Below are 56482 nucleotides of genomic sequence, written 5' to 3'. Positions count from 1 at the left end.
GCGCGCACCGCCGATGCGCTTCGTCAGCGCGGTTACCACTGGGGCGATCAGGGCGTCGACAATCTGGGCATCGTGGACGGTCGTGTGGTAGTCGTCGATCCGGATGGCATAGAGCCGGTACGCGAACGGGCCATTCTGCCGCCTGCACACCAACCGGATCAGGCAAAGACGGAGGTCGAAGTCGATACGGCGCGCGCGCCGCGCCGGCGTACCGTTGACCACGCACGCGACGCGGAGCGCGGCCGTGCGTTCGACACGCTGGGCCGTGACCAGGCGCTCGCCCTCTTCCCCGAGCTCGACGCGGCCTACCACCACCTCGAAACGCGGACCTCGATCAGCACGGTTCCCCACAGCGAACTCGAACGCGCCAACCTGTCCGAGCAGATCCATCGCGGCCAGCTACCCGAGGGTGACGTGCCGGACGATGTTTCGCGCCGGGCGATCGGCCTTGCGGGCGATCACCACAACCTGATTTTGCGCGATGCGCAGCAGCTGGAGCGCCACTACCGCGGCGAGGTGCTCGCCAACTCGACGCACCACTCGCTGGTCAAGATCGGTCAGACCGTCGGCATCGTCTATCCGCGCGATCGATTGTCCCGCGACGTGGAGGTCGGCGAGCAGGTCGCGATTCAGTATTCGCCAGATAGCGCGCTGCACCAGGTCAAGGAGCGCGATCGCGAAGCAGAACGCGCAGACCGATCACACGACCACCAGCTTTCTATCGAGCGATAGGGGCCGCCATGTCTATTTTCAATCGCCCCCGCCGTGCGCGTCCCGTTCCACATTTTACGCGGCTCTATCTGGCCGAACGTCGACACATTCGCCGTCGGCTGTGGACCAGTCCGAGACTGCTGCGTACCGAAGCCGATTGGGCGACACGTTACGTCGTGCAGTGGCTCGCGCTGTGCTGGTTGGCATGGGCTCCGGCGTTGTTGCTCTGGGGGCGACTGATCTCCAACGGGTTCCACCTGGACTACCCGATCGTCGTCGAGCCGCGCGCGTCGCTGCCGATGTACGCGTTCGCCGGCCTCGTCGCTTCGCTGTTCTACGCGTGGTGGCGACCGTACATCAGCTACGTCGAGTTGCAGGTCAGGCGCCACATGGACGACTGGTACCGCGCTGTATGTGAAGCAGAGCGATCCGGCCGCCTGTATTAGCCCAGCAACGAATCACCGCCATTTTTGACTGTTGATCACACCAAGAGGATGACCATGAAATTCACGAAGAACACGCTCCTGATCGTCGCCTTGTCGGGCACTGCGTTACTTGTCGGTTGCGCGACCACTGGCAACGAGCACCTCGAATCCGCAACGCAATCAAGCGTTCAGGCCCAAATCCAGCAGGGCAAGAGCACGAAGCAGGATGTTCAGGATGCTTTCGGTTCACCGAACAAGACGACGTTCACCGATTCGGGTCTCGAGATCTGGACATACGAGCTGGCTCACGCCACGCCGCACGCTATCAACTTCGTGCCGATCGTCGGTGCGTTTGCACATGGCGCTGACGTGCGGAAGAAGACGTTGACCGTGCTGTTCGATGACAGCGGCGTCGTCAAGAAATACACGTTTGCCGAGACCACCGACGTGGCCAAGGGAGGCATCGGCCAGTAGCGCTTACCCGACCGCAATTTAGTGGCGGGAAGGTGCCATTCCTTACCTTGCGCCTTCCCTTTGACGCCAGCCGGCTCGCCGGCTGGTCTTTTTCCCCGATCTCGCGTTTCAGAAGAGACACCAGTAATGAATCGATATCGCGCATCTTTCGCCGAGCGCCGGCGAGCCGCCGCCTCGATCACATGGCCTGACGGCACGCTGATCCTGACCAATCCTGATCCCGCTGCTCAACGCAAGCTGAAAGGCGTGGTGGTCGCGATGGCGACGGCGGCTTGCCTGTTCTCCGTCACCGGCACGAACGGGCCCTTGCAGTCTTGGGCTCGCTCGCGCGACTACCTCGACATGCGACCTGCGATGGAGTCCGCGTTTAAAGGCGGGAATCGTTCTGCCGGTACGTGGCTTGCCGTTCATTTCAATCGGGACTATCCGAGTTTGCTTCAGGCGGAGTCGGACGCCGGCGAGCCGACAGCGATGTACCTCGTTGCTCGTACGCGCCTACAAAAGCACGCGGATTTAGGCGGTCCGATGGCAGTGGCCGATGCGGATCGGGAGATCGGTATGCGACTCATGCGTCAAGCCGCTGCGGCCGGCAGTCAGGACGCTCTGCGTTATTTGATCAGCGTGTCGACGAACTGAACGCCACGATGGAATCCGACAAATACGCGGCATGTAATGGAGAAAGCTGTATGCATTCGCGTCCCCTCCCTCACCCTCCCGTTCATCGTCGACATGTGGGAATCATGCTAACGGTGTTGGCGCTCGTTACCTGGCTGTTGATTGCGCCCATTGCTTACGTTGATGCGCTCGGATTCTGGAATAGCACGGAACCCTTGTTCATCGCGGCGTTTGTTACGACGTCAATGTTCTTGCCGGCTTTACGCTCGACGCGCACGCGACCGGGCACATGGAGCGCACTCCGTCGTGCGCAACGCGGTTTGCGCAGTTTCGGCATGTTTGTCTATCTGATTTGCATGCTGTTGATGATCATGATCGTCTGGAACTTCGACTCGCCGGCGGCCGGATTGGTCGAATCGGCTTTCGACTTGTGTTTCGACGGGATGGTCGCGGGCGCGACGCTGTACTTCTGGAGCTTACTGGCGCTGCCCGTCTTGCATGGGCTCGCTCGTGCCGAATTGGCGTGGAAGCAGCGAGGCGCATGATGACTGCTCGAACCCGAGTTCTACGCCGTTTCGTCGTGGCCGTGTCGTTGGCATTGCTTGCATGGATCCTGAACGGTGTCCTCGCTTGCCCCGCATACGCCGAGCAGTTTCTCTCGCCGGAGCAAGCTTTCCGAGTTCGCATGACCGAAGAACCTGGCGCGGTTGTCCTCCATTTTGCGATCGCCGACGGCTATCGACTTTACGGCGATCGCTTCCGGGTCGCGAGTGATGACGGTCGGGCGCACCTCGGTGCAATTCAGCACGGTACTGGCAAGGTCGTCGCTGATCCGAGCGCAGGACATCCGGTGGAGGTGTTCGAGCGCGAAGTGACGTTGCGTGTGCCGGTCAATGCTCGCGAGATGTTCGGTCTCACGGTGACTTATCAAGGCTGCGCAATCAACCAGATCTGCTATCCGCCGATGCAGCGCACTTTTCCGGTGATTGCTGCTGCACTGCTGTCGCAGTCGGAGGCGTCGCGATGACGGTCGCCCTTTCTCCCTTCGCGCGGGCACTCAAGGTGCGTGTCCCGTACGCCTATGCGGTCTGTACGACAGACCCCGGTTCGCCAGAGTGGTTCAGCCACCACCGTGCGGCTCAGCACGACGCGATAGCACCCACTCGAGCGTGCGTTGGCGTCCACGACGGGGAATTCCCTCCCCTGACTGCCGATATCCCGATGCTGCGAGACGCCTTCGAGGGTGCCGTGCTCGAGATTCACCAAAGGCAGCACCGTCGGATCGCCGGCGATGTTGCCGAAACAAACCCCTCTGTTCCCGGAATCTTGGCGGAGGACAGGAACAGAGGGCTCCAGGTCCTGCGCGAGCGCAGGCGTAAACGTCCCGTAGACCGGGCACTCGTTGTTAAGCGGGGATTGTAATGAAATTTTCGAAAAGCCCTACACCAAGTGGTTTATCGATCGCGATCGCTGCGGCGCTCGCATCGATGGCTGGTCCTGCGCATGCTCAGACGTCCGGAGACGGCGCGATTGCAAACGGGAATGGTGCCGTCGCCTCTGGCGATTACTCCGTTGCGATCGGCACGGCGGTTACCTCTGCCGGTCCTCGATCGTTGAGCTTTGGTTACGCGTCCACGGCGGCCGGAGCCGATTCGATCGTACTCGGTACTTCGAGCACGGCGCAGACCAATGCGGTTGCGATCGGTAATACGACGGTGGCCAGTACGAATGCAACGGCAATGGGGTCCGCCGCTACAGCTGCGGGTAATGGTTCCGTCGCGATCGGAAACGGCGCCGTCGCCAACAATTCGCAAGATGTCGCAATCGGCTCAGGATCCACCACGGGCGCCGCGCACCCGCTTAGTAGCTTCGGTATTGCTGGTCAGAGCTACTCGGTGGCGGGATCAACGTCCAACGGGGTGGTGAGTTTCGGCGCTCCGCAAAATCCGAGGCAACTGACTAATGTTGCCGCCGGCACCGTTAGTGCAACAAGCCTTGACGCCATTAACGGATCCGAGCTCTATCAAATGGGACAGGCAGTTGGCAGTCTCTCGACTTCGACGAGTCAGTCCGTGACGTCGCTGTCGACTGCGACCGCGAACAATGCCACGGGAGTTGCCGGCGTATCTTCCGGGCTCGCCGCGCTGTCCACGACCGCCTCACAATCTTTAGCGTCGCTATCGACAGGGCTTGCGAGCAATACGGCCAACGTCACGAGCCTGTCGAGCAGCGTAGCCTCACGAGTAGGCTCGCTCTCAACCAGCGTGGCCAGCTCTGGTACGGCGGTGGCCAGCTTATCGACCGGTATTGTGCAGTCGGGCGCGTCGCTGTCAACCGGCCTGGCAAGCAACACGGCTGGCATCACGAGCCTGTCGAGCAGCACGGCATCAGGCTTTGGTTCGCTCTCAACTGGGCTGTCCGACGTCGGCGCGACGGTCGCGAGCTTGTCGACGAGCACAGCTGCTGGGTTCTCTTCGCTGTCGACATCGACCGCTCAAACGGTCAGCAGCCTGTCCACCGGGACGGCCGGCGCGATTGGGTCGTTGTCGACCGGAACCGCGCAGTCTGTCACGTCGCTGTCAACGGGCCTCGCCAGCAACACGGCCAGCGTCACCAGTTTGTCGAGCAGCGCGGCGTCAGGCTTTGGATCGCTCTCGACCGGGCTGTCCGACATCGGCGCGACGGTTGCGAGCTTGTCGACGAACGCCGCTGCAGGGTTCGTGTCGTTGTCGACGTCGACCGCTCAAAATATCAGCAGCCTGTCGACTGGCATGGCCAGCGCGTTAGGTTCGTTGTCGACCGGGACCGCGCAGTCTGTCACATCGCTGGCGACGGGCCTCGCCAGCAACACGGCCAGCATCACGAGCCTGTCGAGTAGCACGGCATCGGGCTTTGGTTCGCTCTCAACTGGTCTGTCCGATATCGGCACGACGGCCACGAGCCTGTCCACGAACACCGCAGCCGGGTTCGCATCGCTGTCGACGTCGACGGCCCAAACGATCGGAAGTCTTTCCACGGGAACGTCGAGCGCGATCGCGTCGCTGTCGATAACGACAAGCCGATCGATCTCGTCTCTTTCGACTGGTCTGGCTGGCGATGGCGCGATACTCTCGGCAATGCAGTCCGGTCTGGCTGCAGGGACCGTTGGTCTGGTTCAGCAAGCAGGCGGTGCCGGCACGGGCGCGATCACGATCGGCGCCAGTACCGGAGGTACGGTGCTCAACGTCGCCGGCAACGCGGGCGCGCGGCAGGTCAAGGGTGTGGCTGCAGGCACAGACGCTACCGACGCGGTCAACCTGCAGCAGCTGCAGAGCGTGGCGGCTCAGACAGGCGCAATCGGCTCGAGTGCGGTCGTCTACGACGATGTGTCCCACACGCGCATCACCTTTGATGCGGCGGGTGTGCCAGTCACTTTGACCAACCTCGCTGACGGCTCCGTGGACGCCGGCAGCACGGACGCGGTCACCGGCCGGCAACTCTATGCCGTGCAGCAGGCGACGAATGCCAACAGCGGTTCGATCGCCGCACTGTCCACTTCAACGCAGGCGGTCACATCGTCGCTTTCGACGGGCGCGGTTAATAGTGCGGCCTTGTTCGGAAGCTTTTCAACCAGCACGGCTGCCACTTTCTCGCTCCTGTCGACTGGCTTGTCCTCGACCAACGTCAGCGTGTCGTCTCTCTCGTCGAGTCTGGCGGCAGGAACCGTCGGGTTGGTCCAGCAGACCGGCGGGACCGGCAGTGGCCCGATCACGGTCGGGGCCAACACCGGCGGTACGGCCCTCGACGTGGCCGGCACATCCGGCCCGCGTCAGGTCAAGGGCGTTGCCGCGGGCACCGACGGCACCGATGCGGTCAACCTGCAGCAGCTGCAGAGCGTGGCGGGCCAGACGGGCGCGATCGGCGCGAGCGCAGTTAGCTATGACGACGCGTCGCATACCCGCGTCACGCTCGGTGCATCAGGTTTGCCCGTGACCCTGAGCAACCTCGCGGACGCCTCGTTGAGCGCGAGCAGCAGCGACGCTGTGACGGGGCGGCAGCTCTATGCTGCCCAGCAGGCGACGAACGCAAACGTCGGTGCGATCGCTGCCCTGTCCACGTCAACGCTGGCGGCAGCGTCCTCGCTTTCCACGGGCATCGCCAGCAACGTCGTCTCGATCGCGAGCCTGTCGACCAGCACGACCACGGCGCTTTCTTCCCTCTCGACCGGCGTCTCCCATGGCCTGGCATCGCTGTCGACCGGCTTGTCCTCGGCCAACGCCGGCGTATCAGCCCTCGCGTCCAGTCTTGCGGTCGGGACAGTCGGGCTGGTTCAGCAGTCCGGCGGTGCCGGCACCGGCACGATTACGATCGGCGCCAGCACGGCAGGGGCTGCCGTTGACGTCACCGGTACCGCTGGCGCTCGCCAGGTCAAGGGTGTGGCCGCCGGCACTGCCGGCACCGACGCGGTCAATCTGCAGCAGTTGCAGAGCGTATCGGTCGCTGTGGGTGCCGTCGGTGCCGGCGCAGTCTCCTATGATGACCCGACGCATTCGCGCGTCACGCTCGGCGCCCCCGGCACCGGATCGCCCGTCCTGCTCACCAACGTCGCAGACGCGGCACTGACGGCCACCAGCACGGACGCCGTGTCTGGTCGGCAGCTCTACGCCGCCAACCAGGCGATCAGCACCAACGCGATCTCGATCGCAACGCTGTCGACCTCGACGGGCTTCGCCGTGTCCTCGTTGTCCACCAGCGTCGCCAACGGCGGGGCGACGCTCGCCGCGCTGCAGTCGGGGCTAGCGGCCGGCACGATTGGGCTGGTGCAGCAAGCCGGCGGTTCCGGCGCCGGCACGATCGCGATCGGCGCAAGCACCGGGGGTACGGCGCTTGACATCGCCGGCACCGCCGGCGCACGCCAGGTCAAAGGCGTGGCCGCCGGGACTGACGCTACCGATGCGGTCAACCTCCAGCAGCTGCAGGGCGTGGCCTCTCAGGCTGGGGCGCTCGGCGCGAGCGCGGTCGTCTACGACGATCCCTCGCATACGCGCGTCACCTTCGGTGCGGCGGGTGCGCCTGTCACCTTGACCAACGTTGCTGATGCGGCCTTGACGGCGAACAGCACTGACGCGGTCTCGGGACGGCAACTGTACGCGACGAACCAGAGCGTCTCCGCCCTGGCCGGCCAGCTCGCAACGGGTACCGTCGGGATCGTGCAACAACGCGGCGGCTCGAGCGCCGGCGCGATTACGATCGGTGCCGGAACCGGCGGCGCCAACATCGACGTCAGCGGCTTGGCTGGTGCGCGCCGCGTCTCCGGCGTGGCAGCGGGTGTGAACGTCACCGACGCGGTCAATGTCGGCCAGTTGAATCAGGTTATCGGTACGGTCAATACGATCGCCGGCAACGCCCTGTCTTACGACGATCCCGCAAAACTTAGCGTGACGCTTGGAGGGCTGGGAGCCGGGGCGGCCGTCACCATTCATAACCTGGCGCCTGGCTCGCTATCAGCGACCAGCGCAGATGCGGTCAACGGGGCTCAGCTCTTTGCGACGAATGCGAACGTCGCCGCCAATACCAGCGCGATCGACGCACTTTCTTCCCGGCTTGGCGCGATCCTCCCGTCGAGGTTCAGTCAGAGCCTTCCTGAGCCCGGTCAGGGCAGCCTCAAATATGCCGCGTTTAACAGCACCGGTGGCGGTTCAGTGGCAACCGGCGCGGACGCGACGGCTATCGGCAGCAATGCGGTGGCCATCGGCGATCGCAGTGCTGCACTCGGTGTGGGTGCCATTGCCCAAGGCAGCGGCTCGATCGCGGTCGGCAGCGGTGCTGACGCGACCGGCGCCAATGCCGTTGCGCTCGGGGCTGGCTCAGTGGCTGACCGCAACGATTCGGTGTCGATCGGAAACGCGGCCACTGGTATGACGCGAACACTCACCAACGTCTCGGCCGGAACGGCTCCGACCGATGCCGTCAACGTCCAGCAGCTGAACGACTCGGCGACGAACCTGAGCAACCGCATCGAACATGACCGGCGGGACGCCAACGGTGGTATCGCCGCGGCTGTCGCGATCGCCAGTCTGCCCCAGGCGCCGGCGCCCGGAAAGAGCATGGTGGCCATCGGGGGCGGGACGTACGGCGGGCAGTCCGCCATGGCGCTCGGCTTTTCAACGTATGCCGGCCACTGGATTCTGAAGGCGAACGGCTCGACCGATACGCGCGGCACCGTGGCCGCCGGCGTAGGCGCGGGATTCGTCTGGTAACCAAGGAGACCACCATGAATTCGAAGCTTCCTGCTGGACCGGACCAGGCAACGAGCATCGGTCTGCGCAATCCCGACGTGCCGATCGCTTTCGAGCGCGCGCTGCAGGCTCGCGTCGACTACGCGATGGCGATCTGCACCACCGATGAAGGATCCGAAGCGCGGGCCGCACTCCTGAAACGGGCACGCTATGGGGCGAGCGATCTCGGCCGAGATCTTGTCTTGGTCGGGGCCGACGATCTCGGTTGCTCGCCGTTGCTCGCCGACGTGCCCGTGTTGCGAGCTGCGTTCGAAAGCGCCGTCAACTGGGCGCAGGTCGATCAGGCCAACGCCGAGGCTGAACTGGCGGAGGCGTTGGCTGAAGCGGAGAGCGAGCTGGCGCGAGAAAAAGCGGCCGACGAGCGACGTGCCAAAACAAAGGCGGCAATCGAAGCCGGCGATTGGCCGGCGCTGGATCTTCCAACGCCCGAAGCGTTCGTGGACGCGCTGACCGCGGGCAAATCGGTGGACGTCGACGGCCACTCGTTCGACTTCGTCAGCGGCGAAGGTCTGTGGTGTACGAATCCGTATGGCGTCGATGCCTATTTCGGAGACGCCATACCGTCGGTTACCTACGCCCGTGAACTGCTCGGTGCGATCGCGCTCGGCACCGTATTCGGCGACGTCCCGCCCGACAGCGATTGAGCCAGCCCATCCCCATACCGGAGCTACCCATGACCGATCAGGTGTTTCGAAGTGGCAAACCCGTGACCGCACACAGCATCGTGTCGGCGGCGATCGCCGGCGACATGACGGCCGACGAGGCCGTGGAACTCGTCCAGTTGCTGATCGAGGCCCGCGCGCGCGGCCTGGATGTCCGAGAGGCGGAGCCCCGCTCTGCCAAAGCGCCCTCGAGGGGCTTGGCGAAGCGCTCAGCCGCCGTTTAAACCAGGAGATCTGGCATGCAGAACTTTGAATTGGACGGGTTGGAATATGAGGCGGGAAGCAATAGTTTCCTTGCGAAACTGCCAGCTGCGCACGAGGCGAAGACACGTCCGCTCTGCCTGTGCTCGACTCCGCCGATTCCGATGTACATCGCACGTTTCGAGGGGCGCTATCAGGTCAAGCGTATGCCCGGTACCGGCGCGAAGCACAAGCTCGGCTGCGACTCGTACGAAACCCCGCCCGGCCTGAGCGGTTATGGCGATGTAGAGGGGGCGGCCATCGTCGAGGATCCGGACTCCGGGGAGGTCACCCTCAAGTTCGGTTTCGCTTTGGCGAAAGGCGCGGCGCGGGAGATGCCGGAGCCCTCTGGCGACGAGCCTGACAGCATCAAGACGGATGGCAAGAAGTTGACCTTGCGGGGCTTGCTGCACTACCTCTGGGAACAGGCCGGCCTCAATCGCTGGTCGCCGGCCATGGCCGGCAAGCGCAACTGGTCGGTGGTCCGCAAGTATCTGCTGTTGGCCGCTGCGGGCAAGAATGCGAAGAAGATGAGCCTCGAGGACATGCTGTACGTCCCCGAGATGTTCGTCGGCGACCAGAAGGACCGCATCGCCCAGCGACGCACGGAGCATCTCGCCCGGATTTCTGTTTCCGAGTCCGGGAAGCCGCACTTCGTGCTGGTGATCGGTGAGCTCAAGGAAATCGCGACCGCTCGCTTTGGCTTCAAGCTGGTCATCAAGCATCTACCCGACTATGGCCTGATGGTCGACGAGAAGACCAAGAAGCGGATCGAGAAAGTCTTCGCGTCGGAGCTCGAGATCTGGTCGGCCACGGAAGGCACCCACCTCATGGTCATCGCCACCGCGAGCCTGTCAGCGGCCGGTATCGCCACCGTCCAGGAAGTGTCGATGATGCTGACCAACGAATCGTGGATCCCGTTCGAATCGCTCGCCGATATCGCGCTGCTGAAGGCCTTGGCCACCCGTCGGTACCAGAAGTGCCTGCGGTACAACCAGACCGCGAAGCATCCAATCGCCACGGCGTTGTTGACCGACGCCGAGCGCGGTACGGCGCTCTACGTTGTGCCTGCCGACGTGTCGTCCGCCTACCAGTCCGAGCTCGACGCGCTTATCGCGGAGTCGGAGCTGGATTCATGGATCTGGCGGCCGGGGACCGAAGTGATGCCCCCGCTTCCCCTGACCGCCTTCGACGCGGCACGCAAGGCCCAACGGCAACCGCGGCCGCTCGCATCGGCACCGGCCACCAATGCCGTAGCGGCACCGAGGCCCGCGACTGCGCGCGAGCCCGAAAACAGAACGCCCGCGGCGGTTAAGGCGCCCGAAACGGAGCTGGATCCGGCTCGGTTGTTCGCCGAGCCTCCGGTCGTCGATGAACCGCTCCCGATGTTTGATGAAGATCCGCCCTATACCGATGAGGATCGTCCGGCGAACTGGTTGTGAGTGCAACTGGTTATGGAGTCGCTCAGTTCCGCTGGACTGAAAGCGATTCTTTTGGAATGTTGTGTATCGCTAACGAATACGGAGGAGTGGGTAGACAAGCCAAAAAAAACGCCCCGAGTGCAATCGGGGCGCGAATAAGACGACGTACGACAGGGACCTTCAGCGTCGCAGGCGTCACACGAGAAGTTTCGGATTCTAGAACAGAAGCGTGCCCTGTCAAGCGTCATCTATGTGACAGCAACTTAACGAATCAGCACATCAGATGATGATCCAGAACAACATTGGCCGTATTGCCGGTGAGGCATTGAAAACAGATGCAACGGCGCTGCCGCTCCGCTACGTGGTAGCGGCCGGCGTCGACCCGGATAACCAGAATTCGAGGGTATCGGGCACGGACTGAACCAGCTCATGACTCGGCTGATTCCCGGTACGTCGCCGATTCTGGCGCACGCTCCGATGAATCCGACCTGTCCGGCCGCCAGCGACGACTGGATGGCTGTGCCTACGCACGCCCGCAGTCGACGCATGGCGCTGCCTGCGCGCGTTTGGCCGACGGATATTCCGTGTCCGGCGCCGGCGAACAGCCCTCGGCTGCTGCGCGAGTTGAAGTTGCGCCTCGGCCGATATCTCGAAACGCCGCAGGCCTGGTTGCCGGCCCTGAATGCGGCCAATGGAAGCCGCCGCCAGCAGCGCAGCGAGCGCCGCATCGCGTGCGTGCAACTGGTGCGAGCGCTCGTCAAATTTTGTGACGTCTCGACGTTGCGTATCGCAGTGCCGGCGCAGAGCGGTTGGGTGGATTTCACCCTGCCCTACCTGGCCGAGCAGGCGGGTCTCTCGGTACGCCGTGCCGAGCGCGCGCTGCGCGACCTGGTCACCGCACGGCTGGTGAAGAGCCGGCCACAATGCGAGGTTGAGGTCAGCGACGAAGGGCCGCGCTATCGCGGGTTGGCGGCGATTCGATACGTCACGCCCGCGTTATTCGAACAATTCGGCCTGGGCAAGTGGTTGCGGCACGAGCGCACACGTGCTCACCTGCGCATGCAGCGCCGGCGGGACGCCGCGCGCAAGCGGGAGCGGAAGGTAGGCGCCGGTGGGGGCCAACTGCTCGCGCAGCTCACCGACAAGCTTGCGGCCGCTCAGGCTAAGGCTGCCGCCCGAGGCACGCTCTCCGAGAGTGATCGTCGCGCCGAGCTCGAGCGCGCGGTCATGATCCGCGCCGGCGAACTCAAAGCTACCTATCCCGACTGGGATCGCGACCGATGTTTCCGGGTCGCGCGTAACCAGCTCACTCCACCCGCCTAGCACCTAGGCGGTTCCCTCTCTCTCCATCGCTACCGCGAGGCCCGCGCTCGTGCAAATCGTGGGCAATGGCGTTTGTCGCTGGTGTTTTGTAGCGGATGGGCGGGCTTGCGGCACTGATTCTGGCGACGCGGCGCTGTGCTACCACCTACAGCAGTGAATAAGTGCATTTATCTGTCGGGACGGCTCGCCGTTAAGTGTCGGGGCTTAGTCAGAACCTATCTCTACCTATACCCCATATCGACCCGCGGCAAGCCGCGGCTTCACGCGGGCCTTGCCCGCTTGCCTGGCTAACCCCACCGAACCACACACGCTGCCCTCCGGCAGGCCGTAAGCGCTACGGCGGCCGACGGCCGCCGCACCGCTAACGGCGCGACAAAAGATTTCGGGGCGCGTCAAAGCCGCACCCCGAAATCAGCGCGCGCGGGTGCGCGCCAATCTGCCTGCCAGCAACATCGACGAACGTCGGCCGCATAGCTAGCAGCGAGGGGAGGGTCGGCCGGGATTCGCGAAATTTTCGCCAAAATCACCTTAATTGTATGATTTAAAAGGGAAATTTCAACATTTCGCCGGGTGGCTGGGCCACGCGACCCTTCAGATCCGAGGGCACGGTCGCAGCCCGAGTGCCGCCTCTTCGAGAGCCGTTGCCAGCACCGGTGACGGTGTCCATTGACCGCCCTGTACTTTGAAGCGCGCCGTCGCATCGACGATCTTCACGTCGCGGCCGTTCCGGCTGCCGCCGGACAAAATGACATCGCCGTACGCGGCCATGCGTTCCATGATCTGGCCAACGTCGAGCGCGCCGTCGGCATCAAAGGTGACGATCATGAAGTCACGATACACGACCCGCGTCGGGACACGGTTCACCAACTGGACGAGCAAGTTTGCGATACGCACCCGCTGCTCGGCAAAGGTCAGCAGACGGTGGTTGTCCGGTTGCCCGAGCATCTCCCAGTAACGCTTGCTAAGCCGGCAGATCGAGTCATCCGCAGCGATCAGAAACGTCCGGGGTGAGTATCCCATCGTGAGCCAATCGGATCAGTTGAGTGAAGGCGCGACGCGTTCCTTAATGCCGTCGTTTCCGGACGTGGTTAGTCCGAAGCTGCGGGAGGCTCGAGGACGTCGAAAGTAAAATGCACACCATGATACTGCTCAGCAGTATAAATGCCGTTCGGCACGTCGGTTGATGGCGTTCGTACGAGCAGCGTCGTCGCAATATCCAGGGTGGCTCCGCACAGGTTGCACAGCAGGCGGGCCGCATCCCGGAAAACCATGCTCTTGATTTTATCGAGCCCGAAACCCAAGGCGGCGATGTGCTCGCAAAGATATACGCCGCCCCATTGATTGTTGTCGAGCTCGTCGATGTGAGACATCCTCATCAACCGATCGAAGCCGTTATCGTCATCGAGGGCGCACGCGGTCCAGAAGTACATTTCCATGGCGACACGCTTCGCCACGACGATTTGCTCACGTGTGATGGACTTCATTGTGGCCTCGACGGGTCGTGCAACTCGCGAACAAGGTACGTGTAATTTTCTATCATAATCGCCATGGTTATTAAAATGGCGTCTATCTGTGCCGATTTAGCATAAGCGTGTTCGGCCTCGACGTCAGGCTTTTCGCGCACCGAACGCTTGATCGAACTGCTGGGCACGCCGGACCTCGTCGCTGTGCAAGTAGGTCGACGTCGTCGAAATCGACGCATGACGGAGGTTGTCGCGCACCATGATCAGTTCGGCGCCCCGGGCCAGCGCGTGCGTGGCATGCGTGTGGCGCATCCAGTGCGGGCTCGCGAGGCGCAGTTTCTCGGCCGTCGCCGGCCGTTCGTCCTGGATCACGTCGGCCGCCAGCCGAAAGAATCGTCGCAGCACGCGCCAGAGCCGTGTGCTCTCGATGCCCGTGCCGTCCTCCTCGAGGTTCGCGACCAGCGGTGTGGCCGGGTCCCAGCGTGTCGGCGTGACCGGCAGTCTGCGCTGTACCAGAAACTGATCCAGCGCGGTTCGTGCCAGCGCCGGCAACGCCACCTTGCCGGGTTTGCCGCCCTTGCCGACCACGTGCAGCCAGTGATCGCCCTGTTCGTCGCGCCGGATGTCGCCGAGCGTGGCGTCGACGAACTCGCTGGCACGCAGGCCGGTCGCGTAACCGAAGTCGAGCAGGAAGCGCAGGCGTTGGGCGGCCGGTGTGCTCCAGCCATACGACCATTCGAGCCCGTCAGCCAGCGCGCGGATCAACAGCCACTCGCCTTCGGTGAAGCCACGGGCAACGTCCAGCCCCGTGCGCGCGGCGGCACCGCGCACCTTGACGCCCGCAAAGGGATTCGCCAGCACGTAGCGTTGCTCGATCAGCCAGCGGAACATCGCCGACAGGACCGTGAGTGCGTACGCCGCCGACCGTGCTGACAGCGGGCCGCTGAACGGCCGCCATTCGATGCTCTGTCGCGGCCGCGACGGTCCCACCCAACGTTCGCGCGGTGTCGGCCGTCGCAAGAATCCGCGGTACGCGATCGCATCGTCGGTCGTCAGTGACGACAACGCCCGGCCGCGTTCGACAATGGCCCACAGAATCAGCCGCTCGGCCTCTTTTCGATAGGCGCGCTGGGTCGCCGGCGACTCGTGCAGGTACAGCCAGGACTGAATGGCTTCATAGTCGTTCGACGCGCTCAGCAGGCAAGCCGCCTGCGGGGCCCGGAACAGTCCGCGCGAGCCATCGACCTCGTGCGGCACACAAATCTGCTCCCACGGCACGATGGTGCTGGCCGATACCGTGACGATCAAAGCGCGCGCGCGTTCGGTCAGGGCCGGGTGTGCGGCGAAGAACGATTCGACCTGTCGCGCGCCAGCGACGCCGAGACCGTCGATCGCCGACCACCAGCGGCGGCGTCGAGGAATCCGCACGGTCAAATCCGCGAGCGTTCGGATGCCGTGGGCCTGCAGGGCTGCCACGATGCGTGGCGGTAACCATGTGCCAATCTCGTCAGATATGTGCGGCTCGGGCACAGGAAGGTACCGCAGAGTGTCGATGGCCCGGGCAACGACGTCCGCCACCGCTTTCGAAGGACGGTCGACAAACGCGGCAGCCAAGTCTTCGCGATGACGAGCTCGCGCAAACGTGACGAGTCGCCGGCGGATGCGGCCGAGGATTCCGCGCGATGAGTCTCCTGCGTCCCGGCGATCACCGAGATAGCGTGCAACGGCGGTCCGCGCGTCCACGCCGGCGTACCAGGCTCGCAGTGCGGCGAGCTCCGCTTCGTTCGGGAAGTCGGAGCCGGTGTCGTCGACGGGAAGGGTCTCACGCGTTTTCATGATCACCAGTTTAGATATTTTTCAAGTATGGGCAGATAATATCCCTTATCTCCTCATTCCTGTTATTACGCTGACAATTTACTTTCAATCATCGCCGTCAGGTACCTGCAGCCGCCGCAATCGGCGAGCGCTTGCCGGCCACTGGGGTACCGTCAAGAAACGGACTTTTTCGTACGCCAAGGCCAAGGCACTGGCGATTTGGCCGCCCGCAACGGCCTGAAGCGCCCTTTCGCGCCGCGTTTGTTGGCGTGCCAGACATAATCACCGGTCAGGTTGATGTGGTTCGACCCGACTGGCCCAGGGTTGAGGTCGCTGGCGCGATAGCGCTGGCGTTGCGTAGCACGTAGTTTTCGGCCAGCGACATGGTGCCGCCCAGCGCCTGGAAATGAGACCAGCTCCCGGGATCCAGGTAAACGATGGTTTGATGTGGTTTGTGGAGTTGATGGACGCCGGCCACCGCTTACTAGATTGGACCCTGATCACCGAAGTGGGTTATCCACGGCAGAACGGCCTTGATGCGGGCCTGCGCGAACTGGGGCGCATCGAGCGCACGCTGCCCACGCTCAAGTGGCTCCAGGACCCGATGTTGCGTCGGCGTGTATCCGCCGCCCGCAACTCGCTCGCACGTGTTGTGTTCTGGCTCTCATACGAGCGATCCCGGATCTCGCCCAGGCGGCAAAAGAACAGATGCGTTAGCAGGTTGCCCTCGACGCACTGCTGTTGTCGCATGGCAGCGACCGCCCGTTCGAAATATACGGTGTTCCACAAGGTGATCGCGGCCACCAGCGTCCGGCGACATCGTGTCGCACCACGAACCGAACGATTACCCCTTGAATCGAAATTCCTTGACCTTCCCAATGTGTGAAGGTCAAAAATGGTCACTGCTGCCGTTTGAATGGCCGTTTCGAGAGGGGAAAACGATGAATATCGGCGAGGTTGCGAAGTCGTCGGGCATTTCGGCCAAGATGATTCGTCATGATGAGGAAACAGGCCTGATTCGGGCTGCCACCCGGACAGGAGCGAACTATCGGGCGTATACGGCGAGGGATGTCCAGGTGCTGCGCTTCGTCTGGCAAGCCCGGCATCTTGGTTTTTCCACGAAGCAGATTGTGGTGCTGCTCGCCCTTTGGGAGGACCGCAGCCGGTCCAGCAGCGAGGTCAAACGGCTCGCGAATGAGCATATTGCCAACCTGAATCTACGCCTTCAGGAACTGGAGGAAATGCGGGATACGCTCAAGCATCTGGCAGCCCACTGCAAAGGGGACTCACGCCCTGACTGTCCGATTCTGGAGAAACTGGCTGGCGAGGCGCATTGGCGACCCGTTGAGCTGACCTGCATCGGAAGATCGTAACTGAAAAGATTCAACGAAGCGGAGATGGAAAATGGAACTGGCAATCAAGGATATGACCTGCGGGCACTGCGCGGGTGTTGTAACGAAGGCGATCAAGGAAGTCGATACGGCTGCACAGGTGACCGTCGACCTTGAAACGCGGTTCGTGCACATCGAGTCGTCACGCGAGGCGGACGAATTTCTTTCGGCGATACAGGAGGCCGGATATAGCCCCTCCGTGCTCGCATGAGCTCGCACATCTGACGGTCGGGCTACGAAATTTCTGACTCAATGGTTTCTCGAGATCCGCCGGGCTCAGTGGTGGATAATCACACCGACGGCCGCGCGTTCCCGCGCACATGTGGAACGAGTACGCTGGTCGGTCGGCGTCGCCGCAGCAGACCGTACCGGCCAACGTGACCAACGGACGGCACGACCGGCGACGCAATTTGTGCACGATGTGAAAGGCAACACGGAGCACGGAAAATGAGCGAACAGCGTAACCACGGCGAAACTTCTCACGACCATCTGAACGCGAGCCACGGCGTGGGCGGCCACCATGACCATGCTGCGCGAGCCGCGCAAGGTCAGGCCAACGGGGATGCTGATGGCAATCATGCGGCTCACCACGGACATGGTCACGGTGAGATGTCCGAAGGTACGAACGCCGCGCTCAGGGACCCGGTGTGCGGCATGTCTGTCAATGCGGATTCGCCATTCCGCAGCGAGCTTGACGGACGCCCGTACTTCTTCTGCAGTGAGTCATGTCAGAAGAAGTTTCGGGCGGACCCGTTGAGATATGTCAAACCGACGACCAGCACGCCGGTTGAGGCCGCGCCGGCGGGCTCGATATACACCTGCCCGATGCATCCGGAAATTCGCCAGGACCATCCTGGCAACTGCCCGAAGTGCGGCATGGCCCTGGAGCCCCTGTTGCCCAGTCTCGAGGATGAAGAGAGTCCCGAACTGACGGATTTTCGCCGCAGGTTCTGGTGGACACTGCCGCTGACGGCCGTGGTGTTCGTGCTGGCCATGTTCGGCCATCGGCTGGGCTGGATGGAAGCGTCCACACAAAGCTGGGTCGAACTGGTTCTCTCGACTCCGGTTGTCGCGTGGGCGGGCTTGCCGTTCTTCCAACGTTGCATCCGGTCGTTCATCAATCGAAGCCCGAACATGTGGACGCTCATCGGACTTGGTACGGGAGCAGCCTACGTTTATAGCGTCATCGCGACCGTTGTTCCGGGCGTCTTCCCGGAGGCCTTTGCCGCACATGGTCGAGTGGGCGTGTATTTTGAGGCTGCGGCCGTCATTATTTCGTTGACGCTAGTCGGGCAACTGCTCGAACTGAAGGCACGGTCACAGACGTCCGCTGCGATCAAGGCATTGCTGGGACTGGCCCCGAAGACCGCGCGGCGTATCAACGCCGATGGCACAGAAGAGGACGTTCCACTGATTCACGTACACGTCGGCGACCTGCTTCGCGTGCGGCCCGGCGAGAAGGTTCCGGTCGACGGCGTTGTGACGGATGGTTCCAGCTCCCTCGACGAGTCCATGATTACGGGCGAAGCTATTCCCGTCAGCAAGCGAGTGGGTGACCATGTCATCGGTGCGACCATGAATGCCTCCGGAAGCCTCATCATTAAATCGGAGAAGGTCGGCTCCCAGACCGTGCTGGCACAAATCGTCCAGATGGTCGCGCAGGCGCAGCGTTCCAGGGCGCCCATGCAGCGCATGGCTGACAAGGTCGCAGAAGTCTTTGTCGTCGCGGTGGTCAGCGTCGCCATCCTGACGTTCTTCGCCTGGGGATTTTTCGGACCCGAGCCAAGCTGGGTCTACGGGCTGATCAATGCCGTGGCGGTGCTCATCATCGCGTGTCCCTGCGCGCTTGGACTGGCCACCCCCATGTCCATCATGGTCGCGAGCGGTAAAGGCGCATCAAACGGGGTGCTTTTTCGGGATGCGGCTGCAATCGAGAACTTCCGGAAGGTCAACACGCTGATCGTCGACAAGACAGGCACCCTGACCGAAGGTCGTCCTGCCTTCGAACGCTCAATCGGCGTGAACGGATATTCGGAAGACGAGGTGCTCCGGCTCGCGGCCAGCCTTGACCAGGGCAGTGAACACCCGCTCGCCGCGACCATTGTAGATGCAGCCCGTCAGCGACAACTTCCATTCGCGAAGGCGGAAAACTTCGAGTCGAGTACCGGGATTGGCGTGCGTGGAACCGTTGGCGAACGAAAGCTTGCACTTGGCAACACGGCCCTGATGCAGGCCGAGGGTATCGACATCGAAGCACTGACCAGCAAAGCCGATGCACTGCGAACACAAGGGGCGAGCGTTATGTATCTCGCCGCCGATGGGCAACTGGCTGGATTGCTCGCGGTTTCGGACCCAATAAAGGGTACGACATCCGAGGCACTGGCCCGGCTCAAGGAAGACGGCATCCGCGTGGTAATGGCGACGGGCGACGGTGTCGTGACGGCTAGGGCCGTCGCGACGAAGCTCGGCATCGGGGAGTTCCATGGCGAGGTCAAACCTGCCGACAAGCTGGCGTTGGTGACGAAATTCCAGCAAGAAGGCAAGGTCGTCGCCATGGCCGGTGACGGTATCAACGATGCGCCTGCGCTTGCCAAGGCGGATGTGGGCGTCGCGATGGGAACCGGCACCGATGTGGCGATGAGCAGTGCACAGGTGACCCTCGTCAAGGGGGACCTGCGCGGCATCGCGCGAGCTCGGGACCTGTCCGAAGCGACCATCGGGAACATGAAGCAGAACCTCAGCTTCGCATTTGTGTACAACGCGCTGGGTGTGCCACTGGCGGCAGGGGTGCTCTATCCGTTCACGGGCTTATTGCTATCACCCATGATTGCCGCGCTCGCCATGAGCCTGAGTTCGGCATCGGTTATCACCAACGCGCTACGGCTGCGGAACGTGAAAATTTGACTTTTCGCAGATGAAACCGGCGGTATTGACCGCTGCGGTCATGAACGTAACCCATGAAACCAGGGGCACCCCATGTCGCTATCTCGCCGCAAATTCCTGCTGACCTCCGCTGCCGCCGCCACGGCCGTGCTAACCGGATGCGCAGAATGGCCCTCCAGCGGTTCAAAAGAAGTCGCGAACGGAAATGTGAGCCGTACGTCGCGTCGTCTTGTTGTCGACACCCGTTCGATTGAGGTCAACGGCCGTGCCGCGACGGTGTATGGGCTGCATCAGCCGGACGGCACGCGCGGCCTGTTCCTCAACCCGGGCGAACGCTTTGCCGTGGAGCTGGACAACCGCCTGCACGAACCTACCATTGTCCACTGGCACGGGCAGACCCCTCCGTCTGATCAGGACGGCGTAAGCCAGTTCGGCGTGCCGGCGCTTCAGCCAGGCGAGCGACGAGCATATGATTTTGCCGCGCGCCCCGGCACCTACTGGATGCATTCCCATCACGGGTTCCAGCATCAGAAACTGCTGGCTGCCCCTTTGATCGTGCGCACGGCCGATGAGGTCCGGGCCGACCGCCAGGAGGTGACGATCTTCCTGGAGGATTTCCTGTTCCGCGATCCCGCCGAAGTATTCGCAGACCTGCAAAAGGGCAAGGCCGACTCGATGGGGGCCATGACGGGTCAGAAGTCGGGCGAAACGCCCCGCAGCATGGCGCGTATGCCCGGCATGGGGGGTATGGCCGGCAGCAGCATGCCGGGTCACATGCCAGGTCACATGCCAGGCATGAAAATGGATCTTAACGATGTCGACTTCGATGCCTATCTCGCCAACGGCCGCACGCTCGACGACCCGGAAATCATCCGGGTCGAGCAAAGCGGAAGAGTTCGCTTGCGTATCATCAACGGCGCTTCGTCCACGAATTTCCACATTGACCTCGGCTCGTTGCAAGGTACGGTCGCGGCGGTCGATGGCAACGCCGTGCAGCCGCTGACAGGCAGCCGCTTTGGTTTGGCGATGGCCCAGCGGATTGATATTCTCGTTGACCTGCCCAACGGGACCGGAGCCTGGCCGATTCTGGCAGTACGGGAAGGAGCCCGACAACAGACGGGCATTATTCTCGCCTCCAACGGCGTCAATGTCGGCAAGATCGCCGGTATGGCGACAGCCTCCGCTGGACCAGTGAGCTTCGATCAGGAATTGCGATTGTCTGCACTCAGGCCGTTGGCGGACCGTCCCGTCGATTCGCATTCCGTGCTGATGCTGACCGGTTCGATGCAGCCTTACACGTGGGGAATCAACCATAAGGGCTGGGACAATCGCGACACGGTGAAAATAAGCAGCGGGCAGCGGGTAGCCATCACGTTCCAGAACACCACGATGATGGCCCATCCCATGCACCTGCACGGTCACCACTTTCAGATCGTCGCGCTCAATGGCAAGGCGTTCTCGGGGGCGCTGCGTGACACGGTGCATGTCCCGCCGATGGCAAAGGTCACCCTGGCGTTCGATGCCAACAATGCCGGCCGATGGCTGATGCATTGTCACAATCTCTATCACATGGAGTCCGGCATGATCACCGAAGTGGCTTACGTTTGACAGTCGGTCGGGCTACACGGGCTTGCCTCGTAGTTTTTGGAACAGCCGGACCGCTGAACGGAAGCGGAATTCCTTTCCCTTCCAATCCGTCACCAGGCTGACCGAACCAGCAACAGGTGTTCCCGTGTTTTCATGCCGAACCGGGTTAGCGTTCCTGGTTTCCGACACTGGTTTCCGACACGATCTGCGTCAGTTGCAGATAATGTGAGCACGTCACGCTCGCGCAAGCACAGGTCGCTCAATGCAAGTACGGCCGTTGTCAAATGCAAGTCGCTGCGTGTCGCGGACGACGGGCTCCCGCGCCGCGCAACTCGCGTACCAGGCGCGCAGCGCGGCCAGTTCCGTTTGCCGTCACGCCCGATCCCGCAGGCTTTCTGGATGCCGTCTTAATGGAGACCTCAGCGCAGAGGACAGTTCGGTGGTTTGACGTGAAGGTTTTGGCAGGGATAAGACTTCGGCAGCCTGATGGCACTCTGTGTCTTCGATGGGTCTCCAGGCGCCTCTGCAGTCCGGGCCGCCAGATGTGTACAGCCACCAAGGACAAGCAAGGTAGCAAGTGTCACTGCAGAGTAATCTGCAACCTGGCCGAATGGTTTCATGTTGGGCTCCGGAAGGTGGGTTCTCGCAACGTGTCCGTGTCAGGCACGCCGATGAATAGGAGGCGGCGGACGAGAGCAGGCTCCGCGCTACCACCTCGACATGAGCGCGGAATTCGTCAATGCTGGGCCGCCCATTTCGCTTCGAAGCGGTGATGCAGTTCCTTGTTGCGGGCTATGGTTGCCGGGCTCGGCGGGTAGTCGTGCCTGCTCGTCGGCAACAGCCCGTCGTGCCAGGCCTGAATCAGTTCTTGCCGGACCTGCTCTCGGGTCTTGCCCTGCGAAGTCGGGTTCCCGGATTGGCTCACCGCCGAAGCCGGCGGCACAGCGGCAGTGTTCGACACGGGATTGCTGTTTTGAGCAACGTTGGGATAGCTGTGGCCGGCATCGGCAAAAGCCGACGTGGCAGCAGATGCGGCGACAACAATGGCAGCGACCATTCGAATATTCATGTTTTCTCTCCGTTGCGAAACGTGGAGCCGCCATGTGCGACTCCGATGAGACACATTCTGGAGAGGTGGCCCTGATTGAGCCGTGACATGACAATGACCGTTTGGTCACGTCGCGGTCATCATCAAATGCCCCGCCCGAAGGCGCGAAATGCGCGTGCAAAAAAAGAGCCCGGCCAATCAGCCGGGCTTGCAAGAGATGGTCGCCGCACGAGAACAAAAAATCTGCGTGGGCGAACCACCTGCGTGGACGGACGATAAAGGTGTGTCGATTACGTTGTTCCTGGCAGCGGACTCGAGACCAGCACGGCGGCCACCATCAGCACGCTCAGCAGCACGAGGGATTCCACATGCAGCACCATGCCAAATCGGCGAAGCGGCCCGCTCGGCACGGCCTTCGACGGATTTTTCAGTGTCGACATGAGCGTCGGCATCTCGAAGAAGCGATTGTGTCCGCCGAGTGCCGCAGCGACCAGTACGAGCGCAAGCTTGAGCATGAGCACTTGCCCGTAGGTCGACTCCAGCAGATTGGCGGGAACATTGACGCCTCTCCATCCGTTGTAGGCGCCAGTGCTGAATAGCACAACCAGCGCGTAGGTCGACGCGTCGGACAGCGATTGCACGAAAGATGCACTCATCTGCCGTTCGCTTCCCGGTGCATCAAGTAGGCGCGGCATGACGACGTAAGTCGTCACCAGCACAAGGCCAACCCACGCGCTGATGGCGAGCAGATGCAACCAGTCCACCCAGACGGGCAGGCTGAACAGCCCCGTATCCACTGGATGTCCGCCGTTACTGCGCGCAAGCGCTACGCCTGCCAATGCGACCCACATCACGAACGGGAAGCGCGTTTCGTTTCCCGACCGCAGTAACGACAGTACGGCGATACAGAGCGTAAAGAACGCGCCAACCAGCCATGCATGCCCAAAACCGGTTCCTGCAAGCATTGACCATACGGCTGGACCGGCATCCAGCAAGGTCGAATCGCTCATCAGCGCGCAATGCGCCCAGAACGAAAGCGCGCTCGCCAGCAGCGAGACGATGGATGCGGCCCGAAGCGTCGCGACGAGCCGTCGGCCCACTCGGTCTTGCCAGGTCGACTCACCGCGTGCGAGCCATTGGCTACTGAGCAGTGCACCCACGACGATGGCAAAACCGACGTTCTGGATGGCCACAGATACCAGTCGCAGGATGCCGAGGAACCCTTCGTTCATCACTTCACCTTGAACGTGTACGTGCCTTTGGTCTTGTGTGCATCGGCGGTCATCACCGCCCACTGGACCGTGTAGGCACCCGATGCAAGCTTGGGCACGGCAAGAGTCATGACGCGCGGATTGGACGCATCAACCTTGGCCTTTTCCTTGGTGACCGGAGTGCCACTCGCGTCGGCGATCTTGATCGTGCTGAAGTTCGCTTCCAGGTCTTCGTTGAACGTAAGATGCAGCGCGTCCGGCGCCACGTCGACGGTAGCGCCCGATGCCGGGACGGCCATTTCCAGCTTGCCGTGAGCCCATGCCGCGACAGGCACGAGTGCGATAGCGCCAGCCGCGGCGAGGCCGGCCAATTTCCTAAGAGTGAGAGTCATCATGTTCTTGCTCGTATCGAGTCGTCGAGGTGAGGACGCGAAAGATGCGCGCCTCGCCAGTTGCCTTTACTGCTTCTGGAGTTTCACCACGGTCAGCGCGCCGTTCACTTCCTCGGCAACAAAGTCAATCTTGTCGCCAACCTTCACCTCCGACAGCATCGCCGGATCCTTGACCTTGAAGGCCATCGTCATGCCTTCCATGCCGAGATTCTCGAGCGGGCCGTGCTTGATAGTCAGCTTGCCGTTAGCGGTATCGACCTTCTTGATTTCGCCGTGCGACATGCTGTTTTTTGCATCGGTGCTTTGTTTCGCGCCACCGCTCATGTCCATATTGCTCATGTCGCCTGCGGCGTACGCGCCAGCGGAAACGATCAGCGCACAGCCCATCACAATCGAAACAATTGCCTTTTTCATCGTGTTTTCTCCAAGGTTGAGGTAATGAAATTGATGGTCGGGTCATGCCCGACCGTGTGCAATTCAGCTATCCGGCAGTTCGCCGGTGTATTCGTAGGCCACGGTGCCCTTCGGGTGCTTGAACCAGCCCGGGTCGCGGTAATCATTCCGGCCGAGGCCATGACGCACCTTCACGACCGTGAACATGCCGCCCATTTCCAGCGGCCCGAACGGCCCGGTGCCCGTCATCATCGGCAGCGTGTTGTCAGGCAACGGCATCTCCATCTCGCCCATCGCACCGCCAGTACTGCCCATTGCCATGTAATCCGGCACCAGCTTGTTGATGCGCTTCGCGAGATCCTTCTGCGGCACACCGATCAGGTTCGGAACCTGATGCCCCATCGCATTCATCGTGTGGTGCGACTTGTGACAATGGAATGCCCAGTCACCGGGCCGGTTCGCGGTGAACTCAATGGCACGCATCTGCCCCACAGCGACATCGGCAGTCACTTCTGGCCAGCGCGCCGCCGGCGGAATCCAGCCGCCGTCGGTGCCCGCGACCTCGAAGCTGTAGCCGTGCAGGTGAATCGGGTGATTCGTCATCGTCAGGTTGCCGAAACGGATACGCACGCGGTCGCCGGCACGTACCGGCATCGAGTCGATACCCGGGAACACGCGCGAGTTGAACGTCCACATGTTGAAGTCCGTCATTTCATTGACGCGCGGTGTGTAGCTGCCCGGATCGATGTCATACGCGGCAAGCAGGAACACGAAGTCCCGATCGACCGGCATCACACTGCGATCCTTCGGATGCACGATGAATAGGCCCATCATCCCCATTGCCATTTGCGTCATCTCGTCGGCGTGCGGGTGATACATGAACGTGCCGTGCTTCTCGAGCTGGAACTCGTAGACGAAGGTCTTGCCCGGGGGGATGTGCGGTTGCGTGAGACCGCCGACGCCGTCCATGCCACACGGCAGCAGCATGCCGTGCCAGTGGACCGTCGTGTGCTCCGGCAGTTTGTTCGTGACGAAGATGCGAACCTTGTCGCCTTCGACGGCCTCGATGGTCGGGCCGGGCGATTGCCCGTTATAGCCCCAGAGATTGGCCTTCATGCCCGGCGCCATCTCGCGCACGACGGGTTCGGCCGTCAGATGGAATTCCTTCCAGCCGTTCTTCATACGCCAGGGCAGCGTCCAGCCGTTCAGCGTCGTGACCGGTGTGTAAGGGCGACCGTTCGGTGGTACGAGCGGCGGTTGCGTGGTGGCTGTCGCCATGGTCGGCGCCTCGGGCAACGACGCGGCGCCAGCTTTGCTGACCATTGCAGCACCCATGAGCGCTGCCCCCGAGCCGCTGAGAAATTTTCGACGGGACACCATGTTATTTACCTTCCGAATTCATTGCCGGCACAGGTTGCGCCGCGGGAGCTGCCGTCGATTGTGATACGGGCTGCGCTGCGCTTGGGGCGCTTTTCGCAACCGGTCCCTTTTGTGACGGTTCTTTCAACGCCTGTCTGTCGCCGGCTTGCGGCAGACGGCCGCCAACCGCCTGCTGAAGGTCCGTTTCCGCCAGCCAGTAATCCTTCAACGCATCGATGTAGCCGTTGACTGCCCCTACCTGATCGCGGGAATCTGCGAGCAGCTCGAAAACGCTGGCAAGCATGCCGTTGTATCGAAGCATCAGCTCGTCAGAAATGGTCTTGCGAAGCGGCACGACTTCATCGCGATAATGCTTCGCGACGTCGTAGCTGGTGACGTATGCCGAATACGATTCGCGGACCTCGGAACGTGCGTCAATTGCCGCCTGGGCGAGCCGGTTCGCTGACTGCATGTAGATCGCTTCGGCGCGAGCAACCTTGGCACTACCCCAATCGAAGAGCGGAATCTCGACGCTGATTTCGTAGCCGTGCTCATGCCCCTTGTCGGTCTCATAGTTGTTCAGATAACCGACATCGAGGGCATTGATGAAGCGCGTGGCCTTGCTGAGTCCCAGTGACGACGCAACGCCCTGTGTCTGCAGTTTTGCCGCCTGAATGTCTAGACGGTTCTGCATCGCGAAGCTCTCTACGTCCTTGAGGTCCGGCCGCTCCTTCGGCAGGTCAGGCAAGCGGTCCGGCAGTGTGTACTGAGTGCCCAGGCCCCACAGCCCCATGGTTCGCGTCAGCTTCTCGCGTGCAGCCACCGCTTGTTGGCGCGCCTTGGCAGACTGCGCGACCGAATCCGCATAGAAAGCCTGCTCGCGTGCGTAATCGAGCTTGCTGAAGTTCCCGGCCTGACGCATGCGCGAAGCCAATTCCGCGCCGGCATCCGCCGAGTCTTTCACCTGCTCCGCGTACCTGGCCGCCTGCTCGGCAGCCACCGCGTTGACGTAGGCGCGGCGAGTCTCGGCCGCCACCTTGAGCATGGCGTCGGCGGTCTCGAGCTTCGTCTGCTCGAAGCGACGCCCCTCGATATGTGCAGCGAACGGCAACGTCAGGATGCTGAGAACGTTCGCCGAGAACGTGCGGCCGATATTCAGGTCGCCGTTGCCTGCGCGCGTCCGGCTAAACGTGAAACCGGGATTCGGAAGGCGACCAGCCTGTACGAGGTCGGCTTCTGATAGCCCCAGTTCAGCATAGGAAGCCTGAAGACCGCGGTTATTCAGCAACGCGACCTGGACAGCATCGTCCATGTTGAGCGGTTTCGACAGCAGTTCCTGCGTTCGTTTCGCCGTAGCGTCGCGGTCGGCGTCCGTCTTGACGATCACGGCGTCCTTGCCAAGCCGCTCCCTGGCAGTCGACGACACCGTATTGAACCCGCCGTCCCTGGAGAACGTCGTGCACCCGGCGAGAAACACGACGACGGCGATTACTGCCCCCATTCGAGTAGAAACGAATCGTCGCATCATTTGGCGGGTTCCCCGTGCATCGAGTGGTTCGAATGGTTGTTGCCGGCCGGCTGGGTCGGCGTGCCACCGTGCTTCATGCCGCCCATGACAGGTTTGCCCTGGACGGCCTGATTCAGTTGCTGCCAGGTCGGGGTATCCGCGTCGCTATAGGGGCGATATCCCTCGAACGCGGATGGGACGGTAACCGCCGGCACGGAGGCTGCGGCGTCCGTCGGGTCAGGAATTGTTGTCGTGGCGTGCGCGAGCGCCGGCCAGGTAGCCGCCGCGCTCAGCAGCGCTGCAGTGATCAATCGCATAGGTTTTTCTCGTCGTGAGTCACCTGGCGGGTCCACGACCGCCAGTACGGATGACACATCGCAGGTCATTGACCGCGATGGAGAACTAGACGAGAAGGTAGCGAGGAGGTCGTTCGATGCCGTCGGTCAGGAACGACACAACACCGGCGGAAGACGGTAGGGGAATGGCGACGCGGGTAGCGTCCGTAGATACGGCAATAGCGGGAACCGCAGGCAGTCCTGTACCAAAGCAACAAGACGCGCAAGTGGAACACGAATGCGCGTGGCGGCCGCTACCATGGCGATGAGGGGGATGGTCGTCGTCAGCGAGCGCCACACCATGCATTTCATGGTGGTGCGCTGGCGTGGCCTGCTCCGCGTGCGGGGTTGCGCCTTCCCCCGCTTCTGCATGCGCGGCAGCACATTTCATCGAGATAGCCGCGAACGACTGAACCGGAAGGCTCAGTGCCAGCAAGACGACGATGAAGAGTTTGCGCCAGTACGACATGGGAGCGGAGTCTAGCACGCGGTGATTAAGGCTGTAAGTTCGAGTACGTGTCAGGGTGTAACCGATGGCTGTTTCGCCACGCGGTTACGACATACGGGTTCAGCTTATCGTCGAATGGGTGACGACGGCATGGCCACAAAATGACCAAAATTTCATGAGCGGCCCTGGATTGGGGCTGGCCGAGCGCGCCCACCGCCTTCGACACCGGTGCCGATACGGTACGCTTATGCCGTTACATGACAAGTTTGTCATGTCGCCGTCATTTTTCGCGCATCTGGACCACCGTAAGCTCCACGCATCAAACTAACCGCTCGCATCCCCCGACATTCATACGACATAGCCATGCGGATACTTATAGTCGAAGACGAACCGAAAATGGCGTCCTATCTCCGCAAGGGGTTAATGGAAGCGAGCTACACGGTCGACGTCGCCGAAAACGGAAAGGACGGCCTGTTTCTCGCGTTGCACGAGAACTTCGACCTCGTCGTTCTTGACGTCATGCTGCCGGAACTCGACGGTTTCGAGGTCCTCAAGCGTCTGCGGGAGCAGAAGCAAACGCCGGTGCTCCTGTTGACAGCCAGAGAGGCAGTTGAGGACAAGGTGGCCGGCCTTGAGCTGGGTGCCGACGATTATCTGCCCAAGCCCTTTGCGTATGCCGAGTTCCTCGCCCGCATCCGCTCGCTGCTGCGGCGAGCACCACGGAACGCGCGGGAAATGCTGCTGATCGCCGATCTCGAGGTCGACCTCATCAAGCGACGGGTCCGGCGTGGCGACACCCGAATCGACCTGACCGCACAGGAGTTCGCGCTGTTGCAGCTCCTTGCCGAACGCGAAGGCGAAGTGCTCACACGCACCTTCATCACCTCCCAGATTTGGGACATGAATTTCGATAGCGACACGAACGTGGTCGATGCGGCCATCAAGCGCTTGCGGGCAAAAATCGACAACTCGTTCGACAAGAAGCTCATCCATACAATCCGCGGCATGGGCTACGTGCTTGAGGACCGCTCGTGACCGTCCGGACCAGCGGTCGCGCGTCGTATTCGCTGCTCAGGCGATTGACGTTCGCGTTTGCCCTCGTTGCCGGGCTGGTGTTCGCGCTAACCGGAACCTATCTATATAGGTCGCTGTCCGCCGAGTTGCAGCGACGCGACGACATCGAAATCAGCGGCAAGCTGAACCAGTTCCTGCAATTGATTCGCATGAGCGGCTCGACGAGCGCGGTTCGCGCAGACCCTGCGGTCTTTCATGAGGTGTTGCTGTCCCATCCGGGGGTGTATCTCGGCATCTACGACGGACACAATGAGCCGTTGGTCGAACACACCGACAAACCTGGCAGAACATTGAAGGGTGTCGTCACAGAGACACACCCTATCGGTAAGCCGTACGCCTGTTCGCCGGAGGGTATCGGACTTTCCCGGTGCATCGTTGCTGATGAGAAGCTGCGGTCCGGTGAACTCGTACAGGTGTCACTGGTGCGAACGGCAACCGACCGGCAGTCGCTTTGCGAAAGCTACAGAGTCGATATCTTAGTAGCCGTTGCCGTAGGAGCTATCCTGGTGAGTGCGCTCGGCTACGCCGTCGCCCTCCGGGGACTTCGCCCCGTCAAAAGCATCGGCCGCCAGGCATCGAGGATTGAAGCTCACAGTCTGGACGAGCGCCTCGATATTCGTGGTGGACCGGTCGAGCTTCGAGAGCTGGCCGTCTCTGTCAATCGCATGCTGGACCGTCTCGAGCGTGCGTTCGTGCGCCTTTCGCAATTCTCATCAGATCTCGCACACGACATGCGCACGCCGCTGGCGAACATCATCAGCTCTTCGCAAATCACGCTGTCGCGCGCGAGGACGGCCGACGAATATGAGGCACTCATCGATTCGAACATCGAGGAATGCGAGCGCCTGCAGCGGATGATTGAGAACATGCTGTTCCTCGCACGAACGGACAATGCCCAACTGCATCTCAAGGCGGTCGAGCTGGACGCGAGTAACGAACTGCGCAGGCTGGCGTCGTACTTTCAGGGTCTTGCTGAAGACACCGGCGTTCACATTGACGTGGAAGGGAACGCCCCCGTTCTCGCCGATGCAACCTTGTTTAGACGAGCCGTCAGCAACTTGGTATCGAATGCACTCGACCATGCAAGACCAGGCACGGCCATTGAGCTGGCCGTGTCGGCGACTCAGAAATACTCCGTCGTTAGCGTAACAAACCAAGGGCCTGCCATTCCGGTCGAGCAGTTCGACAAAATCTTCGAGCGCTTCTACCGCGCCGACGCATCGCGACACGGTGCCGCGAAAAACGCAGGGCTGGGATTAGCCATCGTCAAGTCGATCATGGAATTGCATCACGGAAAGGTTGATGTTGTAAGCGATGGCGTTCGTACCACCTTCACTCTTTATTTCCCGAGCGACGGTGCTGTACAACATGCACGGTAACGGTAGCCTATCCAGATCATGCCAGCAGTGCGAGCGATATCCCAGATAGTCCTATCGCGATCCTGCGATCCGGGCAATGGCCGACGTCGCGCGGATCCAGTTCGTTAAATCTGCCTGGCAGCTCGGACTCAGCCGATCACCAAGCTGCTGCGCTGCTGCAGCGGCGCGGCTACTTCCTGGTGATTTCCGATGTGCCGAGTGCAATCATCGGGTACATGCGTAATGTGCTGGGCGTGCGCCCGCTCACGGCCACGGCATTGAAACGCTACGACCGCTCGGGCAGCAAGCCGCGTCACCAGAAGCTGCTGCGCGAATATGTGGATATCCGGTGTCCGATGCTGCAACCCACGACGGGCTGGAATCCGTTGCGACGAGCGCCTCACGGGGTGCCCTTCAAGAAACGGATTTTTTCGCCCGACTAAGGCCGTGACTTTATTCTGAGCAGGGATCTAAACGAAGTCGCAGGTCAAATGGATGCTATTTGTAGTCAGCGCATATTGCCCGTATGACCCAGCGAATAGCGGCCGGGCTGTGGCCAGACAGTGAGCCCGTGCGGTTCCATACCGACCGGAATCGTCCGGATGGCACCCGTCGTCGTGTCGATCGCGTAGACCACGTCGTCGTACCGGCCGGATAGCCACAGCGTCTTGCCATCCGCGCTGACATTGCCCATGTCCGGACTGCCACCGCCCGGAATCGGCCAGGTTGCGACAACCTTGCGCGTCGAAAAGTCGAGCACCGACACGCTGCCCTTGCCGTGGCGGGGCCCGTGCACGCGATTGGAGCCACGATTGGCGATGTACAGGCGGGTGCCGTCACGGCTCGGGTACAGCCCATGCGTGCCGACGCCGGTCTTGATGAAACCGGTCTTTGTGAAGCTGTCACCGTCGACCACGAAAACCCCATCGGCCATCATGTCGGCGACATAGAACACCTTGCCGTCCGGCGAGACGCGGATGTCCTGTGGCATGCCCTTCTTTTCCAGCTCGAGGTAGCCGACGACCTTGCGGTTGACGAGGTCGATCTTCGCCAACTTCCCGCCGAACTCACAGGTGAAAAGTGCGTACCTGCCGTCAATTGAAAAATCAGCATGGTTAATGCCCTTGCACTCCGGTACGGACAGGCTCGACTTCAGCGCCATCGTATGCGGATCGCGAAAATCCAGTCGCGCGTGCGCTTCCGCGACCACGATCGCTTCCGTACCGTCCGGCGTGAAGTACATGTTGTAGGGATCATCAACCATGAGTTCCTTGCCGGGTTTGCCCGTCTTCGGGTCGATGGGCGTGAGGCTGCCGTCGGGTCGGCCTTCGGCGTTGTTGGCCACCCACAGCGTCTTCAGGTCCCACGACGGGACGACGTGTTGCGGGCTATAGCCGACGTGAAACCTCTCGACTACCTTGAACGTCGCCGGATCAATCACGTAGACGTCGTTCGAGCGCAGGTTCGGTACATAGATCCGTGGCAACGCATCCGCCACCGCCGCGCTGAGGTGGCCGGCGCCCGCTTCGCTATACAGGTTGCTGGCGTTCACCACGGGTGGCATGCCAGCCACGGTGGCAATAGCCGTTGCTGCGGAGGCGATGCAGGTGACACCTAAACCAGCCAGGGCGACGCCGACAGACGATACGAACAGCGACAAACGACGAGAACACAGATGCATGGTGAGTTCCGTTATCAGGGGGAGTAACAATTGAAGAAAGAGTCAGAGCCCGACGGGTTTATCAGCGTCCCGCCGTCTCTTTTCTGACGGCACTGATGGTCCGTGACACAATCGCATCAGTGCCCAGTTGACCGAGTTCGGCTGTCGAGCGACGCGGGTCGCCGCCGTAGACACCATCTGCCGGTCCGAGTTTCGGACCGCTTCGCAGCCGATCCTGCCGAACCATCTGCGGTCCTACCGCGAGCATCAATGATGTGTCCGCGAGTCCCGCGTGCGTGCCAATCTCGTCATCCCGGTAACCATGCTGACGCAGGATTTCCGAATAACCGTCCGAGCTGGTGCCGTAATATTCCGCCGGCACGAACGCCCGAGACGCAGAGCCGGACCACGCCTTGTTGAGCTGTGCTACTGCTCGCCTGATGTCGTTCTGGTAACCGCCGTGATCACCAAGAAAAACGATGTTCCTGAAGCCATGGACCTTGAAGCTGTTGGCGGCGGACTCCAGCGTTTTTTCGAACACGTCATCCGGCACCGTGATGGTGCCGGGGAAACGCATGTGGGAGGTTGGCGGTGCGTAGCTTCCCTCCGGCACATAGGCTATGACCGGAGCGACGAGCGCATTGCCCAGTCCTTCCGCAATACGCTGGGACAGCACCTTCACGCGCGCGTTGTGCTTGCCAAGCGCGACATCCGGGCCACTTTGCTCCGTTCCCCCGATGGGAATGATGATGGTGGTCTTGCCGGCCTGAATCTGGTCGCGAAGCTCGGTCCAGGTCAGGTCATCGAGGAATACGGTTTTCGGTGTTTGCGCAAAGACGGTCTGCGTGGCAATAAGCAGAGCAGCAGAAGCGAAAGCGCGTCGTAGTGGAAAGCGCATGAAGGGTCCTCATGGAAAATGCGAACTGGGGCTTTGAGATCAGGGCAGCGCGGACGCGGGAACCCAGCGATATAGCGTCGGGATCGACACGCCGAGGTTTCTGGCAACCTCCCGGGGCGGCATGCCGCTCGTCAACAGTTTCCTTGCCGACGCGATCTTGCTGTCGGTCATGCTGCGTTTGCGTCCGCCGCTGCGACCGATCGCCTTCGCTGCAGCGAGACCCGCGCAGGTGCGCTCTGCAACGTGTTCCCGTTCCATCTGCGCGAGACTGGCCATGACGTGAAAGAAAAACCTGCCGGCCGGCGTGCTGGTGTCGATGCTGTCGGTCAGGCTCCTGAAATGCACCTTGCGTGTTTCCAGCTCCCCCACCAAATCGACCAGCCCCTTGATACTACGGCCCAGGCGATCAAGTTTCCAGACCACCAGTGTGTCGCCTGTACGCAATACTTCCAGCGCCGTTTGCAGGCCGGGGCGAATGGTCCGTAATCCGCTGATCTGGTCGTCGTAGATTTTCTTGCAACCGGCTTTCTTGAGCGCAGTGATCTGCAAGGCGAGGTTCTGGTCCTGCGTTGAGACTCGTGCGTAACCAACCAGCATGTTGATGCTCCAGCAGTTGAGATGCGGTCAAGGTCGCGATGTGCACTTCGCGGACGGGGCCGATGACATTCTCGAAACGCGTTGCCAATGGGTGGAAGCGAGAATAGCATATCGAGAAAGGTTTTAGAGAACCGCACACCGTTGATCTTGTGTGGTCGAGATTGTCGTTTTCAGAAGGCGAATGCACAAAAATATCAGGACTCGTCTGCACTACATCGTGATGCCGTCATTTGCCCTCGATTAGTTCTCCAAAAAGCTCTCACACATTAGTCGTTGCTTCGGCCAAGGCCCACCGCCCTTGGGCGGTTATTTCATATACCCGTCGTTCACGGCGGCCCGTGCGCTCATGGTGTGAAGAGAGGTAGCCCTTCTTTGCCATCCCGTGCAGCATGGGGTATAGCGTCCCGGCGCTCATCTCATAGCCGTGGTGGCGCAGTTCCTCGATGATGCCCAGCCCGAACACAGGTCCTTCGGCTGTGTGATGCAGGATGTGTAGGCGGATCAATCCGCCGTACTCACCCAGCGCCGATGCGACGGCCCCCAGTCTGCGCGGCCGGTATAGCGCACCCCATGAGAGAGCAGAAAGGCCTTCACCCGTTGCCAGGCACGCTTCAGGTCGTCTTTGGCGCTCACCCACGTGCGTGCCAGATCCCGGAACGCTTCATCGTCCACAGTGGGCACGTAGACCGATGAGAGGTCACCGGCGCGCAGCGATCGCACCAGCTTGATCGCATCGCGCCGGTCGGTCTTGACCCGCTCGCCCGGTTTCTTCGGAATCAACGATGGGGCGCACACCATGCACCCGAATCCCTTCTGCACGAGCTGACGGTAAAGCCCGTAGCCGCATGGACCGGCCTCGTAGACAACGCAGACGTGCCGTGCCTTTGACTGCAGGCGCCTGCACAGGCGATCGACATCCGCCTGCGTCGTGCCAGTCTTGCCCAGCAGCTCGACTTCACCCGAACCGCGCGCATACGCGACCGTGATCGATTCCTTGTGTACATCGAGACCGACGTACAGCGCAGTGCTATCGTGTTCCATACTGACCTCCGTGCCGGAAATCGCCGGGTGCGGACCTGTCCGCACCATGCGGCTCTGGCAGCAATGCTAACCCGCGTCTGATTCCTCACGGCAGGCCAGCCTTTGCCGCACGGGAGTCATAGTGTCTAGCGCGAAGAGGATCAAGGCGATAGCCGAGGGCAGTGTGAATCCCGCCCATGCCGCGAACGCACCGCTGTAGCCGTGACGGGAGAGGCCCAATGCCATTCCAACTTGGCTGCTGGCTGGTCCCGGCAAAAACTGGCAGAGGGCCACCAGATCGGCATAGGTCCGATCACTCAGCCAGCGGCGTCGATTGACGAACTCATCGCGGAAGTAGCCGAGATGCGCAATCGGCCCGAGGCAGTCGGCCATTGCGGAGTTTCACAAGGCCGCCGCCGCTGCGCGCTACAATCGTCTTCCCCGAGGCGTTGCGCTGCCGCATACCGATTTCTGTCGAGCTCATCCATTCTCCGACTGGAGGTCCGCTCCATGAACCCGAACGAACCGCGAACGCCGGTCTAGCGGCCGGTCAGTTACCTGCTTATCGTCTTCGACCTGTTTGGCGGACAGTTAGAAGAGGCCCAGGCGCTTCACGGCAAGCTGGTGTCGTGCCGCCCACATCCCCACGTACCGGATAACGCAACGCTCGCACGAATCCGACAGATTTACAGCGAACAACGGGAATTCCTCCCCGTTCAGCGCGAACAGTTCAGGCGTTGGCAGTCCGAGGTCTCGACGCCCGAACAGCGCGACATGCTCTCGCATCTAACTGCACGTGCCGATCAGCTATCAGCGCTGCAGGATCAGATTCTCGCGCTGGTCGACGAACTGTCTCAAGGCACCATCGACCGGATCATGGGCATGAGCGATGTCGACCTCGCTGCGGCGGTGTTGTCGGGCCGCTTCAATCTGCCGAAACGCTGATCGGCGAGCACTGCGGGGATTGTCAGGACCAAGGGCACATCGATGACCCAAATTCATGAAACTGCGTACCCAGTCCTTCCGGCTGAACTGGAAGAGGCGGAATTGCGCACGGTCTACACACCCAGCGCGGCCGAGATCCGATTCGTCTTCGGCCAGTTCCGGCAAGCACCCACGCGTGTGCTGATCCTCGTGCAACTGAAGCTGCTGCAGCGGCTCGGGTACATGCCGGTGGTCTCGGACGTGCCGCCAGCGATCATCGACCACATGTGCGCCGCGCTCGGTGCCCGTCCGCTGGCGCGCACAACCCTCGCGCGCTACGACCGCTCCGGCAGCAAATCCCGGCACCAGAAAATCCTGCGCGAGTATGTGCGGATTCAGACCGTCGATCGCGCGGCGAATGATTGGCTCGCGCGGGTGGCGGCCTATGCGGCTCGGACCAAAGCAGAGTTGCCGGACATCATCAACGTGATGCTCGAGGAACTTGTGCGGCGCCGTTTCGAGCTGCCTCCGCTCCCGACACTCTCCCGGATTGCCGGCCACGCACGCAGCCAGCTACACGAAGAAATCTACCGCGCCTTTGTCGAATCGCTCGATGACGCGCAAAAAGCCCGACTCGACGATCTGTTTCTGGTCCGCGGCGGCCGAACGTTCTGGGACGAACTTAAACGTGAGCCGAAACGTCCCGGTCCGCGCGAGGTCGCGAGCTTTCTCGAGCACATCGAGGCAATGAACGCGTTGGCCAACGGCCTGCCGCCCATACCCGACATGCTTTCCGTGCCGAAGCGAATGCAGTTCGTCGTCGAGGCCCGCGCGCTCGACGTCCACGAGATACGAGCGCTGAAGCCGGCAAAGCGCTATGCGCTTGCCGTGCTGTTCGTTCTCGCGCAGCGACAAAAGGCACTCGACGATGTCGTGGAGATCTTCATCAAGACCGTGCGCAATCTCGAGAACACCGGCAAGCTGCGACTTCAGCAGTACCAGCTTGCCCATGCCGACCAGTTGCAGTCACTCGTCAGTCAGTTCCGCGACGTGCTGAACGTGCTCCAGGACGACGAAACGCCCGCGGCCATGCGCATCGCGCAGATGCGTGCGGCACTGAACAACGATCCCGATGCCGTGCTGAACCGCTGCAACGAGCATATCGAACAAGCCGGGAACCACATTTTTCCGTTCCTGCTCATACCGTACCGGAATCTACGCTCACTTCTTTTTCAGTGCGTGGAAAGTCTCTCACTGAAAGCGAGTTCGCAGGACGATGCGCTGCTCAAGGCGCTCGACTGGCTCAAGATGTACCGTTCGTCGCGGCGTGAGTACCTGTTGCTCAGCGATACCGATCTCGCTCAGTTGCCGCTCGGCTGGATCCCCGAGAAATGGGAACGGTGCGTGCTTCCAGACGGTGTGTCCGCGCGCCTGTTGCACCGCAAGTACTTCGAGCTGTGCGTGTTCAGCCAGATCATGCGGGAACTGAATTCGGGGGACGTCTATGTAGAGGGCAGCGACCAGTATGACGACCCGCGTGTGCACCAGGTCTCCTGGGATGAATTCCGCGATGAACTGCCGCGCTACCGCGAACTCGTCGACTATTCGGTCGACAGCCGCACGTTCGTGCGGCAGTTGAAGGATGAACTTGTTACGCTGGCCGACCAGGTCGACGCCGGCTTCCCGGAAAACGATCACGTCGAAACTAGCGAGGAACACGGCCTCATCCTGCACCGCTTGGATAAAAAGCCCGATCCACCGAACAAGTCGCTGATCGTTCAGGCGATGGAGGCGACGATGCGCCCCGTCAGCATCCTGGATATCCTCACCGAAACGGAGCAGTGGCTCGACCTGCATCGCCTGTTCGGACCACTTTCCGGGTTCGAGGCGAAGATCGACGAGCCGCGCAAGCGCTTCATTACGACGCTGTTTTGCTACGGCTGCAATCTCGGGCCAACTCAGACGGCGCGATCAGTCAAGAATCTCAGCCGCAAGCAGGTCGCATGGCTGAATTTGAAATACGTGACCGAGGAGCGCCTCGACAAGGCGATCGTGAAGGTCATCAACGCCTACAACCAGTTCGCGCTACCGAAGTTCTGGGGCTCGGGCAAGCGCGTCTCGGCCGATGGCACAAAGTGGAATCTCTACGAGCAGAATCTGCTGTCCGAATATCACATTCGGTACGGCGGTTACGGGGGCATCGGCTACTACCACGTGTCGGACAAGTACATCGCGCTGTTTAGCCATTTCATCCCGTGCGGCGTGCACGAGGCCGTCTACATCCTCGATGGCCTGATCAAGAACGCGTCCGATGTACAGCCTGACACCGTACACGGCGACACGCACGCGCAGAGCGCGCCGGTGTTCGCCCTTGCGCACCTGCTCGGCATCAAGCTCATGCCGCGCATCCGCGACATCAAGGACCTCACGTTCTTCAAGGCCGATCGGCGCCGGCGCTACAAGAACATCGAGTCGCTTTTCCGCGCGAGCATCGACTGGCCCCTGATCGAGCGGCACTTCCCGGACATGCTGCGCGTGGCGATCTCGATCAAGGCGGGACGGATGACGCCGTCGATGATTCTGCGGCGCCTCGGTTCCGTGAGCGTAAAGAACAAACTGTATTTCGCGTTCCGCGAGCTCGGCCGCGTGATCCGCACGATGTTCCTGCTGCGATACATCAACGATCCTGAAATGCGCCAGCCCATTCACGCGGCGACGAACAAGAGCGAGCAGTTCAACGATTTTGCGAAATGGCTGATGTTTGGGGGCGAGGTCATCGCCGAGAACGTCCGACACGAGCAGCGCAAGGTCATCAAATACAACCAGCTCGTCGCCAATATGGTGATTCTCTACAACGTCCAGTGGATGTCGCGGCGACTCAAAGTCCTGCAGGAAAAGGGGCTGCCGGTCGACGCCGAGGTACTGCAGGCGCTCTCACCGTACCGGAAGGATCACATCAACCGCCTCGGGTCCTATCTGCTGGATCTTCAGCGGCGAGCGCCGCCGCTTGATCCAAGCATTGATTTCTCTTTCGAATCAGCGGCTTAAGGTAATTTTGGCGAAAATTTCACGAATCCCGGCCGACCCTCGAGGGGGGAATTTCAATACGCAACTAACGGTCAAGCGCGTTGCACCCGCCCAAATTACCCTCCCGCGACTCCACACCTCGATGTCTACAAGAACCAGGGCCGCTCACAGCCGAGCGAGGATCCCCGCAATTCTGTTCGGCCCGCGCCTGACCGCGATACTCTGTCGAAAGGGCAACGTTTATGGGAGACGACGATGTGCTATTCGGCCAAGATCCAGGCGAACTATCGCGAGTACGTCCGCCGCTACGGCGCCGACATGGACATTGACACATTCCGCCGCCTGTTCTTCGCGCGCGCGGCTGGGAACGACATCAAGATCCCGAAAGCGGTCGACGCCGCGTTTGACGGTATCGACGAAGAAATCACTGTTGCGATCGCCGCGTACCGAAGCCAGCGAACTCGAAAGCTGGAGACGGATCTGTTCGAGCAGCGCACGCGGCTCGCCGCGGCCGAGAAGAAGCTCGCCGTGAAGATCACGAAGAAGGCCAGCGAGGACGTCCGGATCGCCACGAACAAGATCGATGCGGCAACGCGCGGGCTCGACGACCTTCGCCGGCAGGACCTGCAGGAGCGTGATTCGCGGATCTTCCCCGGTTGGTATGCGCCCGTGCTGATCGAACTCGACGGCAAGCGCATGGTCGTGCCGATGCGGTATCGATGCCGCATACCTGGCTGGACCGAAGCGGACGAGCGTGCCAAGGACGGTTCGTATAACGCCAGGGCCGATTCGCTCAGTACCGCCTGGCGGAAGGTTTTCGGCTTCACGCATGGCCTCTTGCTCGTCGACACTTTTTTCGAAAACGTGAAGCGCGACGGCCAGAACGTCGTGCTGCGCTTCGATCCGACACCACCGCAGCACATGCAGGTCGCCTGCCTCTGGACGCGCACCGAGATCCCGGGAGGCGACGACCTATGGTCGTTCGCGGCGATCACCGACGACCCACCGCCGGAGGTGGCGGCCGCCGGACACGACCGATGCGTCTGAATACTACTAACTATTAAATCATCGTAAGTCGTTGATTTAGTGTGCAACTCCACAACGAACAGTTTGCGGCTCGCTGCAGGCGTCGCCGTGATTTGTGTGCGCTTTGCCGGCATCGCCTGGCCTAGGCGCGACAAGGGTCTCCGGTTTGCCCCTATAAAAATATGGATTTGATTCAATGACTTCCTGTCTGGCCGTTCGTCAGGCTTCGTCCCAAAAATGCGTATGCGACATCAAGCTGCTCGAAATCGAGTGACTGCAGTGCAATGACTTCGATTGCGCAAAGCAGATGTTCCGCGACTTCGAACTCTCCTTCTTCGCACGACCGGGCGAAGACGGCCAGCACGTCGTCCCGCAGCGAACACGACATAGCAGTTGCTCCCGCATTAAAGCAGCTTGGTTTGCGCACGGTGCCACCGGACCAATGCCGCTAATTGCAGTGTTCACCTTCCAACCATGGGAGGGTCAAGGAAAGGATGAGATTCTTGCCATGCGCGTTTCCAGGATATCCGTACTGTCCGAGGAATTCGCCTCGACTATTCGTTCTGGACCACCTGCGTAGGGATTCGTCGTACGTAGTCTTTGGGCAACCGCGTAAATGATCCGCAGTCAGACCAAGCCTTGGTGCCACATCGCCCTAGAAGTCCGACGCGTCGAGTTGAATGGCCTCGCCATAGTTCGGCAATTGATGTCGACTGATAGCACGTGCGATTTGCTCCTGGTGGAGTTCGAATGTCGCGAGCAAATGGTCAGGAGTCGTTGCGCCGGCGCCGAGCTTGTCGCACACGACGGCTGCCGGAAGTCTGACTGCGACGTATCCCCAGCCATGACCATATGCAGAAAAGCGCAAGCCTGAATCGTCGCAGACGAGAGGCCGTGTAAGGCAGGTAATCGAGGCAGGCATGGTGCAGTGTGACGCTTCGTGGCGAATCTTTGAAGTATTGCATCCACGAACAAAAATTCAACTGGCGGACGGGGCACGAAGCCAGTGACACCGTTCGGCGTGGATCATGAGGGGTGCAGAAAACCGAGACGCCCGCTCGTGCGATGTCCACGTAAACCCGGCGGCATGGCTTTTGCTCGCCCGTGCACCTTGAAATTCTGAAAGGTTTGCTCTACACCCGAATCAATAATTCAAGAAATATAAAAATCTGGGTGCCGCACTTCATACAAGAAGTTGCGTCCGCCACCATTTCGATTGGAATCCAGTTCGTACATGCGATCAAGCAATCCGCCTATCAAATGTCGAAATGGAGGAGACCATGGGTCTTAACCGCAGGCAATTTCTCAAACTCACTGGCGGGGCAGCCGCCGGCGTAACCGTGGCTGGGGCTCCATCGGCACAGGCCGCTCAGGTCGACGCCGGACGAACGACGCTGCCCTATACCCCGAAAGTGATCGCACGCGCCGGGCAATTGCGACCAAACGTACCCCTCGCGTTTACCTTTCCGGATGCGTCATCGCCATGTGCGGTAGTCAAGATGCGGACCCCCGTCCCCGGTGGCGTCGGCCCCGATAAAGACATCGTCGCGTTCAGCGTGTTGTGCACCCACATGGGCTGTCCGGTTGCATACGATGGCACCACACGCGAATTCAATTGCCCTTGCCACTTCAGCAAGTTCGATGCTGAAAAAGCCGGTCAGATGATTTCGGGACAGGCAACGGAAAAGCTTCCCTCGATCGTGCTCGACTACAACGCCAGCAATGGCACGGTACGCGCGATTGCAGTGGATGGGTTGATTTACGGCCGCCAAGCCAACCTGCTGTAGAGGGAACGATCATGGCTACCAACAAGGATCGGGTGGCACTGCCGCCCGTTCAGGCCCAGCGCACGAATCTGACCTGCCACTTCTGCATCGTCGGATGCGGATACCACGTGTTCAAATGGCCCGAAAACGTCGAAGGCGGACGAGCACCGAACCAGAACGCATTGGGGCTGGATTTCCGCACCCAGTTGCCGCCGTTGTCGATCGTCATGACGCCGGCGATGCAAAACACGATCACCGACAAGGACGGTCGCCGGTACAACATCATGGTCGTGCCGGACAAGACCTGCAGCGTCAACCGTGGCTTGTCGTCGACACGCGGCGGACAGCTTGCGAAGGTCATGTACAACCCCGATGGTGGCGTCGCCAAAGAGCGCTTGCGCAGCCCTCGCATATATCTGTCCGATCAATGGATGGATACGAGCTGGGAAGACGCGCTCGCGCTGTATGCCGGCCTGACCAAGAAGATCCTCGATCGCGACGGCCCGTCGGTGCTCGCTTTCGATTGCTTCGACCACGGTGGTGCTGGTGGCGGCTTCGAGAACACATGGGGAACGGGCAAGCTGATGTTCACCGCGCTCAAGACGCCGCTCGTGCGCATCCACAACCGGCCGGCCTACAACTCGGAGTGCCATGCCACACGTGAAATGGGCATCGGCGAGTTGAACAACAGCTATGAGGACGCCGAGCTGGCCGACGTCATCATGGCGATCGGCTGCAACTCATATGAAACGCAGACGAACTACTTCCTTGCCCACTGGCTGCCGAACCTGCAGGGGCAGACCATCGACAAGCGCAAGCAGCGCTTCCCCGGCGAGAGTGTCGCAGCCGCCAAGATCATCTTCGTCGACCCGCGACGCACCACCACGGTTGCGATCGCCGAGAAGGTCGCCGGCAAACAGAACGTCTTGCATCTGGACATTGAGCCCGGTACGGATATCGCGCTGTTCGACGGCTTGCTGACCTACGTGGTAGATCAGGGATGGCACGACAAGGCCTTCGTTGCGGAATACACCAGCGCCTTTGACGATGCCTTGAAGACGAACCGCTTGTCGCTGGATGAAACCAGTCGTATTACCGGTGTGCCGGTCGAGCGTCTGAAGCAGGCGGCCGAATGGGCGTACAAACCCAAGGCATCGGGGCACCGCCCGAGGACCATGCACGCCTATGAAAAGGGGATCATCTGGGGTAACGACAACTACCTGATCCAATCTGCGTTGGTCGACGTCGTGCTCGCGACGCACAACGTCGGTCGGCGCGGCACCGGCGTCGTCCGGATGGGCGGACACCAGGAAGGCTACACACGGCCTCCGTATCCCGGCAACATGAAGATCTACGTCGACCAGGAGATCATTCACGGCAAGGGCATGATGTACACGGCCTGGGGCGCGAATCCATTCCAGACGACATTGAACGCGGAAGAACATCGCGCGGTCATCTTGCACCGTGCCGGCATTGTGCGCGAAGCAATGTCGCGCGAGCGTGGCGCTTCGACTGCGCAGCTCGTCGACGTCGCCTATGACGCCGTGAAGAACAAGGGCGGGCTGTTCTTCGCGAACATCAACCTCTATCCGACCAAGCTTGCCGAAGCGGCACATCTGATGTTGCCGGCGGCACACCCCGGCGAGATGAACCTGACGTCAATGAACGGCGAGCGACGCATGCGACTCTCCGAGCGCTTCATGGACCCGCCCGGCTCCGCGATGCCGGACTGCCTAATTGCAGCCGCGATCGCGAACACGCTCAAGCGGATGTACGAGGCCGAAGGGAAGAGCGACATGGCCGCCCGGTTTGCCGGCTTCGACTGGAAAACCGAAGAAGACGCATTCAATGACGGCTTCCGGCAGGCGGGCCAAGCCGGCGTCGGACCAATCGACAGTCAGGGCGGCAAGACCGGCAATCTGGTGACCTACGCGCGGCTTCGCGCGATGGGCAACAACGGTGTCCAGTTGCCCGCCAAGTCATTCGAAGGCGGCAAGCTGATCGGAACCGAAATGCTCTACATGGACGGCAAGTTCGACACGGCCGATGGCAAAGCGCAATTCAAGCCGGCCAAGTGGACTGGCCTGCCGAAGCCGGTGGCGGATCAGAAGGCGAAGTACAAATTCTGGATCAACAACGGCCGCGTCAACGAAGTCTGGCAGACCCTTTATCACGACCAGTACAACGAGTTCGTGCGCGAACGCGTGCCGATGGCTTTTCTCGAGCTCAACCCGGACGACGCGCGTTCGCTCGGCATCACGTCCGGTGACGTCGTCGAGGTCTATAACGATTATGGTTCGACCTACGCGATGGCCTACCTCGAGCCCGCGATCAAGCATGGCCAGACGTTCATGCAGTTCGGGCATTTCAACGGGATCATGGGCAACGTGACGACCCCATGGACGGACCGGAACGTCGTGCCGTACTACAAGGGCACGTGGGCGAACCTGCGCCGGGTGGGGTCGGTTCAGGATTTCAAGGAAACCGTGAGCTTCAAGAGCCGACGTATCGACGCAACCTGAGTGCACTTGGTTGATTTCGGATGCAACGCGGCGCGATGGCGGCTCAACCGCTGTCGCGCCGCTTTTTGTTGCCGGATGGCGGCGTCGTTCGATCGGTGCGCGGAGAGGCTGTGCAATGTTCAATATTTCAACTATGATTGAAACATGGAAACGAACTCTGTCGTCCGCGCCCTCGGCGCCTTGGCTCAGGAATCCCGGCTGGCCGTCTTTCGACTACTCGTGGAAGCGGGCCCCGGGGGGCTGCCTGCCGGTCAGATTGCCGAACGGCTGGGCATCGCTCCCTCGTCGTTGTCCTTTCATATGAAAGAGCTCACCTACGCGAATCTCGTCACGGTCGAGCAGCGTGGCCGCTTCATGATCTATTCGGCCAACTACGCGGCGATGAACGATCTGCTGGGCTTTCTGACCGAAAACTGCTGCGGGGGCAATCCCTGCACACCCATCGGGGCCGGTGGCTGCAAGCCCTCAAAGGAGAACGCGTCGTGAAACGTCTGCACATCCACCTCTCCGTCGAAGATCTGACGGCCAGCATCCGGTTTTATTCGGCGCTATTCGCGAGCCAGCCCACCGTTGAAAAGGTCGATTACGCCAAGTGGATGCTCGACGATCCACGCGTCAATTTCGCGATCTCGCAGCGCGGCGCCGCGCCGGGGCTCGATCATCTCGGCGTTCAGGTCGAGAACGAGGCCGAGCTTGCCGAAATGCACGCACGCCTGAGCGGCGCCGCGGTGCCCGTCGACGAGCAAATCGGCACGGCGTGCTGTTACGCGCGCTCCGACAAGTACTGGGCCGTCGACCCGCAAGGCATCGCTTGGGAGACGTATCAGACGCTCGGAGACGTTCCGACCTTCGGTGAATCGCGCAACTCGCAGTCGGCTGAATCGAATGCCGAAGCTTCTGCTTGCTGTTCCCCTGCACGCGGCAAGCCGATCGGCGTGCCGGTGAAATCATCCTGCTGCTGAGGTCCATCCATGAGCGACAAGCCCTACAACGTGCTGTTCATCTGCACCGGCAATTCCGCCCGATCGATCCTGTCCGAAGGCCTGATGAACCAGCTTGGCAATGGGCGCTTCGTCGCCTTCTCCGCCGGCAGTCATCCGAAAGGCGAGGTGAATCCGTTCGCACTGCGCGAGCTCGCGCGCTGGCATTTGCCAACCGACGGGTATCGGAGCAAGAACTGGGACGAGTTCGCCGCACCTGGCGCGCCAACGCTCGATTTTGTGTTCACCGTGTGCGACAAGGCCGCTGGCGAAGTCTGCCCCATCTGGCCCGGTCAACCGATCATCGCGCATTGGGGCGTGCCCGATCCGGCCGAAGTCGAGGGCTCTGACGAACAGAAGCAACAGGCCATGCACGACGCCGCGCTGACGTTGAAGCGTCGGATCGACCTGCTGCTGTCATTGCCTATCACCGAACTCGACAACGTCGCGCTGCAGAAGTCAGTGCGCGAAATCGGCCAACAGTAAATCCGGATGCTCTGACATGACCACGAATGTACTGATTCTCTGCACCCACAATTCGGCGCGAAGCGTGCTGTCGGAAGGGATGCTGAATCATTGGGCCGCGAAGCTTGGCAAGGACGTGCGCGCGTACAGCGCCGGCAGCGCGCCGAGCGGTCGCCTCAATCCGTTCGCGCTGGAAGCGTTGACGAACGCCGGTGTCGACGTCGACGGATATCGCAGCAAGAGCTGGGACGAGTTCGTCGGCGACGGCGCGCCGGAAATGCGCGTCGTCATCACGGTATGCGACAGCGCAGCGGCCGAGACGTGCCCGTACTGGCCCGGCAGCCCCGTCAACGTGCACTGGGGCTATGCCGATCCGTCGAACGCAACGGGCGGGGACGAAGGCAAGCGCCTCGCCTTTGAACTCACGCGCCAGGCAATCGGCTATCGCATGCTGCAGTTGCTCGCGCTGCCGCTCGATCGCATGAGCAATGCCGGACTCCAGACGGCGCTGATCGAGATCTCGCAAAACTAATCATTCGCATAGCGGTCTGCAGAAACGAGCGACTGCCAACGACCTTAAGACTGAACATCGCCCAATGAATACATCCAACGTCGCCCCACCGGGCAAGGCCGTCGCAAAGCCTGCCATCAATTTCTTCGAACGCTATCTGACCGTCTGGGTTGCGCTGTGTATCGTCGCCGGCATCGCGCTCGGCCAGGTGCTGCCCGGCCTGTTCCAGCAAATCGGCCGGATGGAGTACGCGCAGGTCAACCTCCCGGTCGGGTTGTTGATCTGGGTGATGATCATCCCGATGCTGGTCAAGGTCGACTTCGGCGCGTTGCATGAAGTGCGTCAGCACGTCAAAGGCATCGGCGTCACGCTCATCGTGAACTGGCTCGTCAAGCCGTTCTCGATGGCGTTTCTCGGCTGGCTGTTTATCCGCCATCTGTTCGCGCCGATGCTGCCGGCCGACCAGCTCGACAGCTACATCGCGGGCCTGATCCTGCTGGCCGCTGCGCCTTGCACGGCGATGGTGTTCGTGTGGAGCCGGCTGACGGGCGGCGATCCGCTGTTCACGTTGTCGCAGGTCGCGCTGAATGACAGCATCATGGTGATCGCGTTCGCACCGCTGGTCGGGTTGCTGCTCGGCATGTCCGCAATCACGGTGCCGTGGGCGACGCTGCTCACGTCGGTGGTGCTCTACATCGTCATCCCGGTGATCCTCGCGCAGATCTGGCGCAAGGTGCTGCTCGCGAAGGGGCAGGCGGCATTCGATGCTGCAATGGCGAAGATCGGCCCGTGGTCGATCGCCGCGCTGCTCGCGACGCTCGTGCTGCTGTTCGCGTTCCAAGGCGAAGCGATCCTGAAACAACCGCTGGTGATCGCGCTGCTCGCGGTGCCGATCCTAATCCAGGTGTTCTTCAATTCGGCGCTGGCCTACTGGCTCAACCGCGCTGTCGGAGAGAAGCACAACATCGCGTGCCCGTCGGCACTGATCGGCGCGTCGAACTTCTTCGAACTGGCCGTCGCGGCCGCGATCAGTCTGTTCGGTTTCCACTCTGGTGCGGCGCTGGCCACTGTCGTCGGCGTGCTGATCGAAGTGCCGGTCATGCTGCTGGTGGTGCGCATCGTGAACCAGTCGAAGGGCTGGTACGAGTGCCGCGCTTGATACGAACAGAGAAATCTCGACATGACTGATATCACCATCTACCACAACCCCAACTGCGGCACGTCGCGCAACACGCTGGCCCTGATCCGTAACAGCGGCGAGGAGCCTATCATTATCGAGTACCTCAAGACGCCGCCGTCGCGAGAAACGCTAGTCAAGCTGCTGGCTGACGCGGGCCTGACCGTACGCGAGGTACTGCGTGAGAAGGGCACGCCTTATGCGGAACTCGGCCTTGATGATCCGAAGTGGACCGATGAGCAGTTGCTCGATCTCATCGGGCAGCATCCGATTCTGATGAACCGGCCCATCGTGGTCACGCCGATCGGCACGAAGCTTTGCCGGCCGTCGGAAGCTGTTCTGGACATTCTGCCGAACCCGCAGAAAGGATCGTTCACCAAGGAGGACGGCGAGGTCGTGATCAATGCGGAGGGCAAGCGTGTCTGAGCAACTGAAAGACCTGTCGCAGCTCGACGCAACACATTTTCGCGTGCCGGACGCCGCTGAACTGCGGCCTGCGGCGCCTTCCACTCATCCGCCGCGGCTCCTGCTGCTTTACGGTTCGCTGCGTGAGCGTTCGTTCAGCCGCCTGCTGGTCGAGGAAGCCGAGCGCCTGCTGACGGCGATGGGCGCCGAGGTGCGCGTGTTCAATCCGAGCGGCCTGCCGCTGCCCGATGACGCGCCCGAGAGTCATCCGAAGGTGGTCGAACTGCGCGAGCTGGTAATGTGGTCGGAAGGGATGGTCTGGTGCTCGCCGGAACGACACGGCGCGATGACCGGGATCATGAAGTCACAGATCGACTGGATTCCGCTGTCGGTCGGTGCGGTTCGGCCGACGCAGGGCAAAACGCTTGCGGTGATGCAGGTGAGCGGCGGCTCGCAATCGTTCAACGCGGTGAACCAGATGCGTGTGCTGGGGCGCTGGATGCGCATGCTGACCATCCCGAACCAGTCGTCGGTGGCCAAGGCGTTCGCTGAATTCGACGAAGCAGGCCGAATGAAGCCGTCGTCCTATTACGATCGTGTTGTCGACGTCATGGAAGAGTTGGTGAAGTTCACTTTGCTGACCCGGGACATCGGTCCCTATCTGGTCGATCGGTACAGCGAGCGAAAGGAAAGCGCAGAGGAACTGTCGAAGCGCGTGAACCAGCGGAGCATCTAGAACCCCGTCCAAGGAGTGACAAATGGAGATCCGTCCCGCCACTGTCGATGACCTGGCGTCGATTGAAACCCTGCTGCATCAATGCGGTCTGCCTGTCGTCGGTGTGAGCGATCATTTGCAGGATTTTGTGGTCGCAATGGAAGGTTCGACGATGTGCGGGTGCGGCGGCATTGAGCATTACCGCGACGCTGCGCTTTTGCGCTCCATTGCGGTGGCGGAACATGCCCGCGGTTCTGGTGTGGGGCAGCGTATCGTGTCGCAGCTAGTCGCCGCGTGTCATTCGCTACAAGTCCGGTCGCTAGTGCTCCTCACCACGACCGCGGAGAACTATTTCACCCGTCAGGGCTTCGTGCGCGTTGCGCGCGACGACGTACCGCCCTTGGTGTTGGCGTCGAGCCAATTCCAGGGCGTATGTCCGGGGTCGGCCGCTTCGATGTTGCGAGTTCTGTAGGCTTTGACAGGAACACCGACAGATCGACGCAACATGAGCGACGTACCTTGGTCCGAACCATCTCATCGGGACTGCGCCTCAGCTAGACCGACTTTCACCGGTAAAATGCGGCGAGACCAAAGGGATCCAAGCAAACGGCTTAAACGTCCATCTGAGGGGGCAAAACGACCATCTTTCCAGAAGCTGCCGCCCGCAACATTGCGACCTCCTGACGCAGCGTTTCATTGATTGAGGCCAGCCTCGCGACGTCGGCCAGTGCAGCGTCTCGCTCCATGCGCAGGGCCTTCAACCGCCCTCTTACTTCCTTGACCTCCGCAACCTTGGCGTCGCGCTGCTGCCGAGTGCCCCGACCGACTTGAGCGCGGATCTCTTCGGCGATGTCGGGATACGTGTTGTGGATGAGGCCGGCGCTCACGCCGGCCTCGGTGGCAACTGCGGAGATGCTCAGCTTCAGCCCCTTGTTCTTGACCCGCAGCATCGCCAGTTGCAGTTCCTCCCGCGTCTTCCCTCTGCTCCGGCGACGCGGCGCCGACTCGGTCTGGGGCTCGGCGGGCGTGGTGCCTGCACGGGTGCTCATGCGCCCTCCCGCGCGGCCGTATACGCCTGGGCCTGGTCATCGGTCGGCAGCGCGCAGCCGAGATTGTGCAGCACCTGCTTCGAGCGCTCGACCGCCCGCCGCGCCTTGTCGGCCACGACGGGGCCGCAATCGGTGATCGCCGCTAGCCGCAGGTTGTCCAGGTGGATCATTTGCCACGCAGATGCTTGTCCCTGGTCGATGATGGCCTGCGAGCAACCACCGCACATTGACGGATCGTACACCCCTTGGCCGTGACAGCCGTGCGTGCCACTGATGCACCACGCGTGTCCGGTGCTGCGCAGTTCGACCGACTCGGCCGTTTGTCTCAGGAGCTGCTTGAGGTCTCGTGCGGCACGAGCCCGCGTCTGCATGATCTTCTTGCCGGCGCCCCCGCTAAGCAGTGCATCGGGATGTGCCCAACCTTCCAGCAGCCCCAGCCGCGCCTCGAACATCTCCTCCTCGAACTCACGATATAGCGCGTGATCCTGGTAGGGGCTGGCGGCGTAAAGCTGCGTCCACGACATCGACGCATGTTTGAGTTGCCACTTCAGGAAGACGAGGCCCATTCGCCCCAGACGCGAGTTTGCGACGTTGTAGGCGAAGGTGCGACGGCACTGATGGTTGGCCAGGTCCCACTCCGTCCCGGCAGCCACAGCCAGTTGCTTCAATTGGTAGGCGCAGGAAGTTGAGCTCAGCACCTCGACCCGCGACCCGGTTCCCAAGTGGTCAGAGGCTTTCACGTTCAGGCCCAGAACCAGATGCCGGCCGATTCCACGCACATGGTTCAGGCGGTGCGCGGCCTCAGCCATCTTCATGCCGTTACTCAGGTGACCAGTGAGATCGGGGCCCTGTGCCAGTACGTCTTCGAGCCATCGTGCCTCGTCGGCCAACCGAGCCTGCAGCGGTTCGGCGTAGCGCTGCAGGATCTCGAGCGCGCTGATGGCCTCCGGGGGCACCAGGAAGTCGACCTCGGCTCCGCCGGTCGTCTTGATCTCGCGCGTGCGCACCCAGTGATACGTCACGCCGTTGCGCTGTTCGGTACGCCAACACCCGCTGGTGACGCCGGTGCTCTCCGAGTTTCGCATTCCCGAAGAGATCTGCAGCAGATACAGGACCGCATTGCGGATCGCGGTGAGCGCGGCGCGATTGGGGGCTCCGACTTCACCAGCGTCTCGAGCCCAGAACAGGTCCTCTGCCTGAGCGAGGCTGGCTTCGCAGTGAGCAAAGAGTATGCGCTGCACCGAGCGCGGAATCACAGGGGTCATGCCGGTGCGGCCCGATGGCCCCCGGTCGCCCTCGTTACCGCCACATACGTCCCAGAGGGCAAGCCCCATCCACGGGTGCTCAGGCAACGGGTGCAGGACTTCCATGTGGAATGACCACACGAGGTCGATAATCTGCAGCCGCTTATGCACGGACATCGGCTTGAGCGTGCGCCGCAGATCCGTAATGTGATCAGACAGGTGCAGCGCGCGTACCTGACTGAAGTCGCCCAGCCCCAATTGTGCGAGGTGCCTCAGCACCTGGACGGCCCTGTGGCCAATCTCCGCAATAGAGCTACCCGACCACTGCCGCCCACGGGGGCCGCGTCGCTGGGCGCAGTAGAGTGCCGCCTTGGCATCGTCGACCAGCGCGTTCGGCACATCGTCCGGCCAGACGATCTTCGAGGCCGAACCCTTGCGGTTCTTCGCCTCGACCTCCGACGCGAGGTCCCAGACGCGGTCGCCGAAGCGGCTCACTGGGTGCTCGTGGCCAGCGGCATCAGCCACGGCGGTCACCACGATGGCGTCACGCTCAGCCGGCGGGATGCCGACCAAGCTGATCGGCTGAGCCGCCAGCAACTCGAAGGCCCGCAGGGCACGTGGCGCCGGCATAGAGCCGACCGGCACGACAAGGTCTTCAGCGTGTTCTTGGGGCGTACCAAGGACCAAGGCAGAGGTGTGACTCATGCCCTGGGTCCTGCCCGGCGCGTTCTGCGAGCCTGCAGTCCGACAGCGACGCTCTGCGATGCGTCATCGTGCGGTTCCGGCGCTAAGACACGGCTGCGTGCGCGGCTACTCATGGTCATCTGGTGCTGCCAGTAGGGGTGCAGGCCTGAGGCGGTCCTGGCACGAGCCTGCGCGACCCCGCTGCGCGCGAACTGGCGCTGAGTGAAATCGTCGATATAGGGGATGGCCACCCGGTATCGATCACGCAGGTCCTCGAGCAGGCCGTCGGCCGTGCGCTCCGGACCCAGGGCTTCGTCAAGGTAGTCAAGTTCGGCTTGCGCGAACATCTGGAAGCTGAACAGGCGCCAGAGTTCGTCCACGGTGCCGACGATGGCAAAGCTCGAGCAGAACAAGCACATGACGTAGCGGTCGCAGTGGCTGTGGCCGTCATTCGGCGCGTGCTCGCCGCTGATCGAATCCGAGCACGCAGAGACCGGCGTCGGAGTCGGCAAGGCGCTTGCGCCGTCTTTGCCGAGCCTGAAGGGCCGCACTTGCACTGGCTGGATCTCGGGCCCCCTCGGCGCCTGACCTTCGGTCCGCATCAAAGCAGTGTAGTCGCCGTTCATGAAGCTCGCCGCTTCGGCCTTGCGCGCCGCGTTCATCGACGGGTAGTTCGCCCCGGCGACCCTCGGCGTGTTACCCATCAGGTTGGCAGTGGTCGCGATGTCGCCGTCGGCGGTACGCAGTGCGCGGTCAAAGCGGCTTTTGCGCAGGCGACTAAGATTGAGGCGCAACGGCAGGCCGTCGTCTCCCAGCAGGTTGTGGCGTTGGATGACGCCTTGGATCGCCCTACGGAGGGACCTGCTGTCGAGACAGGTGATGTTGCCCCTCTTTATCGACCCAGCACTTGCTTCAGCGCGATACAACCAGATTCGCTGCTTCAGGGCGGGCGGTGCCTCACACACCAGCTCGCGGGTGCTCGCGATGGCTTGCTGCAGCACAGCGCCTTCAGAGAGGTCGAAACAAAGGTCTTGCTCGGCGGGGGGCTCGCTCGGTTGCGTTGACGCTTGCCGTTCAAGAGCGGCGCGGCCGATACTGGAACGGACCTTTTTGCTGCGGTGCTTGGCAGTGCGCATGCGGATCGTGCCAGGCAGGAATCCCGGCGCCAACGCGTCACGGCACATCTCGAGCAGGGGCGTCGGGTTGAGCCCCTGGCGATGCGCCACCAGCAATAGCCTGAGACCCTGCACGGCACCTTGCTTCAGCGGCAGACGGCCGTGGTGAACATCAACGAGATCGGACTTGATAGCCTTGGCCAGGCGCTCTTGCTCCGCGTCACTCAGGCTAGTTTGCAGACTGTCTTCGCAGCTCCACGGTAACGCACTGTGCCGGAAAAAGCGCGAAGGCTCACCCTCGATGAAGCCCTGTACGAACATTTCGGTGAGTACGGTCTTGACGGCCCGGTAGGTATTGCGCGTCGAACTCGGTCTCCAATCTGCAGCCTGCGCCCGCTTCTGCAGCCAGCCGATGAAGTGCTGGACATGTTGCGGAGACAGGTCCGACGGGAGCTTCGGCCTCGGGGGCACAGATGTTTGCGAACTGCCCGTGAGGTACTCGAACAGGTAATGCAATTGCCCGAAGTACGTGGTGACGGAGGCTGTCGCGCGCGCGCCAGAGAGCAGCATCGCCTTGAGGCAGAAGCCGGATGTGCACACCCAGTCGTCGATGCCACGTCCCAGCCAGTCACGAAGATCGAGCGTCTTGATTCTCTGAGGGAAGCGGGCCTCTCGCCCCAACAGCGTCGCCATGTCGATGCAGGTGTCGTCGGCGCTGGCCCTCGGCGATTCGCGTGACGCCGATGTGGCGCCGACCGGCGCGGCGCGATTCTCGCTGACGTTGTAGTTCTTCGTTCTGCCCATGGCGTGGCTCAGTGTCAAGGATCAACGGTGGATACCTGCGGCGCCGAGGCCAAGGCTTTGCTCACCCCGTAGAGCCTGTCAAACTCGTCCATCATCGCCAGCGCCTCGGCGCCCAACAGCCGCTCGATCTGCTGCAGGTACACCATTGTGGTTTGGACACTCGCGTGACCGAGACGATCGCGGACGTACATGAGCGGCTCGAGCTTGATCTCGGGACGGCTGCGCAACAGCAGCAGGGTATGAATCGCGTAGCTGTGACGCAGCATGAGCGGGCGTACCCGGAAGCCGACCCGGTTGCTGAGATCCGTGCAGACCTTCACCGCGGCTTCCTTGCTGTAGCGCTGGCCGTGGATCGTCAGGACCAGTTCCTTACGCTCCGCCGCTCCTACGAGACCGTTGCGCTCGTATGTCGTGTATGCGTACATGTCCTCCATCAGGCTGTATGGCACGTGCACGACCCGGGCCTTGTTCAACTTGATCTCCATGTCCCGCGGGTCGAGGCGCACTTCGATAAAGGTGCCCGGCTTCAGAGCTTTTTGGGCACTGGGATCAAACACGTACGACAGAGGGAAGGTGCGTGCCTCGACTGAGCGCAGACCAACCCGCGCCATCAGATCGAACAGCAGCCGTTGCGATGCAGAGCGTATCGATTGCCGCGCGATCTTCAGTTGGTCTACTGTCAGGAACGCGGGTTCCTTGTCCCATTCGTTGAGCAGCACTGCCGGACGGCTCAACGTCTTGCGACCGCCAGTGACGTGGGCCAGGTCATGCTCAATGCCGTACACGGCGATATCGGAACAGCCGAAGGGCAAGCGGTCGATCCGCCCGCGCTCATGTGCCCATTGGTACATCGCTGCAACCAACCTCAACCGGTCGTTGACGGTTGCCGGGTCCAGTTTGAGGTCTTGAGCCTGCCAGTCGCGGTAGACACGCACGACGCTCTGCCCAACCGACATGAATGGATCGTTCCAGCTCCAATCGTTCGCCTGCAGAAATCGGGCGAAATCCCAGAGCCGGCGCCCATACGCCTCCCAAGTCTTGGGATCCAGCGTCTTGCCACGCTCGAGCAACCGGTACAGCAGGTAGTCGTGGAACGGCTGCGCGGGCGTCATCGAGTCGTCGAGGATCAAGGGGAATCCCGGCCGCGGTCGTCCGGCGAAGACGAACTCCTCGGTGGCACGTACATACCTCACGCGCCGGCCTCGCGCAACATCTTCACCGCTTGCTTGAATGGCACGCGCCATAGGTGCATCACGAGGTCGACGGCACCGCCGCCGCCCTTGCGTTCCCGCGTGTCGAAGAAGCGAGCGCCGTCGACCAACAACTCCCAGTCGGCGCCGGCAGCAGTCACGTGCACGCGTCGGGTGTTGAAGGCGCGCACAGGAGCGAAGTCCCGATCGAGCTTCGTGTGTTCGGCCATCAGATGAAGCACGTCGAGCACTGCGAGGCCGCGCAGCCGCTCTAGTTCCGAGTTATCCACAGGCCGCATCCCTTCCCCCGGACCCCCATCCCGCTACTCTTCTCAAAGAAATTGAATAGCAGTACAGAGTGCCATGTCTGTCAACACATTTCTTACTAACAAAATGAAGTATTCCTACAGGTGCATCGTGCCAATTAAATCCTCGAACGTCGACGCCTGGCTAGCGCCGGATCCATCCCGGCGTGCTCAGCTGCGCGAGATCCTCACCGATCGCGAACGGCCATACTACGAGCACCAGCTGGCGGCATAGACGCACGGGGGTTGATGGGTCCGAAAGCTGTGGCATACTGTATAAACGTACAGTGTTTTTTGAAGCCGACCCCATGCACCCCGCCCTCGCCCATCCGGAAGCGATTCATCCGAGTCTGTGGAAGGCGTCGCACCTGCCCCGCTCGGGCACACGCGGCGTCGATACCGGGCATCCGACGTTAAGCGCCGAACTGCCCGGCGGCGGCTGGCCAGCCGGCGCGCTGGTCGAACTGCTCGCGCAGCAGCCCGGCATCGGCGAGCTGCGGCTGCTCGCGCCCGTGCTCGCGCGCGGGTCGGGCAAGCCGGTCGTGCTAATCCAGCCGCCGCATGCGTTGCAGCCGCTCGCGCTCGCGTATTGGGGCGTTGATCCGTCCGGATTCGTGGCGCTGCCGGCACCGCGTACGGCCGATGCATTGTGGGCGGCCGAGCAAGCGCTGCGCGCCGGCACCTGCGCCGCCGTGCTGCTCTGGCAGGCGCATGTCCGCACCGACGCTCTGCGGCGCCTGAATCTGGCCGCGCAGAGCGGATCTGCACTCTTTTTCCTGTTCCGGCCGGCGGCCGCCGCGCGCGATGCGTCGCCGGCGCCGCTGCGGCTCGCGCTGGCCCCGAAGCGCGATGGCGTCGAAGTCACGATCGTGAAGCGCCGCGGGCCGGCGCGCGACACGCCGCTTTACGTGCCTTTGTTTCCGTCTCCCATTCTGTTGAACCGCCATGCCCACGTGGATCGGCGTGCATCTGCCGCACCTCAACCTCGAAACGTTCCGGCCGCGATCGCCGGCGCCGTCGTCTGACGATGCGCGCGGCCTGGTCGTGCTCGAGGGCGGCCGCGTCGTGGCGCTCGATCGCGCCGCGCGTGCGCTCGGCGTTGTCGCGGGCATGCGCCGCGGTGGCATGCTGTCGCTCGCGCCGGACGCGCAGATCCGCGAGCGCGACGCCGCGCGCGAACGCGAGCTCGTGCTCGGCGTCGCGTATTCGCTGCTGCAGTTCACGCCGAGCGTCGTCGACGCCGACGAAGCCGTGGTGCTGCTCGACGTGACGGCCAGCCTGCGCCTCTTTCACGGCATCCGTGCGCTGCGCCAGCGCGTGCGCGACGTCGTCGCGTCGTTCGGCGTCACGGCAGCGGTATCCGTCGCGTCGACCGGCCCAGCCGCGTGGATGATCGCCCGCGGCCTGCGCGGCGGGCTCGCGCTTTCCGCACGATCGCTGCGCCGCGCGCTCTCACGCGTGCCGCTCGCCGTGGCGCCCGAGGCACGCCGGTATGCGACCTGGTTCGACGAGCTGGGTTGCGAAACGCTGGCCGACCTGCAGCGCTTGCCGCGCGCCGGGCTGAAAAAGCGCTGCGGTACGCAGTTGCTAGACTGGCTCGACCAAGTCGCCGGCACCGCGCCGGCCGCCTACGACTGGCTCGAAATGCCGCCGTCGTTCGATACGCGCGTCGAACTGACGGATCGCGTCGAGTACGCCGAGGCGCTGCTGTTCGTCGCGCGGCGCCTCATCCTGCAGCTGACCGGCTGGTTGACCGCGAAGCAGTTGGACGTCGCCGCGTTCGCGCTGCTGCTCGAGCACGAGCGCGGGCGGGACGCGATCGCGCCGACCGAGATCGAGATCGCATTGGGCGCCCCTACCCGCTTCGAGGAACACCTTAACCCTGCCTCGTTTTCACGTACAGCATGTCATGCAGCAGCGCGTAGGGTTTCGTATTCCACGGGAGTGCAGTAGCCGATCGACGTGTGCATGCGCTGTCGATTGTA

At 61.9% G+C, this 56482-nt stretch carries 54 protein-coding genes and 5 pseudogenes (1 of these 59 cut by a window edge); 37 read left to right on the top strand and 22 right to left on the bottom strand.

Translation table 11 applies throughout. The features are described from left to right. The 12 genes from HWX08_RS30730 to HWX08_RS30675 all read left to right on the top strand — a co-directional run. Window positions 1–732, top strand: partial view of a zeta toxin family protein gene (locus tag HWX08_RS30730; protein ID WP_077021553.1) — the 3' end only. 1248 nt of this gene lie to the left of the window's left edge; only the last 732 of its 1980 coding nucleotides appear in the window; the start codon falls outside the window, past its left edge; its stop codon occupies window positions 730–732. Between the two features lie 8 nt (window positions 733–740). Beyond that, entirely contained in the window at window positions 741–1157 is a 417-nt protein-coding gene (locus HWX08_RS30725; protein ID WP_058904050.1) for a hypothetical protein, read from the top strand. Between the two features lie 54 nt (window positions 1158–1211). Beyond that, window positions 1212–1610, top strand: coding sequence for an outer membrane protein assembly factor BamE domain-containing protein (gene bamE / locus HWX08_RS30720; RefSeq protein WP_058904131.1), 399 nt, complete (start codon window positions 1212–1214; stop codon window positions 1608–1610). Between the two features lie 126 nt (window positions 1611–1736). Beyond that, window positions 1737–2246, top strand: coding sequence for a hypothetical protein (locus tag HWX08_RS30715; RefSeq protein WP_058904049.1), 510 nt, complete (start codon window positions 1737–1739; stop codon window positions 2244–2246). Window positions 2247–2350: 104 nt separating this feature from the next. Continuing rightward, the gene (locus HWX08_RS30710) at window positions 2351–2770 is read left to right on the top strand and encodes a hypothetical protein (protein ID WP_058904048.1); all 420 of its coding nucleotides are present in this window, start codon (window positions 2351–2353) and stop codon (window positions 2768–2770) included. Beyond that, window positions 2767–3252, top strand: coding sequence for a protein-disulfide reductase DsbD N-terminal domain-containing protein (locus HWX08_RS30705; protein WP_244110387.1), 486 nt, complete (start codon window positions 2767–2769; stop codon window positions 3250–3252). Before HWX08_RS30710 ends, HWX08_RS30705 begins: the two co-directional genes overlap by 4 nt. A 394-nt stretch (window positions 3253–3646) precedes the next feature. Further along, window positions 3647–8464 (top strand): beta strand repeat-containing protein, encoded by a 4818-nt coding sequence (locus HWX08_RS30700; RefSeq protein ID WP_058904045.1) that lies wholly within the window; start codon window positions 3647–3649, stop codon window positions 8462–8464. Between the two features lie 14 nt (window positions 8465–8478). Continuing rightward, window positions 8479–9147 carry a hypothetical protein gene (locus tag HWX08_RS30695; RefSeq protein WP_058904044.1) on the top strand — a complete coding sequence of 223 codons (669 nt, stop codon included), beginning with the start codon at window positions 8479–8481 and terminating at the stop codon, window positions 9145–9147. A 29-nt stretch (window positions 9148–9176) separates the two neighbouring features. Further along, window positions 9177–9389: a hypothetical protein gene (locus tag HWX08_RS30690; RefSeq protein WP_058904043.1), complete on the top strand. Its 213-nt coding sequence runs from the start codon at window positions 9177–9179 to the stop codon at window positions 9387–9389. Between the two features lie 15 nt (window positions 9390–9404). Next, entirely contained in the window at window positions 9405–10847 is a 1443-nt protein-coding gene (locus HWX08_RS30685; RefSeq protein ID WP_058904042.1) for a DUF1173 domain-containing protein, read from the top strand. A 262-nt stretch (window positions 10848–11109) separates the two neighbouring features. Next, window positions 11110–11247 (top strand): hypothetical protein, encoded by a 138-nt coding sequence (locus HWX08_RS30680; RefSeq protein ID WP_154641513.1) that lies wholly within the window; start codon window positions 11110–11112, stop codon window positions 11245–11247. A gap of 8 nt (window positions 11248–11255) precedes the next feature. Further along, window positions 11256–12149: a hypothetical protein gene (locus tag HWX08_RS30675; RefSeq protein WP_058904041.1), complete on the top strand. Its 894-nt coding sequence runs from the start codon at window positions 11256–11258 to the stop codon at window positions 12147–12149. Window positions 12150–12740: 591 nt separating this feature from the next. Here HWX08_RS30675 and HWX08_RS34495 read toward each other — a convergent pair. The 3 genes from HWX08_RS34495 to HWX08_RS30660 all read right to left on the bottom strand — a co-directional run bounded on the left by HWX08_RS34495 (window position 12741) and on the right by HWX08_RS30660 (window position 15448). Further along, window positions 12741–13169, bottom strand: coding sequence for a hypothetical protein (locus tag HWX08_RS34495; RefSeq protein ID WP_058904040.1), 429 nt, complete (start codon window positions 13167–13169; stop codon window positions 12741–12743). 68 nt (window positions 13170–13237) lie between these two features. Continuing rightward, on the bottom strand, window positions 13238–13633 hold the full coding sequence (locus HWX08_RS30665) for a hypothetical protein (RefSeq protein WP_058904039.1): 396 nt from the start codon (window positions 13631–13633) through the stop codon (window positions 13238–13240). A 123-nt stretch (window positions 13634–13756) separates the two neighbouring features. Continuing rightward, a complete protein-coding gene (locus HWX08_RS30660) occupies window positions 13757–15448 on the bottom strand; it encodes a phage integrase family protein (protein ID WP_060096548.1) in 1692 nt (563 codons plus the stop codon). Here HWX08_RS30660 and HWX08_RS30655 point away from each other — a divergent pair. The 6 genes and pseudogenes from HWX08_RS30655 to HWX08_RS30630 all read left to right on the top strand — a co-directional run bounded on the left by HWX08_RS30655 (window position 15447) and on the right by HWX08_RS30630 (window position 21309). Next, complete coding sequence (locus tag HWX08_RS30655) at window positions 15447–15668, top strand: hypothetical protein (RefSeq protein ID WP_143272457.1); 222 nt, start codon at window positions 15447–15449, stop codon at window positions 15666–15668. The genes HWX08_RS30660 and HWX08_RS30655 overlap by 2 nt on opposite strands. Window positions 15669–15941: 273 nt before the next feature. After that, window positions 15942–16088 (top strand): annotated as a pseudogene (locus HWX08_RS30650) (Tn3 family transposase); the annotation flags it as partial. A gap of 280 nt (window positions 16089–16368) precedes the next feature. Next, window positions 16369–16800, top strand: coding sequence for a Cu(I)-responsive transcriptional regulator (gene cueR, locus HWX08_RS30645; protein ID WP_058904038.1), 432 nt, complete (start codon window positions 16369–16371; stop codon window positions 16798–16800). Between the two features lie 31 nt (window positions 16801–16831). Continuing rightward, the gene (locus tag HWX08_RS30640; protein ID WP_058904037.1) at window positions 16832–17029 is read left to right on the top strand and encodes a heavy-metal-associated domain-containing protein; all 198 of its coding nucleotides are present in this window, start codon (window positions 16832–16834) and stop codon (window positions 17027–17029) included. A 398-nt stretch (window positions 17030–17427) separates the two neighbouring features. Then, window positions 17428–19722 (top strand): heavy metal translocating P-type ATPase, encoded by a 2295-nt coding sequence (locus HWX08_RS30635; protein WP_077021551.1) that lies wholly within the window; start codon window positions 17428–17430, stop codon window positions 19720–19722. 72 nt (window positions 19723–19794) lie between these two features. Further along, window positions 19795–21309 carry a multicopper oxidase family protein gene (locus HWX08_RS30630; protein WP_058904036.1) on the top strand — a complete coding sequence of 505 codons (1515 nt, stop codon included), beginning with the start codon at window positions 19795–19797 and terminating at the stop codon, window positions 21307–21309. Window positions 21310–22024: 715 nt separating this feature from the next. On the opposite strand, the gene HWX08_RS30625 is transcribed toward HWX08_RS30630, so the two are convergent. The 7 genes from HWX08_RS30625 to HWX08_RS30595 all read right to left on the bottom strand — a co-directional run bounded on the left by HWX08_RS30625 (window position 22025) and on the right by HWX08_RS30595 (window position 27515). Beyond that, on the bottom strand, window positions 22025–22345 hold the full coding sequence (locus HWX08_RS30625; RefSeq protein ID WP_077175808.1) for a DUF4148 domain-containing protein: 321 nt from the start codon (window positions 22343–22345) through the stop codon (window positions 22025–22027). A gap of 281 nt (window positions 22346–22626) precedes the next feature. Beyond that, the gene (locus HWX08_RS30620) at window positions 22627–23568 is read right to left on the bottom strand and encodes a copper resistance D family protein (protein ID WP_058904035.1); all 942 of its coding nucleotides are present in this window, start codon (window positions 23566–23568) and stop codon (window positions 22627–22629) included. Continuing rightward, on the bottom strand, window positions 23568–23942 hold the full coding sequence (copC, locus tag HWX08_RS30615; RefSeq protein WP_058904034.1) for a copper homeostasis periplasmic binding protein CopC: 375 nt from the start codon (window positions 23940–23942) through the stop codon (window positions 23568–23570). Before copC ends, HWX08_RS30620 begins: the two co-directional genes overlap by 1 nt. Before the next feature lie 63 nt (window positions 23943–24005). After that, window positions 24006–24353, bottom strand: coding sequence for a copper-binding protein (locus HWX08_RS30610; RefSeq protein WP_058904033.1), 348 nt, complete (start codon window positions 24351–24353; stop codon window positions 24006–24008). A gap of 63 nt (window positions 24354–24416) precedes the next feature. Beyond that, entirely contained in the window at window positions 24417–25712 is a 1296-nt protein-coding gene (locus tag HWX08_RS30605; RefSeq protein WP_060096553.1) for a multicopper oxidase family protein, read from the bottom strand. A gap of 1 nt (window position 25713) precedes the next feature. Next, a complete protein-coding gene (locus HWX08_RS30600) occupies window positions 25714–27219 on the bottom strand; it encodes a TolC family protein (RefSeq protein ID WP_058904031.1) in 1506 nt (501 codons plus the stop codon). Further along, window positions 27216–27515 carry a hypothetical protein gene (locus HWX08_RS30595; RefSeq protein WP_058904030.1) on the bottom strand — a complete coding sequence of 100 codons (300 nt, stop codon included), beginning with the start codon at window positions 27513–27515 and terminating at the stop codon, window positions 27216–27218. The genes HWX08_RS30600 and HWX08_RS30595 overlap by 4 nt, the downstream gene beginning before the upstream one ends. A gap of 829 nt (window positions 27516–28344) precedes the next feature. On the opposite strand from HWX08_RS30595, the gene HWX08_RS30590 reads away from it, so the two are divergent. From HWX08_RS30590 to HWX08_RS30580, 3 genes are all read left to right on the top strand, one after another. After that, window positions 28345–29016, top strand: coding sequence for a heavy metal response regulator transcription factor (locus HWX08_RS30590; protein ID WP_058904028.1), 672 nt, complete (start codon window positions 28345–28347; stop codon window positions 29014–29016). Continuing rightward, a complete protein-coding gene (locus HWX08_RS30585; RefSeq protein ID WP_058904027.1) occupies window positions 29013–30434 on the top strand; it encodes a heavy metal sensor histidine kinase in 1422 nt (473 codons plus the stop codon). Before HWX08_RS30590 ends, HWX08_RS30585 begins: the two co-directional genes overlap by 4 nt. 179 nt (window positions 30435–30613) lie before the next feature. Further along, a complete protein-coding gene (locus tag HWX08_RS30580; protein ID WP_143272456.1) occupies window positions 30614–30856 on the top strand; it encodes a hypothetical protein in 243 nt (80 codons plus the stop codon). Window positions 30857–30921: 65 nt separating this feature from the next. Here HWX08_RS30580 and HWX08_RS30575 read toward each other — a convergent pair whose 3' ends face one another. The 6 genes and pseudogenes from HWX08_RS30575 to HWX08_RS30550 all read right to left on the bottom strand — a co-directional run. Then, window positions 30922–32094 carry a YncE family protein gene (locus tag HWX08_RS30575; protein ID WP_058904026.1) on the bottom strand — a complete coding sequence of 391 codons (1173 nt, stop codon included), beginning with the start codon at window positions 32092–32094 and terminating at the stop codon, window positions 30922–30924. Window positions 32095–32155: 61 nt separating this feature from the next. Further along, the gene (locus HWX08_RS30570) at window positions 32156–32971 is read right to left on the bottom strand and encodes a creatininase family protein (RefSeq protein ID WP_058904025.1); all 816 of its coding nucleotides are present in this window, start codon (window positions 32969–32971) and stop codon (window positions 32156–32158) included. A gap of 39 nt (window positions 32972–33010) precedes the next feature. Next, window positions 33011–33568 (bottom strand): recombinase family protein, encoded by a 558-nt coding sequence (locus HWX08_RS30565; RefSeq protein WP_058904024.1) that lies wholly within the window; start codon window positions 33566–33568, stop codon window positions 33011–33013. A gap of 259 nt (window positions 33569–33827) precedes the next feature. Then, complete coding sequence (locus HWX08_RS30560) at window positions 33828–34073, bottom strand: PadR family transcriptional regulator (protein ID WP_435557829.1); 246 nt, start codon at window positions 34071–34073, stop codon at window positions 33828–33830. An 8-nt stretch (window positions 34074–34081) separates the two neighbouring features. After that, window positions 34082–34609 (bottom strand): annotated as a pseudogene (locus HWX08_RS30555) (IS110 family transposase); the annotation flags it as partial. 129 nt (window positions 34610–34738) lie between these two features. After that, window positions 34739–34966 (bottom strand): annotated as a pseudogene (locus HWX08_RS30550) (chromate transporter); the annotation flags it as partial. A 396-nt stretch (window positions 34967–35362) separates the two neighbouring features. Between HWX08_RS30550 and HWX08_RS30545 the strand changes: the two are divergent. The 3 genes from HWX08_RS30545 to HWX08_RS30535 all read left to right on the top strand — a co-directional run bounded on the left by HWX08_RS30545 (window position 35363) and on the right by HWX08_RS30535 (window position 39586). Then, window positions 35363–35533, top strand: a complete 171-nt coding sequence (locus HWX08_RS30545; RefSeq protein ID WP_171984201.1) for a hypothetical protein — start codon at window positions 35363–35365, stop codon at window positions 35531–35533. A gap of 42 nt (window positions 35534–35575) precedes the next feature. Continuing rightward, window positions 35576–38560, top strand: a complete 2985-nt coding sequence (locus HWX08_RS30540) for a Tn3 family transposase (RefSeq protein ID WP_174921922.1) — start codon at window positions 35576–35578, stop codon at window positions 38558–38560. A 234-nt stretch (window positions 38561–38794) separates the two neighbouring features. Beyond that, entirely contained in the window at window positions 38795–39586 is a 792-nt protein-coding gene (locus HWX08_RS30535) for an SOS response-associated peptidase family protein (RefSeq protein ID WP_174921923.1), read from the top strand. Between the two features lie 172 nt (window positions 39587–39758). Here the strand turns inward: HWX08_RS30535 and HWX08_RS30530 are convergent, their stop codons facing one another. Then, window positions 39759–39953: a hypothetical protein gene (locus tag HWX08_RS30530; protein WP_012464904.1), complete on the bottom strand. Its 195-nt coding sequence runs from the start codon at window positions 39951–39953 to the stop codon at window positions 39759–39761. Window positions 39954–40845: 892 nt separating this feature from the next. Between HWX08_RS30530 and HWX08_RS30525 the strand changes: the two genes are divergently transcribed. From HWX08_RS30525 to arsN2, 10 genes are all read left to right on the top strand, one after another. Continuing rightward, entirely contained in the window at window positions 40846–41352 is a 507-nt protein-coding gene (locus HWX08_RS30525) for an arsenate reductase (azurin) small subunit (RefSeq protein WP_012218086.1), read from the top strand. Between the two features lie 11 nt (window positions 41353–41363). Next, window positions 41364–43853 carry an arsenate reductase (azurin) large subunit gene (locus HWX08_RS30520; RefSeq protein WP_012218087.1) on the top strand — a complete coding sequence of 830 codons (2490 nt, stop codon included), beginning with the start codon at window positions 41364–41366 and terminating at the stop codon, window positions 43851–43853. 144 nt (window positions 43854–43997) lie between these two features. Further along, the gene (locus HWX08_RS30515) at window positions 43998–44339 is read left to right on the top strand and encodes an ArsR/SmtB family transcription factor (RefSeq protein ID WP_012218088.1); all 342 of its coding nucleotides are present in this window, start codon (window positions 43998–44000) and stop codon (window positions 44337–44339) included. Then, window positions 44336–44815: an ArsI/CadI family heavy metal resistance metalloenzyme gene (locus tag HWX08_RS30510; RefSeq protein WP_012218089.1), complete on the top strand. Its 480-nt coding sequence runs from the start codon at window positions 44336–44338 to the stop codon at window positions 44813–44815. Before HWX08_RS30515 ends, HWX08_RS30510 begins: the two co-directional genes overlap by 4 nt. 9 nt (window positions 44816–44824) lie before the next feature. Beyond that, window positions 44825–45319 (top strand): arsenate reductase ArsC, encoded by a 495-nt coding sequence (locus HWX08_RS30505; RefSeq protein ID WP_012218090.1) that lies wholly within the window; start codon window positions 44825–44827, stop codon window positions 45317–45319. Between the two features lie 16 nt (window positions 45320–45335). Beyond that, window positions 45336–45830 carry an arsenate reductase ArsC gene (locus HWX08_RS30500; protein WP_021156950.1) on the top strand — a complete coding sequence of 165 codons (495 nt, stop codon included), beginning with the start codon at window positions 45336–45338 and terminating at the stop codon, window positions 45828–45830. Window positions 45831–45894: 64 nt separating this feature from the next. After that, window positions 45895–46968, top strand: coding sequence for an ACR3 family arsenite efflux transporter (gene arsB, locus HWX08_RS30495; protein ID WP_012218092.1), 1074 nt, complete (start codon window positions 45895–45897; stop codon window positions 46966–46968). Between the two features lie 21 nt (window positions 46969–46989). Further along, window positions 46990–47412 (top strand): arsenate reductase (glutaredoxin), encoded by a 423-nt coding sequence (gene arsC, locus HWX08_RS30490; RefSeq protein ID WP_012218093.1) that lies wholly within the window; start codon window positions 46990–46992, stop codon window positions 47410–47412. Continuing rightward, on the top strand, window positions 47390–48127 hold the full coding sequence (gene arsH, locus HWX08_RS30485; RefSeq protein ID WP_012218094.1) for an arsenical resistance protein ArsH: 738 nt from the start codon (window positions 47390–47392) through the stop codon (window positions 48125–48127). Before arsC ends, arsH begins: the two co-directional genes overlap by 23 nt. Window positions 48128–48149: 22 nt before the next feature. Beyond that, window positions 48150–48578: an arsenic resistance N-acetyltransferase ArsN2 gene (gene arsN2, locus HWX08_RS30480; protein WP_012218095.1), complete on the top strand. Its 429-nt coding sequence runs from the start codon at window positions 48150–48152 to the stop codon at window positions 48576–48578. Window positions 48579–48717: 139 nt separating this feature from the next. On the opposite strand, the gene HWX08_RS30475 is transcribed toward arsN2, so the two are convergent. From HWX08_RS30475 to HWX08_RS30455, 5 genes are read right to left on the bottom strand one after another with little or no spacing between them, the layout of a single operon-like run. Then, entirely contained in the window at window positions 48718–49155 is a 438-nt protein-coding gene (locus HWX08_RS30475; RefSeq protein ID WP_012218096.1) for a coiled-coil domain-containing protein, read from the bottom strand. After that, on the bottom strand, window positions 49152–51104 hold the full coding sequence (locus tag HWX08_RS30470; protein WP_012218097.1) for an integrase: 1953 nt from the start codon (window positions 51102–51104) through the stop codon (window positions 49152–49154). The genes HWX08_RS30475 and HWX08_RS30470 overlap by 4 nt, the downstream gene beginning before the upstream one ends. Then, the gene (locus HWX08_RS30465; protein ID WP_021156949.1) at window positions 51101–53002 is read right to left on the bottom strand and encodes a hypothetical protein; all 1902 of its coding nucleotides are present in this window, start codon (window positions 53000–53002) and stop codon (window positions 51101–51103) included. Before HWX08_RS30465 ends, HWX08_RS30470 begins: the two co-directional genes overlap by 4 nt. Before the next feature lie 14 nt (window positions 53003–53016). Then, window positions 53017–54132 carry a tyrosine-type recombinase/integrase gene (locus tag HWX08_RS30460; RefSeq protein WP_021156948.1) on the bottom strand — a complete coding sequence of 372 codons (1116 nt, stop codon included), beginning with the start codon at window positions 54130–54132 and terminating at the stop codon, window positions 53017–53019. A 59-nt stretch (window positions 54133–54191) separates the two neighbouring features. Continuing rightward, entirely contained in the window at window positions 54192–54482 is a 291-nt protein-coding gene (locus HWX08_RS30455) for a hypothetical protein (RefSeq protein ID WP_021156947.1), read from the bottom strand. Between the two features lie 118 nt (window positions 54483–54600). Here HWX08_RS30455 and HWX08_RS34815 point away from each other — a divergent pair. From HWX08_RS34815 to HWX08_RS30445, 3 genes and pseudogenes are all read left to right on the top strand, one after another. Continuing rightward, window positions 54601–54732: pseudogene (locus HWX08_RS34815) on the top strand (SOS response-associated peptidase family protein); the annotation flags it as partial. Between the two features lie 73 nt (window positions 54733–54805). Next, window positions 54806–55522, top strand: coding sequence for a translesion DNA synthesis-associated protein ImuA (gene imuA, locus HWX08_RS30450; RefSeq protein WP_058904020.1), 717 nt, complete (start codon window positions 54806–54808; stop codon window positions 55520–55522). Then, window positions 55443–56375: pseudogene (locus tag HWX08_RS30445) on the top strand (Y-family DNA polymerase); the annotation flags it as partial. The gene imuA and the pseudogene HWX08_RS30445, both read left to right, overlap by 80 nt. Window positions 56376–56482: the final 107 nt, after the last annotated feature.

Source organism: Burkholderia metallica, from assembly GCF_902832845.1.
In the GTDB taxonomy this organism is placed as follows: Bacteria; Pseudomonadota; Gammaproteobacteria; order Burkholderiales; family Burkholderiaceae; genus Burkholderia; species Burkholderia metallica.
Note: the sequence above shows the minus strand (reverse complement) of the source record. Positions and strands in the feature narration are given on the sequence as shown.

Coding starts and splice junctions, on each gene's coding strand:
- HWX08_RS30725 (WP_058904050.1), top strand. CDS start 741: ATGTCTATTTTCAATCGCCCCCGCCGTGCGCGTCCCGTTCCACATTTT.
- bamE (WP_058904131.1), top strand. CDS start 1,212: ATGAAATTCACGAAGAACACGCTCCTGATCGTCGCCTTGTCGGGCACT.
- HWX08_RS30715 (WP_058904049.1), top strand. CDS start 1,737: ATGAATCGATATCGCGCATCTTTCGCCGAGCGCCGGCGAGCCGCCGCC.
- HWX08_RS30710 (WP_058904048.1), top strand. CDS start 2,351: ATGCTAACGGTGTTGGCGCTCGTTACCTGGCTGTTGATTGCGCCCATT.
- HWX08_RS30705 (WP_244110387.1), top strand. CDS start 2,767: ATGATGACTGCTCGAACCCGAGTTCTACGCCGTTTCGTCGTGGCCGTG.
- HWX08_RS30700 (WP_058904045.1), top strand. CDS start 3,647: ATGAAATTTTCGAAAAGCCCTACACCAAGTGGTTTATCGATCGCGATC.
- HWX08_RS30695 (WP_058904044.1), top strand. CDS start 8,479: ATGAATTCGAAGCTTCCTGCTGGACCGGACCAGGCAACGAGCATCGGT.
- HWX08_RS30690 (WP_058904043.1), top strand. CDS start 9,177: ATGACCGATCAGGTGTTTCGAAGTGGCAAACCCGTGACCGCACACAGC.
- HWX08_RS30685 (WP_058904042.1), top strand. CDS start 9,405: ATGCAGAACTTTGAATTGGACGGGTTGGAATATGAGGCGGGAAGCAAT.
- HWX08_RS30680 (WP_154641513.1), top strand. CDS start 11,110: ATGATGATCCAGAACAACATTGGCCGTATTGCCGGTGAGGCATTGAAA.
- HWX08_RS30675 (WP_058904041.1), top strand. CDS start 11,256: ATGACTCGGCTGATTCCCGGTACGTCGCCGATTCTGGCGCACGCTCCG.
- HWX08_RS34495 (WP_058904040.1), bottom strand. CDS start 13,169: ATGGGATACTCACCCCGGACGTTTCTGATCGCTGCGGATGACTCGATC.
- HWX08_RS30665 (WP_058904039.1), bottom strand. CDS start 13,633: ATGAAGTCCATCACACGTGAGCAAATCGTCGTGGCGAAGCGTGTCGCC.
- HWX08_RS30655 (WP_143272457.1), top strand. CDS start 15,447: ATGATCACCAGTTTAGATATTTTTCAAGTATGGGCAGATAATATCCCT.
- HWX08_RS30660 (WP_060096548.1), bottom strand. CDS start 15,448: ATGAAAACGCGTGAGACCCTTCCCGTCGACGACACCGGCTCCGACTTC.
- cueR (WP_058904038.1), top strand. CDS start 16,369: ATGAATATCGGCGAGGTTGCGAAGTCGTCGGGCATTTCGGCCAAGATG.
- HWX08_RS30640 (WP_058904037.1), top strand. CDS start 16,832: ATGGAACTGGCAATCAAGGATATGACCTGCGGGCACTGCGCGGGTGTT.
- HWX08_RS30635 (WP_077021551.1), top strand. CDS start 17,428: ATGTCCGAAGGTACGAACGCCGCGCTCAGGGACCCGGTGTGCGGCATG.
- HWX08_RS30630 (WP_058904036.1), top strand. CDS start 19,795: ATGTCGCTATCTCGCCGCAAATTCCTGCTGACCTCCGCTGCCGCCGCC.
- HWX08_RS30625 (WP_077175808.1), bottom strand. CDS start 22,345: ATGGTCGCTGCCATTGTTGTCGCCGCATCTGCTGCCACGTCGGCTTTT.
- HWX08_RS30620 (WP_058904035.1), bottom strand. CDS start 23,568: ATGAACGAAGGGTTCCTCGGCATCCTGCGACTGGTATCTGTGGCCATC.
- copC (WP_058904034.1), bottom strand. CDS start 23,942: ATGATGACTCTCACTCTTAGGAAATTGGCCGGCCTCGCCGCGGCTGGC.
- HWX08_RS30610 (WP_058904033.1), bottom strand. CDS start 24,353: ATGAAAAAGGCAATTGTTTCGATTGTGATGGGCTGTGCGCTGATCGTT.
- HWX08_RS30605 (WP_060096553.1), bottom strand. CDS start 25,712: ATGGTGTCCCGTCGAAAATTTCTCAGCGGCTCGGGGGCAGCGCTCATG.
- HWX08_RS30600 (WP_058904031.1), bottom strand. CDS start 27,219: ATGATGCGACGATTCGTTTCTACTCGAATGGGGGCAGTAATCGCCGTC.
- HWX08_RS30595 (WP_058904030.1), bottom strand. CDS start 27,515: ATGCGATTGATCACTGCAGCGCTGCTGAGCGCGGCGGCTACCTGGCCG.
- HWX08_RS30590 (WP_058904028.1), top strand. CDS start 28,345: ATGCGGATACTTATAGTCGAAGACGAACCGAAAATGGCGTCCTATCTC.
- HWX08_RS30575 (WP_058904026.1), bottom strand. CDS start 32,094: ATGCATCTGTGTTCTCGTCGTTTGTCGCTGTTCGTATCGTCTGTCGGC.
- HWX08_RS30570 (WP_058904025.1), bottom strand. CDS start 32,971: ATGCGCTTTCCACTACGACGCGCTTTCGCTTCTGCTGCTCTGCTTATT.
- HWX08_RS30565 (WP_058904024.1), bottom strand. CDS start 33,568: ATGCTGGTTGGTTACGCACGAGTCTCAACGCAGGACCAGAACCTCGCC.
- HWX08_RS30545 (WP_171984201.1), top strand. CDS start 35,363: ATGCTCTCGCATCTAACTGCACGTGCCGATCAGCTATCAGCGCTGCAG.
- HWX08_RS30540 (WP_174921922.1), top strand. CDS start 35,576: ATGACCCAAATTCATGAAACTGCGTACCCAGTCCTTCCGGCTGAACTG.
- HWX08_RS30535 (WP_174921923.1), top strand. CDS start 38,795: ATGTGCTATTCGGCCAAGATCCAGGCGAACTATCGCGAGTACGTCCGC.
- HWX08_RS30530 (WP_012464904.1), bottom strand. CDS start 39,953: ATGTCGTGTTCGCTGCGGGACGACGTGCTGGCCGTCTTCGCCCGGTCG.
- HWX08_RS30525 (WP_012218086.1), top strand. CDS start 40,846: ATGGGTCTTAACCGCAGGCAATTTCTCAAACTCACTGGCGGGGCAGCC.
- HWX08_RS30520 (WP_012218087.1), top strand. CDS start 41,364: ATGGCTACCAACAAGGATCGGGTGGCACTGCCGCCCGTTCAGGCCCAG.
- HWX08_RS30515 (WP_012218088.1), top strand. CDS start 43,998: ATGGAAACGAACTCTGTCGTCCGCGCCCTCGGCGCCTTGGCTCAGGAA.
- HWX08_RS30505 (WP_012218090.1), top strand. CDS start 44,825: ATGAGCGACAAGCCCTACAACGTGCTGTTCATCTGCACCGGCAATTCC.
- HWX08_RS30500 (WP_021156950.1), top strand. CDS start 45,336: ATGACCACGAATGTACTGATTCTCTGCACCCACAATTCGGCGCGAAGC.
- arsB (WP_012218092.1), top strand. CDS start 45,895: ATGAATACATCCAACGTCGCCCCACCGGGCAAGGCCGTCGCAAAGCCT.
- arsC (WP_012218093.1), top strand. CDS start 46,990: ATGACTGATATCACCATCTACCACAACCCCAACTGCGGCACGTCGCGC.
- arsH (WP_012218094.1), top strand. CDS start 47,390: ATGCGGAGGGCAAGCGTGTCTGAGCAACTGAAAGACCTGTCGCAGCTC.
- arsN2 (WP_012218095.1), top strand. CDS start 48,150: ATGGAGATCCGTCCCGCCACTGTCGATGACCTGGCGTCGATTGAAACC.
- HWX08_RS30475 (WP_012218096.1), bottom strand. CDS start 49,155: ATGAGCACCCGTGCAGGCACCACGCCCGCCGAGCCCCAGACCGAGTCG.
- HWX08_RS30470 (WP_012218097.1), bottom strand. CDS start 51,104: ATGAGTCACACCTCTGCCTTGGTCCTTGGTACGCCCCAAGAACACGCT.
- HWX08_RS30465 (WP_021156949.1), bottom strand. CDS start 53,002: ATGGGCAGAACGAAGAACTACAACGTCAGCGAGAATCGCGCCGCGCCG.
- imuA (WP_058904020.1), top strand. CDS start 54,806: ATGCACCCCGCCCTCGCCCATCCGGAAGCGATTCATCCGAGTCTGTGG.